This is a genomic window from Streptomyces sp. CCM_MD2014, from assembly GCF_000772045.1.
GTDB lineage: Bacteria > Actinomycetota > Actinomycetes > Streptomycetales > Streptomycetaceae > Streptomyces > Streptomyces salinarius.
Genome location: NZ_CP009754.1, coordinates 4,221,665 through 4,278,455 on the forward strand (window position 1 = coordinate 4,221,665; position 56,791 = coordinate 4,278,455).

At 72.8% G+C, this 56,791-nt stretch carries 53 protein-coding genes (2 of these 53 cut by a window edge); 28 read left to right on the forward strand and 25 right to left on the reverse strand.

Annotated elements, in window-relative coordinates:
- The 5 genes from NI25_RS18555 to NI25_RS18575 all read right to left on the reverse strand — a co-directional run.
- A protein-coding gene (locus NI25_RS18555) for a response regulator (RefSeq protein WP_061443510.1) crosses the window boundary here: on the reverse strand, positions 1–183 show its 5' end (the start). 495 nt of this gene lie to the left of the window's left edge; 183 of the gene's 678 nt are visible here — the first part of the coding sequence; its start codon is at positions 181–183; its stop codon lies beyond the left edge, outside the window.
- Complete coding sequence (locus NI25_RS18560) at positions 180–1,433, reverse strand: sensor histidine kinase (RefSeq protein WP_199560963.1); 1,254 nt, start codon at positions 1,431–1,433, stop codon at positions 180–182. Before NI25_RS18560 ends, NI25_RS18555 begins: the two co-directional genes overlap by 4 nt.
- A gap of 172 nt (positions 1,434–1,605) precedes the next feature.
- Positions 1,606–2,121: a hypothetical protein gene (locus NI25_RS18565; protein WP_061443511.1), complete on the reverse strand. Its 516-nt coding sequence runs from the start codon at positions 2,119–2,121 to the stop codon at positions 1,606–1,608.
- 96 nt (positions 2,122–2,217) lie between these two features.
- Positions 2,218–3,243 (reverse strand): hemolysin family protein, encoded by a 1,026-nt coding sequence (locus tag NI25_RS18570; RefSeq protein WP_061443512.1) that lies wholly within the window; start codon positions 3,241–3,243, stop codon positions 2,218–2,220.
- Complete coding sequence (locus tag NI25_RS18575; RefSeq protein WP_061443513.1) at positions 3,240–4,646, reverse strand: hemolysin family protein; 1,407 nt, start codon at positions 4,644–4,646, stop codon at positions 3,240–3,242. Before NI25_RS18575 ends, NI25_RS18570 begins: the two co-directional genes overlap by 4 nt.
- A 292-nt stretch (positions 4,647–4,938) precedes the next feature.
- On the opposite strand from NI25_RS18575, the gene NI25_RS18580 reads away from it, so the two are divergent.
- From NI25_RS18580 to NI25_RS18590, 3 genes are all read left to right on the forward strand, one after another.
- Positions 4,939–5,955 carry a sporulation protein gene (locus NI25_RS18580; RefSeq protein WP_061446980.1) on the forward strand — a complete coding sequence of 339 codons (1,017 nt, stop codon included), beginning with the start codon at positions 4,939–4,941 and terminating at the stop codon, positions 5,953–5,955.
- Between the two features lie 74 nt (positions 5,956–6,029).
- Positions 6,030–6,485 carry a tellurite resistance TerB family protein gene (locus tag NI25_RS18585; protein WP_061443514.1) on the forward strand — a complete coding sequence of 152 codons (456 nt, stop codon included), beginning with the start codon at positions 6,030–6,032 and terminating at the stop codon, positions 6,483–6,485.
- A gap of 143 nt (positions 6,486–6,628) precedes the next feature.
- Complete coding sequence (locus NI25_RS18590; RefSeq protein WP_061443515.1) at positions 6,629–6,898, forward strand: twin-arginine translocase TatA/TatE family subunit; 270 nt, start codon at positions 6,629–6,631, stop codon at positions 6,896–6,898.
- A gap of 20 nt (positions 6,899–6,918) precedes the next feature.
- Here NI25_RS18590 and NI25_RS18595 read toward each other — a convergent pair whose 3' ends face one another.
- Positions 6,919–8,562, reverse strand: a complete 1,644-nt coding sequence (locus tag NI25_RS18595; protein WP_061443516.1) for a penicillin-binding transpeptidase domain-containing protein — start codon at positions 8,560–8,562, stop codon at positions 6,919–6,921.
- A gap of 18 nt (positions 8,563–8,580) precedes the next feature.
- Entirely contained in the window at positions 8,581–9,618 is a 1,038-nt protein-coding gene (locus tag NI25_RS18600) for an alpha/beta hydrolase family esterase (RefSeq protein WP_061443517.1), read from the reverse strand.
- Positions 9,619–9,733: 115 nt separating this feature from the next.
- Between NI25_RS18600 and NI25_RS18605 the strand changes: the two genes are divergently transcribed.
- Complete coding sequence (locus NI25_RS18605; RefSeq protein ID WP_233520747.1) at positions 9,734–10,666, forward strand: LysR family transcriptional regulator; 933 nt, start codon at positions 9,734–9,736, stop codon at positions 10,664–10,666.
- Complete coding sequence (locus NI25_RS18610; protein ID WP_061443519.1) at positions 10,663–11,541, forward strand: serine hydrolase; 879 nt, start codon at positions 10,663–10,665, stop codon at positions 11,539–11,541. The genes NI25_RS18605 and NI25_RS18610 overlap by 4 nt, the downstream gene beginning before the upstream one ends.
- Positions 11,542–11,676: 135 nt before the next feature.
- Here NI25_RS18610 and NI25_RS18615 read toward each other — a convergent pair whose 3' ends face one another.
- Entirely contained in the window at positions 11,677–13,302 is a 1,626-nt protein-coding gene (locus NI25_RS18615; RefSeq protein WP_061443520.1) for a right-handed parallel beta-helix repeat-containing protein, read from the reverse strand.
- Between the two features lie 167 nt (positions 13,303–13,469).
- Between NI25_RS18615 and NI25_RS18620 the strand changes: the two genes are divergently transcribed.
- The 5 genes from NI25_RS18620 to NI25_RS40250 all read left to right on the forward strand — a co-directional run bounded on the left by NI25_RS18620 (position 13,470) and on the right by NI25_RS40250 (position 19,202).
- Positions 13,470–13,841 carry a DUF6479 family protein gene (locus NI25_RS18620; RefSeq protein ID WP_061443521.1) on the forward strand — a complete coding sequence of 124 codons (372 nt, stop codon included), beginning with the start codon at positions 13,470–13,472 and terminating at the stop codon, positions 13,839–13,841.
- A 168-nt stretch (positions 13,842–14,009) separates the two neighbouring features.
- Positions 14,010–15,086, forward strand: a complete 1,077-nt coding sequence (locus NI25_RS18625; RefSeq protein WP_061446981.1) for an aminopeptidase P family protein — start codon at positions 14,010–14,012, stop codon at positions 15,084–15,086.
- Positions 15,087–15,325: 239 nt separating this feature from the next.
- On the forward strand, positions 15,326–16,303 hold the full coding sequence (locus NI25_RS18630) for a nucleoside hydrolase (RefSeq protein WP_061443522.1): 978 nt from the start codon (positions 15,326–15,328) through the stop codon (positions 16,301–16,303).
- A 140-nt stretch (positions 16,304–16,443) separates the two neighbouring features.
- Positions 16,444–18,114, forward strand: a complete 1,671-nt coding sequence (locus NI25_RS18635; protein ID WP_061443523.1) for a glycoside hydrolase family 13 protein — start codon at positions 16,444–16,446, stop codon at positions 18,112–18,114.
- 155 nt (positions 18,115–18,269) lie between these two features.
- Entirely contained in the window at positions 18,270–19,202 is a 933-nt protein-coding gene (locus tag NI25_RS40250) for a hypothetical protein (RefSeq protein WP_233520748.1), read from the forward strand.
- A 15-nt stretch (positions 19,203–19,217) separates the two neighbouring features.
- Here the strand turns inward: NI25_RS40250 and NI25_RS18645 are convergent, their stop codons facing one another.
- Complete coding sequence (locus NI25_RS18645; protein ID WP_061443524.1) at positions 19,218–20,567, reverse strand: helix-turn-helix domain-containing protein; 1,350 nt, start codon at positions 20,565–20,567, stop codon at positions 19,218–19,220.
- 112 nt (positions 20,568–20,679) lie between these two features.
- Here NI25_RS18645 and NI25_RS18650 point away from each other — a divergent pair, with 112 nt between their 5' ends.
- Positions 20,680–20,859, forward strand: a complete 180-nt coding sequence (locus NI25_RS18650; RefSeq protein WP_061443525.1) for a hypothetical protein — start codon at positions 20,680–20,682, stop codon at positions 20,857–20,859.
- Between the two features lie 55 nt (positions 20,860–20,914).
- Here NI25_RS18650 and NI25_RS18655 read toward each other — a convergent pair whose 3' ends face one another.
- Together NI25_RS18655 and NI25_RS18660 are read right to left on the reverse strand one after the other, a co-directional pair.
- Positions 20,915–21,994 carry a hypothetical protein gene (locus NI25_RS18655; RefSeq protein WP_061443526.1) on the reverse strand — a complete coding sequence of 360 codons (1,080 nt, stop codon included), beginning with the start codon at positions 21,992–21,994 and terminating at the stop codon, positions 20,915–20,917.
- A gap of 64 nt (positions 21,995–22,058) precedes the next feature.
- Positions 22,059–23,315 (reverse strand): PP2C family protein-serine/threonine phosphatase, encoded by a 1,257-nt coding sequence (locus NI25_RS18660; protein WP_078884659.1) that lies wholly within the window; start codon positions 23,313–23,315, stop codon positions 22,059–22,061.
- An 81-nt stretch (positions 23,316–23,396) separates the two neighbouring features.
- Between NI25_RS18660 and NI25_RS18665 the strand changes: the two genes are divergently transcribed.
- From NI25_RS18665 to NI25_RS18675, 3 genes are all read left to right on the forward strand, one after another.
- Positions 23,397–23,942: a hypothetical protein gene (locus NI25_RS18665; RefSeq protein ID WP_061443528.1), complete on the forward strand. Its 546-nt coding sequence runs from the start codon at positions 23,397–23,399 to the stop codon at positions 23,940–23,942.
- 82 nt (positions 23,943–24,024) lie between these two features.
- Complete coding sequence (locus NI25_RS18670) at positions 24,025–24,945, forward strand: hypothetical protein (RefSeq protein WP_061443529.1); 921 nt, start codon at positions 24,025–24,027, stop codon at positions 24,943–24,945.
- A gap of 170 nt (positions 24,946–25,115) precedes the next feature.
- Entirely contained in the window at positions 25,116–25,475 is a 360-nt protein-coding gene (locus NI25_RS18675; RefSeq protein WP_061446983.1) for a hypothetical protein, read from the forward strand.
- A gap of 77 nt (positions 25,476–25,552) precedes the next feature.
- Here the strand turns inward: NI25_RS18675 and NI25_RS18680 are convergent, their stop codons facing one another.
- From NI25_RS18680 to NI25_RS40780, 3 genes are all read right to left on the reverse strand, one after another.
- Positions 25,553–27,634: a PhoX family protein gene (locus NI25_RS18680; protein WP_061443530.1), complete on the reverse strand. Its 2,082-nt coding sequence runs from the start codon at positions 27,632–27,634 to the stop codon at positions 25,553–25,555.
- A 308-nt stretch (positions 27,635–27,942) separates the two neighbouring features.
- Positions 27,943–29,151, reverse strand: coding sequence for an RNA-guided endonuclease InsQ/TnpB family protein (locus tag NI25_RS18685; RefSeq protein WP_061443531.1), 1,209 nt, complete (start codon positions 29,149–29,151; stop codon positions 27,943–27,945).
- Positions 29,148–29,309, reverse strand: coding sequence for a toxin-antitoxin system HicB family antitoxin (locus NI25_RS40780; protein ID WP_158508450.1), 162 nt, complete (start codon positions 29,307–29,309; stop codon positions 29,148–29,150). The genes NI25_RS18685 and NI25_RS40780 overlap by 4 nt, the downstream gene beginning before the upstream one ends.
- A 126-nt stretch (positions 29,310–29,435) precedes the next feature.
- On the opposite strand from NI25_RS40780, the gene NI25_RS18690 reads away from it, so the two are divergent.
- From NI25_RS18690 to NI25_RS18700, 3 genes are all read left to right on the forward strand, one after another.
- Positions 29,436–30,848 (forward strand): VWA domain-containing protein, encoded by a 1,413-nt coding sequence (locus NI25_RS18690; RefSeq protein ID WP_061443532.1) that lies wholly within the window; start codon positions 29,436–29,438, stop codon positions 30,846–30,848.
- Positions 30,849–30,962: 114 nt separating this feature from the next.
- The gene (gene metG, locus NI25_RS18695) at positions 30,963–32,579 is read left to right on the forward strand and encodes a methionine--tRNA ligase (protein WP_061443533.1); all 1,617 of its coding nucleotides are present in this window, start codon (positions 30,963–30,965) and stop codon (positions 32,577–32,579) included.
- 105 nt (positions 32,580–32,684) lie between these two features.
- The gene (locus NI25_RS18700) at positions 32,685–33,050 is read left to right on the forward strand and encodes a PH domain-containing protein (RefSeq protein ID WP_061443534.1); all 366 of its coding nucleotides are present in this window, start codon (positions 32,685–32,687) and stop codon (positions 33,048–33,050) included.
- Positions 33,051–33,131: 81 nt separating this feature from the next.
- On the opposite strand, the gene aspS is transcribed toward NI25_RS18700, so the two are convergent.
- Positions 33,132–34,895 (reverse strand): aspartate--tRNA ligase, encoded by a 1,764-nt coding sequence (gene aspS, locus NI25_RS18705; protein ID WP_061443535.1) that lies wholly within the window; start codon positions 34,893–34,895, stop codon positions 33,132–33,134.
- 173 nt (positions 34,896–35,068) lie between these two features.
- Here aspS and NI25_RS18710 point away from each other — a divergent pair, with 173 nt between their 5' ends.
- Positions 35,069–37,234, forward strand: coding sequence for a SpoIIE family protein phosphatase (locus tag NI25_RS18710; RefSeq protein WP_061443536.1), 2,166 nt, complete (start codon positions 35,069–35,071; stop codon positions 37,232–37,234).
- On the opposite strand, the gene NI25_RS18715 is transcribed toward NI25_RS18710, so the two are convergent.
- From NI25_RS18715 to NI25_RS18725, 3 genes are all read right to left on the reverse strand, one after another.
- A complete protein-coding gene (locus NI25_RS18715; RefSeq protein WP_061443537.1) occupies positions 37,165–38,250 on the reverse strand; it encodes an AI-2E family transporter in 1,086 nt (361 codons plus the stop codon). The genes NI25_RS18710 and NI25_RS18715 overlap by 70 nt on opposite strands.
- A 65-nt stretch (positions 38,251–38,315) precedes the next feature.
- Positions 38,316–39,293: a pirin family protein gene (locus tag NI25_RS18720; RefSeq protein WP_061446984.1), complete on the reverse strand. Its 978-nt coding sequence runs from the start codon at positions 39,291–39,293 to the stop codon at positions 38,316–38,318.
- A 143-nt stretch (positions 39,294–39,436) separates the two neighbouring features.
- Positions 39,437–39,907 carry an SseB family protein gene (locus tag NI25_RS18725; RefSeq protein WP_003975142.1) on the reverse strand — a complete coding sequence of 157 codons (471 nt, stop codon included), beginning with the start codon at positions 39,905–39,907 and terminating at the stop codon, positions 39,437–39,439.
- Positions 39,908–40,056: 149 nt separating this feature from the next.
- On the opposite strand from NI25_RS18725, the gene NI25_RS18730 reads away from it, so the two are divergent.
- The 4 genes from NI25_RS18730 (at position 40,057) to NI25_RS18745 (ending at position 44,245) form a co-directional block, all read left to right on the forward strand.
- Positions 40,057–41,883: an acyl-CoA dehydrogenase gene (locus tag NI25_RS18730; RefSeq protein ID WP_061443538.1), complete on the forward strand. Its 1,827-nt coding sequence runs from the start codon at positions 40,057–40,059 to the stop codon at positions 41,881–41,883.
- Positions 41,884–42,009: 126 nt separating this feature from the next.
- A complete protein-coding gene (locus tag NI25_RS18735; RefSeq protein ID WP_061443539.1) occupies positions 42,010–43,308 on the forward strand; it encodes a M18 family aminopeptidase in 1,299 nt (432 codons plus the stop codon).
- Positions 43,309–43,422: 114 nt separating this feature from the next.
- A complete protein-coding gene (locus NI25_RS18740) occupies positions 43,423–43,674 on the forward strand; it encodes a DUF6458 family protein (RefSeq protein ID WP_061443540.1) in 252 nt (83 codons plus the stop codon).
- 76 nt (positions 43,675–43,750) lie between these two features.
- Positions 43,751–44,245, forward strand: coding sequence for an LURP-one-related/scramblase family protein (locus NI25_RS18745; RefSeq protein WP_061443541.1), 495 nt, complete (start codon positions 43,751–43,753; stop codon positions 44,243–44,245).
- A gap of 36 nt (positions 44,246–44,281) precedes the next feature.
- Here NI25_RS18745 and NI25_RS18750 read toward each other — a convergent pair whose 3' ends face one another.
- Positions 44,282–44,740, reverse strand: a complete 459-nt coding sequence (locus NI25_RS18750) for a DUF2867 domain-containing protein (protein WP_061443542.1) — start codon at positions 44,738–44,740, stop codon at positions 44,282–44,284.
- 45 nt (positions 44,741–44,785) lie between these two features.
- On the reverse strand, positions 44,786–45,595 hold the full coding sequence (locus NI25_RS18755) for a carbon-nitrogen family hydrolase (RefSeq protein ID WP_061443543.1): 810 nt from the start codon (positions 45,593–45,595) through the stop codon (positions 44,786–44,788).
- Positions 45,596–45,777: 182 nt separating this feature from the next.
- Between NI25_RS18755 and NI25_RS18760 the strand changes: the two genes are divergently transcribed.
- A complete protein-coding gene (locus tag NI25_RS18760; RefSeq protein ID WP_061443544.1) occupies positions 45,778–46,602 on the forward strand; it encodes a maleylpyruvate isomerase family mycothiol-dependent enzyme in 825 nt (274 codons plus the stop codon).
- A 134-nt stretch (positions 46,603–46,736) separates the two neighbouring features.
- Here the strand turns inward: NI25_RS18760 and NI25_RS18765 are convergent, their stop codons facing one another.
- Positions 46,737–48,047: an MFS transporter gene (locus NI25_RS18765; protein WP_061443545.1), complete on the reverse strand. Its 1,311-nt coding sequence runs from the start codon at positions 48,045–48,047 to the stop codon at positions 46,737–46,739.
- Complete coding sequence (locus tag NI25_RS18770) at positions 48,044–48,694, reverse strand: GntR family transcriptional regulator (protein ID WP_061443546.1); 651 nt, start codon at positions 48,692–48,694, stop codon at positions 48,044–48,046. Before NI25_RS18770 ends, NI25_RS18765 begins: the two co-directional genes overlap by 4 nt.
- 221 nt (positions 48,695–48,915) lie before the next feature.
- On the opposite strand from NI25_RS18770, the gene NI25_RS18775 reads away from it, so the two are divergent.
- The 4 genes from NI25_RS18775 (at position 48,916) to NI25_RS18790 (ending at position 52,484) form a co-directional block, all read left to right on the forward strand.
- Positions 48,916–49,854 (forward strand): D-alanyl-D-alanine carboxypeptidase family protein, encoded by a 939-nt coding sequence (locus tag NI25_RS18775; RefSeq protein ID WP_061443547.1) that lies wholly within the window; start codon positions 48,916–48,918, stop codon positions 49,852–49,854.
- A gap of 108 nt (positions 49,855–49,962) precedes the next feature.
- Entirely contained in the window at positions 49,963–50,310 is a 348-nt protein-coding gene (locus tag NI25_RS18780; protein WP_061443548.1) for a GntR family transcriptional regulator, read from the forward strand.
- On the forward strand, positions 50,307–51,296 hold the full coding sequence (locus NI25_RS18785; protein WP_061443549.1) for a DUF1648 domain-containing protein: 990 nt from the start codon (positions 50,307–50,309) through the stop codon (positions 51,294–51,296). Before NI25_RS18780 ends, NI25_RS18785 begins: the two co-directional genes overlap by 4 nt.
- A gap of 210 nt (positions 51,297–51,506) precedes the next feature.
- Entirely contained in the window at positions 51,507–52,484 is a 978-nt protein-coding gene (locus NI25_RS18790; RefSeq protein WP_061443550.1) for a Bro-N domain-containing protein, read from the forward strand.
- A gap of 77 nt (positions 52,485–52,561) precedes the next feature.
- On the opposite strand, the gene NI25_RS18795 is transcribed toward NI25_RS18790, so the two are convergent.
- The 3 genes from NI25_RS18795 to pdhA are packed head-to-tail and all read right to left on the reverse strand — an operon-like array spanning position 52,562 to position 56,265.
- Entirely contained in the window at positions 52,562–54,019 is a 1,458-nt protein-coding gene (locus NI25_RS18795) for a dihydrolipoamide acetyltransferase family protein (protein ID WP_061443551.1), read from the reverse strand.
- Between the two features lie 10 nt (positions 54,020–54,029).
- A complete protein-coding gene (locus NI25_RS18800; RefSeq protein ID WP_061443552.1) occupies positions 54,030–55,010 on the reverse strand; it encodes an alpha-ketoacid dehydrogenase subunit beta in 981 nt (326 codons plus the stop codon).
- A gap of 1 nt (position 55,011) precedes the next feature.
- Complete coding sequence (pdhA, locus tag NI25_RS18805) at positions 55,012–56,265, reverse strand: pyruvate dehydrogenase (acetyl-transferring) E1 component subunit alpha (protein ID WP_061443553.1); 1,254 nt, start codon at positions 56,263–56,265, stop codon at positions 55,012–55,014.
- Between the two features lie 323 nt (positions 56,266–56,588).
- Between pdhA and NI25_RS18810 the strand changes: the two genes are divergently transcribed.
- On the forward strand, positions 56,589–56,791 hold the start of the coding sequence (locus tag NI25_RS18810; protein ID WP_061443554.1) for a response regulator. 454 nt of this gene lie beyond the right edge of the window; the window shows 203 of its 657 coding nt (coding positions 1–203); it begins with the start codon at positions 56,589–56,591; its stop codon lies beyond the right edge, outside the window.

Consider the following 56,791-nt stretch of genomic DNA (forward strand, 5'->3'; position numbering starts at 1 on the left):
CATCTCGGGCATCCGCACGTCCATCAGCACGACGTCCGGATGCGTACGCCGGCTCAGCTCGACGCCCTGCGCACCGTCGGGGGCCTCGCCCACCACGTCGATGTCGCTCTGGGCGGCCAGCAGCGCGGCGAAGCCCGCCCGCACCATGGCCTGGTCGTCGACGATGATGACGCGCGTCGTCACGTGAAGTCCTCTTCGGTCAGGGGAAGGTGTGCGGCGACCCGGAAGCCGCCGTCCGGCAGCGGGCCCACGTCGAGGGTGCCGCCGACGAGCCGCACCCGCTCGCGCATGCCGACGAGTCCGTGCCCGGTGCCGCCCGTTTCGAGCGGCCCGGCGGGCGGCTCGGGCGGCGGCCCGTTGACGACCAGGACGGTGAGCCGCTCCCCGCCGCGGTCGCCGGCGGGCTCCGACACGGACAGCGACACCCGCGTCGCGGCGCCCGGCGCGTGCCGTACGACGTTCGCGAGGGCCTCCTGGACGATCCGGTACGCCGACAGCCCCACCGCCTCGGGCACCTCGGCGGCGCGGGAGAGGTCGCAGGGGGTGAAGTCGACCGGCGCGCCCGTCCGCGCCGTCGCCTCCACCAACTGCCCGATCTGCGGGAGGCCCGGCTGGGGCATCAGCTCGCCGGGCGCCTCCTCGCTGCGCAGGACGCCGAGGAGCCGCCGCATCTCGCCGAGGGACTCCCGGGCGGTCGCCGCGATGGACGTGAACTCCTCCCGCACGTGGGGCGGGAGCGTCGCGAGGCGGTACTCCGCGGTGTCCGCCTGGACCGTGATGACGGACATGTGGTGGGCCACCACGTCGTGCAGCTCGCGCGCGATGCGGGCGCGCTCCTCCAGGAGCGTGCGCCGGCCCCGCTCGGCCTCGCTGATGGTCTCCTGCTCGGCCAGCCTGCGCTGCACCTCGTACCGCTCGCGCAGCACCCCGCCCAGCAGGAGCGCGACGCCCCCGAGGATGGTGAGCAGCAGCTCCCTGGCACCGGCGCCGTGGGGGGCGGCGAAGCCCAGGCCGACGTTGGCCGCCGCCGTCACCAGCCACACCAGCACCAGCGTCCGGCGCCGCTCGCGCAGACCGAGGGCGAGGCAGAGGGCGACGTACCCGACGAGCTCCATCGGCGGGAACGGCCACAGCAGCCGCTCCTCGAAGTCGACGGTGAGCAGGGCGAGCGCCCCGGCCACGTCCGCGAGCACGACCACGTACCAGGCGTGCAGCGGGCGGACGACGGCCAGGAGCAGCGGCGCCGCCTGCGCGACGGCCAGCGCGCTCGCCACGGCGCCGTTCAGTCCGTAGTCGGCGGTGAGGACCACGATGGTGGTGGGCAGCAGGACCACGCACAGCACGAACGCCACGGCCCACGGCAGCGTCCGCACCCACCGCCGCGAAGCCCCCGCGAGCAGCGCTCGGGGGCGCTCCTCCTCCACTGAGGTCATGGCCACCAGACTAGGTGCCCGGCCGGAGCGCGCCGTCCCCCTGGAGAGCCAAACCGCGGTGATACCCCGGTAGGGGGTGGGGGCGTACGGAAGGGGGCACTCCGGCCGGCGCGGCGGACACCGGACCGGGTCGGCGGCGGGCAGGCGAGAGTTCCGGCGACCGGTCGGCCGGTCAGACGGAGGCCCCCGCCGTCCACTCCCGCAGCAGCGCCAGGCGCTGGTCCCTGGTGGGGGCCACGTCCTCGGGCTCCTCCCGGCGCCAGCCGACCAGCTCCCCGACGGTGGTGGTGCCGTCGGCGAGGCGGGCCAGGAGGGTGCGGGAGAGTTCGTACTCGTCCGGGGTGTGGATACCGCCGGTGACGGCGGCCAGGACGCTCGCCTCGACCGTGCCGTCGTCCTCCGTCTCCACACACACGGTGAACAGCGGCGGCTGTTCGCCGTCCCCCGTGATCAGCACCAGGACCGAGTCGAACGCCATGGACGCCAGCCGCCGCCGCCCGGACCGCACGGCCACGTCCCGCACGTCCAGCCCGCGCACCTGCTCCCAGCCCCAGGACCGCCCGCCCTGCTCGTGCCCGAGGATCTCCACACCGCCCTCGGTCAGCCGCACACCGGGCGCCGTACCGGTGGGTTCGGCCCCCAGGTACACGCACTCCTCAGTAATCCAGAACAGGCCGACCATGGCCATGGGCGTCTCCCCCCGACGATGCGGATGTCGTTCTCGTGCGGCTGTCGTGGGAGGAGACGAACCCCGCCGGTGCGGGGTTCCCCGCCCCGGGTCCCGCTACGGCGCCACCGGTGTCGTCGGTCCCACCAGTTCCGTCAGGACGTCCTCCATGGTCACGAAGCCCAGGACCGTGCCCGTCTCGCCGGTGACGGCGGCGAGGTGGCTGTCCTCCGTGCGGAGGGCGGTGAGGGTGTCGTCCAGGGGGGTGTCGATGCGGACGCGGGTGACGCGGTGCAGGGCCGTGCGCGGGAAGGGGCTCTCGCGGTCGGTCAGGCCCAGGGTGTCCTTGATGTGCAGGTAGCCGAGGACGGTGCCGCCGGGGCCGGTGACCGGGAAGCGGGAGTAGCCCGCGTGGGCGGCCAGGCGTTCCAGCTCGGCCGGGGTGACCGTGTGCGGGACGGTGCGCATCTTCTGGACCGGGACCAGGATCTCGCCGACCGGGCGGGTGCCCAGTTCCAGGGCGTCGCGCAGGCGCTCGCCGTCGGCCGGGGTGAGCAGTCCGGCCTCGCTGGCGTCGACCACCATGCGGGCCAGCTGGTCGTCGGTGAAGACGGCTTCGACCTCGTCCTTCGGCTCCACCCGCAGCAGCTTGAGGAGCGTGTTGGCGAAGGCGTTGATGCCGAACACGACCGGCTTCAGGGCCCGGGTGAGGGCGACCAGCGGCGGGCCGAGGAGCAGCGCGGTGGTCGCCGGGGCGGCCAGCGCGATGTTCTTCGGGATCATCTCGCCGATCAGCATGTGCAGATACGTCGCCAGGGTCAGGGCGATGGCGAAGGCGACCGGGTGGACCAGCGCGTGCGGCATGTGCACCGCCTCGAACACCGGCTCCATCAGGTGCGCGATGGCCGGCTCCGCGACCGCGCCGAGCACCAGGGAGGAGACGGTGATGCCGAGCTGGGCCGTGGCCATCATCTGGGAGATGTGCTGCAGGCCCCACAGGGTCATCCGGGCGCGCTTGTCGCCCGACTTCGCACGCGGCTCGATCTGGCTGCGGCGCACCGAGATCATGGCGAACTCGGCGCCCACGAAGAACGCGTTGGTCAGCAGCGTCAGCGCGCCGATGAAGAGCTGTACGACGGTCATCGGGCCAGCTCCCGCTCTTCGTGCGCCGACCGGTCGCCGGCCGGCTGCTCGGGCGGCGCGTCCCCGGGGGCCGCGTGTTCATGCGCCGACGACGCGTCGTCCGGCGCGGGGGCCGTGACGCGGAGGCGGTCGGCGCGGTGGTGGTCGACGTCGAGGACGTCGATGCGCCAGCCGTCGAGGGCGACCACGTCGCCCTTGGCGGGGATGCGCGTCAGGTGGGTGGCGACCAGGCCGGCCAGGGTCTCGTACGGGCCCTCCGGCGCGGTCAGGCCGATGCGCTCCAGGTGGTCCAGGCGCAGCGAGCCGTCCGCCTCCCAGGCCGCGCGGCCGTCCTCACCGGCGGGAGCGGGCAGCAGGTCCGGTATCTCGACCGGGTCGTGCTCGTCGCGCACCTCGCCGACGACCTCCTCGACGATGTCCTCGACGGTCGCCACGCCCGCCGTACCGCCGTACTCGTCGATGACGACGGCCATGGTGCGGGTGGCGCGCATGCGCTCCAGGAGGCGGTCGGCGGGCAGGCTGTCCGGCACCAGGAGGGGCGCGGTGGCCAGCTCGGTGACCGGGGTGGTCCGGCGCTTCTCCGGCTCCAGGGCCAGCACGTCGCGGATGTGGACCGTGCCGACGACGTCGTCCAGGCTGTCCCGGTAGACCGGGAAGCGGGACAGGCCGGTGGCGTGCGAGAGGTTGGCGGCGTCGGCGGCGGTGGCGTGGGCCTCCAGGGCCTTCACGTCCACGCGCGGGGTCATGACGTTCTCCGCGGTCAGCTCGCTCAGGTGGAGCGTACGGACGAACAGCTCCGCCGAGTCGGCCTCCAGGGCGCCCTCCGCGGCCGAGTGCTGGGCCAGGGCGACCAGTTCCTCGGCGCTGCGGGCGGACGCCAGCTCCTCGGCCGGTTCCAGGCCGAAGCGGCGCACGAAACGGTTGGCCGTGTCGTTCAGGTGCCGGATGAAGGGGCCGAAGGCGGTGGTGAAGCCGCGCTGCGGGCCCGCGACGACCTTCGCGACGGCCAGCGGACGCGAGATCGCCCAGTTCTTGGGGACCAGCTCACCGACGACCATCAGGACGACGGTGGACAGGATCACGCCGAGCAGGGTCGCCACCGTGGAGGCGGCGCCGCCCAGGCCGATGGCCGTCAGCGGGCCGCGCAGCAGCACGGCGATCGACGGCTCGGCCAGCATGCCGATGACCAGCGAGGTCACGGTGATGCCGAGCTGGGCGCCGGACAGCTGGAGGGTCAGCGAGCGGACGGCCTTCAGGGCGCCGTCGGCGCCGCGCTCACCGGACTCGGCGGCCCGCTCCAGGTCACCGCGCTCGACGGTGGTGAGGGAGAACTCGGCCGCGACGAAGAGCGCGCACGCGAGGGTGAGGAGGAGGGCCAGCAGGAGCAGCAGGACCTCGGTCACCGTGCCACCCCGCTTCCCTCACGCACAGACGGGGGAACAGACGGGCCGGCCGTGGCACGGCCGGTACTAGGGGGCTCCATTACGGAACGGGACTCCTTAACGGGGTCGGTGGGCGCCGGTACCAGCCGGGCGCCCGAGGGTTCTCCCTCATGGTAAAGGACGAGCAAAAAGATCGGGAGTCCTGAGACCCCTATGCTTCTACTCGCCTGTAGAGAACGGCCGGAGGATTCCGGTTGTTCCCACGGTGCTCTCGCAGGAGTTCCCGCACGAACGTGAAGGAGTGAACGCCTCGATGGTGTTCAAGCGGCTGCTCGGTTCCCTCGGCGTGGGTGGACCCACGGTGGACACGGTCCTCGACCCGGGCGCCGCCCGGCCGGGAGGCACCCTGTCGGGCCGGGTCCACCTGGTCGGCGGCACCGTCGCCCACGACGTCGAGCAGGTCGCGCTGGAGCTGGTCGCCCGCGTGGAGACCGAGCACGAGGAGCACGGCGACGGGGAGGGCGTCGTCGCCTTCGACCGGCACGTCGTCGGCGGCGCCTTCCGGCTCGCGGCGGGCGAGGAGACGAGCCTGCCGTTCGCGGTGCCGCTGCCCTGGGAGACCCCCGTCACCGAACTGCACGGGCAGCCCCTGGGCATCGTGCTCGGCGTGCGCACGGAGCTGGCGGTCGCCGGCGCCCGGGACAAGGGCGACCTGGACCCTCTGGCCGTGGCGCCGCTTCCGGCCCAGGAGGCCGTCCTGGAGGCCCTCGGACAGCTCGGCTTCGGCTTCCGCTCCGCCGACCTGGAGTACGGCCGCATCGGCGGCACCGGGCAGCAACTGCCCTTCTACCAGGAGATCGAGCTGACCCCGCCCCCGCGCTACGCCCACCAGGTCAACGAGATCGAGCTGACCTTCCTGGCCGTGCCCGGCGCCCTGGAGGTGGTGCTGGAGGCGGACAAGCGAGGAGACCCGTTCACCGACGGACACGAGGGCCACGGCGGCCACGACGCGCTCAGCCGCTTCTCCGTCCCGCACGAGGGCCCCGCCGGGCCGCAGGACTGGAACACCCTCGTCGACGGCTGGATCCGGGAGCTGGTCGAACACCGCGCGTCATACGGCTCGCACGCGGTCTACGGCCACGAGTCCGGGTACGCCGGTCACGAGTCCGGATACGGCGATCACGGGTCCGGGCACCCGGGCGGCGGGCCCGGGATCGGCGCCGCCGTCGTGGCGGGCGCCGCGGGGATCGCCGGGGGGATGGTGGCTGCGGAAGTCGTCGACGAGGTGGGGGACTTCTTCGAGGGCGACTCGGAGGACGAGGAGGGCTGATAACTTCTACAGTGCTGTAGAGGGTCAGGATCACCCCCCTTTCCCTTCCGACCGGTACGGAGTACGGAGTTCTCATGGCCCTGTGGGACCGCTTCAAGGAGTCCGCGTCGCAGATGCAGACGCAGCTCGTGGCGAAGAAGAACGACCTCAAGAGCGGTGCCTTCCGCGACGCGAGCATGGCGATGTGCGCGCTGGTCGCCGCGGCCGACGGCACCGTCGACCCCTCGGAGCGGCAGCGGGTCGCCCAGCTGATCTCGGCCAACGAGGTGCTGCAGAACTTCCCCGCCGACGACCTGCGCCGCCGGTTCGAGGAGAACCTGGACAAGCTGACCGCCGACTTCGACTTCGGCAAGGTCGGCATCCTCCAGGAGATCGCCAAGGCGAAGAAGAAGCCCGCCGAGGCTCGGGCCGTGGTGCAGATCGGCATCGTGATCGGCGGCGCCGACGGGGACTTCGACAAGGACGAGCGCGCCGTGGTCCGCGAGGCCTGCTACGCCCTGGACCTGCCGCCGCACGAGTTCGACCTCTGAGGTCTCCGAGGCGTCTGAGGCTTCCTAGACCTCTGAGGTCTCCGAGGCCCCGGCCCGCGGCGCCGGGCCCGCCGGTCTTGCCGTAGATTCCGTGTGCGGGCCCGTGCCGCGGGCCCGCACCGTACGTTCACCAGGGGAGCACCGTGTTCGGACTCAGCGAACTCGCGATCATTCTCATCGTCGTCGCGGCCGTCCTCGCCATCAAGAAGCTCCCCGAGCTGACCCGCTCGGCGGGCAAGTCGGCCCGCATCCTCAAGTCCGAGGCCCGCGCCGCGAGGGACGCGGACGAGCCGGGGACCCCGCGCGTCATCCAGGGGGAGACGGTCCGGCGCGAGGACCACCCCGACACCGGCACCGGCACCGGCACCGGCACCGGCACCGGCACCGGCTCCCAGGACGCGTCCCGGGGCTGACCCGCCTCCCGCCGGCCCGGTCAGGACGGGTCGTCCGGCACGGCCGACAGCAGGCTGTGCACGACCGGGCCCGCCGAGCCGCCGCCGGTGACGCCCTCCTCGACCACGACGGCGACGGCCACGTTGCCCCGGTGGGCGACGAGCCACCCGTTGTTGTCCTGGTCGTCGGAGACCTCGGCGGTACCGGTCTTGGCGCCGACCTCGCCGGGCAGGCCGGCCAGGACGCGCGCGGTGCCGTCGGTGACGGTGGCCCGCATCAGCTCGCGCAACTGGGTGACGACCTTGCCGGGGAGCGGCTCGGTGCGCGTCCCGTCCGCGTTGCCCGCGGTGAGCGACGGCTGGTGGAACTCGCCGGAGACCGCGGTGGCCGTCACCGACGCCATGATCAGGGGGTTGGCCTGGATCCGGCCCTGCCCGATCATCGACGCCGCCTTCTCCGTCGCGTCCTTGGGCGCCGGCACCGAGCCGTCGTACGTGGGGATGCCGACGTGCCACTCCTGGCCGACCCCGAAGTAGGTGCGGGCGACCTTGCCCAGCTCCCCGTCGTCGAGCTTGCCGCGCAGGCTGATGAAGGCGGTGTTGCAGGACTCGGTGAAGTCCTTGCGGAAGGTGGCGCCGGGGTGTTCGGAGGTCTCCACGTTGTGGAACTCCTTGCCCACCGTCAGGTACTTGGGACAGTCCACGACGTCGTCGGGCGCGACCGCGCCCTTGAGCAGCAGGGCGCTGCTGGTGACGATCTTCCAGGTGGAGCCGGGCGCGTAGGTGCCGGAGGCGGCGCGGTTGAAGCCGGAGGAGGGGGAGTTGGCGAGGGCCAGCACCTCGCCGTTGTCGACGCGCAGGGCGACCAGGGCGGCGTTCTTGCCGTCGGCCTTCCCGAGCGCCTTCTCGGCGGCCGCCTGCCAGGTGGCGTCCAGGGTGGTGCGCACGGGCCGGTCCGCCGTCGCCGGGTCGGGCTTCTCGCCGAAGGACGCCTCGGTGCGCACGGTCCGCCCGCTGGCCCGGTCCACCAGTTCGACCGCGCCGCGCGGGCCGCCGCCACCGCCCGCGTCACCCGCGAGCCGGCCCAGGAGCGGGGCCAGGGAGGGGTAGTCGGCACCCACGAGGGAGGTGCCTTCGCGGTCCGTGACCTTCGGCGGGGCGGTCTCCTCGCGCTCCAGGCGGAACTTCTCGGTGTCGCTGAGCCTCGGGTGCACCAGGGACAGCCGCCAGTCCACCTTCCAGCCGCCGCCCTCCTGCTCGCGCAGCGGCAGCCGCGACTCGTACGTCCAGGTGCCCAGGCCGGTGACCGGCATCCTCGCGGTGAACGGGACGCCGAGGGTGCCGTCCTCGTCCTCCTGCACCCCCTCGTCCGCCGCCGTCAGCTTCGGCTTCTCGATGTCGAGGCCCGCGGTGAAGCTCTGCAGCACCTCCTGAGCCTTGTCCGGTGCGGTGGTGCGGCCCGCCGCGCTCGGCAGGCGCCCGGCGGCCCAGTCGGCGAGGAAGGCGCGCGCCTGTTTCATCGCGGCGGGGTCGGGGCCGTCGTCGCCCCGCGCGAAGGGGCCGAACCCGGCGGCGTACGAGCCGCCCGCGGCGATCGCGAGCACGACCCCCACGGCGGCGACGGCCCGCACACCGTTGCGGGGCCTGCGGCGGCGGGGAGACGAGAGGCAGGGGGAGTCGGACATGGGAAGGTCCTTGTCGGTTCAGCGGCCGGGGCCGGGGTCGGCGAAGAAGTCGAGGATCGTGTCGGTGGCGTTCAGGGCCTTGCCGACCGGGCCGAACCCCTCGGGCGGGGGCACGGTCGAGCCCGGCCAGGTGTGACCGGCGTCGTGGACGACGAGGAGTCGCACGCTGCCGCCGGTCCGCCGGCCGTTGCCGGGGGCACCGGACCCCAGCCGCCACTCCGTGCGGTCGAAGCCCTTCTCCTCCCGCTCGACCGGCTCGCCCGCGCCCCCGGCCGCCGCGAACGCCGCCGCGCTGTCCCGGGCCGACCGGGTCGGCAGGATCGGCTCCTCGGGGTCCGGCGGCGGGGAGGGGAGACCCGCGAGGGGCCGTACGGGGTCGTCGGCGCCGTAGACGACCAGGACGGGGACGGGCCCGGTGGGCTCCACCGCGGCGTCGCCCGTGGGCAGCTGGCCGGAGACGGAGGCCGCGCCCGCGAGCAGGGCGGGGCGCTCGGCGGCCATGCGCAGGGCCATCGAGCCGCCGTTGGAGAACCCGGCGACGTAGATCCGCTCGGGGTCGGCCCGCTCGGTGCGGACCAAGTGCTTGATCAGCGCCTCGGTGAACCGTACGTCCAGGTCCGGATCCGGGCGCTGCTTCGTCGCCCGGGTGCCCGCGCCCCAGCCGTGGCCCAGGCCCTCGGGGAAGGCGACGAGCATGCCCCGCGCGGTGGCCGCCTTCTCCAGCCGGCTCTTCGCGCGCAGCTCGGCGGCGTCGGCGCCGCGGCCGTGGAAGGCGACGACGAGGGGCATCCGGCCGTCGGAGGCGGGCGCGTCGGCGGGCCGGTGCAGGAGGTACTGGCGGACGTCGCCGTCCACCCGGAGCCGTTCGCGGGTCCCGGGTGCCGCAGTGGCCGTACCCGTACCGCCGCCGGTGCCGCCACTGGCGGCGGACGACCCGCTCGACGGCGGTGCCGCGTCCGGACGGTCGGGGCCGGCGGCACACCCGGCCAGCGGAAGGACGAGCGCGAGGGCGAGCACGCCGGGCCAGCGGCGGGAACGTTCACCGAAGGAGAGCATGGCCCGAGGAGAGCAACCCCGCGGAGCTCCTGTCCAAGACCGATATGGATGTCAGATCGATCAATCCCCGATATGATTACTGGTCGTGGACCTGGTGCGGCACCTGGAGTGCTTTGTGGCTGTTGCAGAAGAGTCACACTTCGGGCGTGCCGCCGCCCGGCTCGGCATGGCCCAGCCACCCCTGTCGCAGCGCATCCGGCGGCTGGAGCAGGAGCTGGGCGTCCGGCTCTTCGAGCGCACCAGCCGCCAGGTGACGATCACCGAGGCGGGCACGCTGCTGCTCGCCGAGGCCCGCGAGCTGCTGGCCCGCGCCGAGTCCCTGCGGACCGCCGCACGGCGCATCCGGGACGGCGAGAGCGGCCTGCTGCGTGCCGCCCTGTCCCCCGACGTCTCCGGCGAGACCGTCGCCGCGCTGCTGGCCGACTTCCGGCGCCGGCACGCGGGACTCGAGCTGGAGCTGCACGAGCTGACCACGGCCCAGCAGCTCGCCGGGTTCGCCGCCCACGAGCTGGACGTCGGCCTCATCCACCACCCCTGCGACGTCACCGGCCTGGAGCTGGGCCCGGTGCTCCGCCGCGACCTCGGCGTCCTGCTGCCGCGCGGCGCCCCGCAGACCGAGCTGGACGAGGTGCCGCTCGCCGCCCTCACCGGCTACGACCTGGTCCTCTTCCCGCGCGCCGACGCCCCCGCCGTCTACGACGATCTGCTCACCGCCTGCGCCCGGGGCGGTTACACGCCCCCCGCCGTGCGGCACGGCCAGGGCGCCAGCTTCGTCCGCGGGCTGGTCCTGTCGTCCGGGGCCGTCGCCCTCGGCCCCCGCGACACCCGGCTCGTGACCCCCGGTGACCCGGACCTGGTCTGGCGCCCGCTGGCCGGGGCGGCACCCGTCTGGCGGCACTCCGCGGCCTGGCCCAGGGGGCGCGGCGACGCCGCCGTCGGCGCCTTCGCGGACGCGGCCACCCACGCCCTGCGCACGACGGCCGGCGCCCACGCCGAGACGGCCGCCCGGCCGCTGCACCTTCGTCCGGCATCGGAGTTCTGGCTATGACCGGCACCGCCACCGCCGCCCGACTCGACGCGGCCTTCGCCGACGCCGGGGTCACCGGGTGGCTGCACGCCGTGGACATCGACTCGGGGGCGCAGGTCGGGGCCGGGGCGGACCAGGCGGTGTGCACGGCCAGCGTCCACAAGGTGTGCGTACTGGTGGCGCTGCACGAGCTGGCGGCGGCCGGGGAGCTGGACCTGACCGAGCAGGTCGAGTGCCCGCCCGCCGGACGCACCCCGGGGCCCACCGGACTCGCGGCCATGCTCGACCCGGCGCGGCTGTCGCTGCGCGACGCGGCGTACCTGATGATGTCCGTCAGCGACAACACCGCCGCCGACCTGCTGCTGCGCCGGGTCGGTCTGGACGCCGTCAACCGCACCACGGCCCGGCTCGGCCTCACCCGCACGCGGGCGGTGTACGGCTTCGGCGAGATGCTGGGCACCATGCGCGAGGACGCCGGGCCCGACGGGGCGCGCGCGCTGACCGACCCGCACGTCATCACCCGGCTGCGCGCCCTGGACCCGGCCCGCACCAACCGCAGCACCCCCCGGGACATGACCCGCCTGCTCGGCGCGGTGTGGCGGGACGAGGCCTGCCCCGCCGAGTACGGCGCCGCGATGCGCCGGATCATGGGCCTCCAGGTGTGGCCGCACCGCCTGGCCGCCGGCTTCCCCTTCGACGACGTGCACGTGGCCGGCAAGACCGGCAGCCTGCCGACGCTGCGCAACGAGATCGGCGTCGTGGAGTACCCCGACGGCGGGCGCTACGCGGTGGCCGTCTTCACGCGCACCGCCAACACCGCGGCCGTGCTCCCGGCGGCGGACGCGGTGATCGGCACCGCGGCCCGGATCGCGGTGGACGCGCTGCGGGCGCCCTGACGGCGGGGGCGCCGCGCCGGCCGGTGCCGCCTTCGCCGTCCGCGCCGCCGCGCCGGCCCGTGACGCCGCCGGCCCGTCTCGCCGCGCCGGCCCGTGACGCCGCCGCCCGTGACGCCGCCGGCCCGTGTCGCCGCGTCAGCCCGCGTTGTCGCGCCAGCGCCCGCCGCTCGGTGCCGAGTCGAAGCGGGTGGACGCCGAGGCGTTGCCGCTGAAGTCGTTGCCGGAGACCCGGCCGCCGGTCCAGGTGGCCTCGGGCGCGATCCACACGGCGTGGATCTGGGTGCGGGGGTGCCCGTCGTCGCGGACGCGGTTGCCGTGGACATACGGGTGGGTCACGGCGGCCGCGGCGGTGAGGCCGGCGCGCGGGGCCGGGCAGTCCGGGAGGCGGTAGGCGGTGCCGGGGCCGGGGGTGCCGTCGGGCCAGGCGGTGCCGGCTCCCGGGCGCACGGGGGCGAGGGTCAGGTCGGTGGCGGTGTTGTCGACGACCACGGCCGTGACCTCGCTCTCTTCGGGTCCGACGGTCAGCTCCTTGCCGCGGTGGCCGCCGGGGAGCCAGTCGGCCCATTCGTCGGTCAGGGACAGCGGCCCGCAGTGGACGCCCTCGCCGCCTCCCCGCGTGCCGGGTGCGGCGCTGCGGCCGTTGCCGCGGATCCGGTTGCCGAAGAACGCGGGCTCGTGCAGCGGGGCGTCGACGCGGATGCCGTCCAGCGCGTTGCCGTGGATGTCGTTGGACTCCAGGACGATGTCGGTGGCGGGCTCCTGGTCGCCGCCGGCCAGGTTGTGCTCCCAGTAGCCGTACCGGCCGTTGTTGCCGACGCGGTTGCCGTGGAAGCCGTACGGCCCGGGGGTGTTGCCGAGCGCGATGCCGTCCCCGGGGTTGGCGTCGATCACGCACCCGGTGACGATGCCGCCGCGCCCGCCGACGCTCGTCGTGCCCTGCGCCGACACGTCGAACCCGGCGACGTGGTTGCCGAGCATGGTGCAGCCGGTGACGATCAGCCCGTCGGCGCCCCAGTCGGAGATGCCGTAGCGGTTGTCCTCGGTGTGGCAGGCGGTGATGCGGATGCCGCGGGGCGGGACCCAGTCGTCCTGCTGGAGTTCGAGAAAAATGCCGTTGGTGCCGTTGCCGCGCGCGGTGCAGCCGGTCACCGCCAGCCGTTCGACCGGCCCCCACCCGCCCACCCCGATGCCGATGCCGGCGCCGCCCATCGCCTCGCCCGGATCCTGCCGCCCGCACCGCTCGGTCAGCACGCCCTCCACCACGGTGTCCTGGAGGAAGTCGCACCCGAAGCCCGTGGCGGCGGTGTCGTGGATGTACAGGTCGGTGAAACGCCCGCGCAGCACGTACTGCAGGCCCAGGCCCTTGGCCAGGACGTCGTACTCTTCGGTCTCCACGCGCAGGCCGTCGATCTCGAAGTGGGCGAAGGTGACGTCGGCGATGTGGCGGTCCCGTCCCGCGCCGTGCTGCGCGGTGGTGAACCAGGCCAGCGGCACCGGCCGGGTGGGCGCGCCGGGGTTGGACAGCTCGAAGCACGTGGCGCCGCGTCCGGCGCCGACCAGCGAGACTCCGCTGCGCCAGAGCACCGGCCGGTCCCGGATCGCGTAGCGCCCGGCGGGCACGCGTACGGTGCGGGGCCGGCCGTCGGCGGCGGTGGCGTCGCCGAGTGCGTCCACCAGTTTCTGCAGGGCCGGCCGGTCGTCGGCGACGCCGTCCCCGACCAGGCCGTACTCATGGGCGTCGGCCGTCAGCGGCGCGGTCATGGGGGTGCTCCTTCCACCGGTTCCGGTGACGCGGGAGGGACGGAGGCGGCCCGAGGCTCACACCGCCCCGTGCCGCCCGGGTACCAGCCGCCGGGCCGCCCCAATCACGGAACGGAACTCCGGACATATCAGGCGCTTTATCTCATTTGGGGGTACATAATCAGAACATGAGTACGGCAACGTATGTACTGCTGGCCGCGCCCTCGGGCGGGCTGAAAGTGGTGGTGGTCTTCATCATCGGGCTGGTGATCGCCGGCGCGCTGATCTGGGCCGTGCGCAGGGGCATCGGGGTCATGATCCGGGAGCCCGACCGCCCCCGCGCCGACGAACAGCCGCACCTTCCGGACACCGGACCCGTCCACGAGGAACGGGAGATGCGCGAACCGGACGAGATCCCGCTGAGCGAGGACGGCAGCCCCCGGCTCATGCCCTACCAGCTGCACCACTCGGGCAGCCGCCGCGGCGAGGACCAGCACCGGCGCCGCTGGTCGCCGGGGTCGAGCGGATCCTTCGGCAGCGGTGGGCCGGGGCACGTCTGAGTCGCCGGGGCCCGCGCGGGCCGTGCGCCGGCACCGGCCCCGCACGGCCCGACCGAGACGGGTGAGGCACACGTGACCGGCGCGGCCGGCGGCGCCGGTGGAACGCCCGTGCCGGGCACGGGCGAGGGCGCCCCCGCCGCCTTCCCGGACGAGGTCTACGCGGCCCGCATGGAGCGCACCGCGTACGAGGCCGCCGCCCTCGGGCTCGCCGGGGTGCTGGTGACGCCGAGCCCCGACCTGGTGTGGCTGTGCGGCTACCGGCCCACCGCGCCCACCGAACGCCTCACCCTCCTGGTCCTCACCGCCAACTCCCAGCCCCGGCTGCTGGTGCCGGCGATCGACCGGCCGTCCGCCGAGGCGGCTCCCGGCGCGGGCGCGGTCCGCGTCTTCGACTGGTGGGAGGGCCAGGACGCCTACGCCGCCGCGGCCGGGCTGCTGCGTCCGCACGGCCGCTACGCCGTATCCGACGCGACGTGGGCGCTGCACCTGCTCTGCCTCCAGAACTCCCTGCCGCTCGCCACCTACCAGCCGCTGTCCGTCGTGCTGCCCATGCGGCGCGCGGTGAAGGACGAGCAGGAGGTGGCCCGGCTGGCGGCCGCGGCAGCGGCGGCGGACGCCGCGTACGAGGAGGTCCTCGGGCTGCGCTTCGGCGGGCGCAGCGAGCGCGAGCTGGCCGCCGACCTGGCCGGACTGCTGTGCGAGCACGGCCACAGCCGGGTCGACTTCACGGTGGTCGGCGCCGGCCCGCACGCGGCCGATCCCCACCACCGGCCCGGCGACCGGGTCATCGGGGACGGCGACATGGTCGTCCTGGGCTTCGGCGGCCTGCGGGACGGCTACGGCTTCGACACCGCCCGCACCGTCCACGTCGGGGCGCCGACGGACGAGGAGCGCCGGGTCCACGAGACGGTACGGGCCGCACAGCGGGCGGCGTTCGAGGCGGTGCGGCCCGGGGTGTCGTGCCAGGAGGTCGACCGGGCGGCCCGCGCGGTGCTCGAGGAGGCCGGTCACGCCGGGCACGGCGCGCTCCGCACCGGCCACGGCGTCGGCGTCACCACCCACGAGCCGCCCTATCTGGCGGAGGGCGAGGAGCAGCCGCTCGAACCCGGCATGTGCTTCTCCATCGAGCCCGGCATCCACCTCCCCGACCGCTTCGGCGTCCGCATCGAGGACGTCGTGACCTGCACGGAAGACGGCGGCCGGCGCCTCAACACCACCTCGCACGAACTGGCGATCGTCCACTGACGCCCTCACCCGGAACCCCGCCCGCGCCCACCACCACCCCGTACGCACGCCCTCCCCGCGGGGACCGGGGGCACCGCCCGCACCGTGGCCACCCGCCGAAACCGACCACACGGCGCCGGACCACCAGGCGCCAGACCCGCCCCCGCCGCACCAGGGCGGGCACGCGCCCCGGGCCGCGGGGCCCGTGCCCAGCCGCGTAGGGTCACCGGCGCACCACACGCACCGTAAGGAGCCCCGCCGTGACGACCGCCTCCGACCAGCAGCCCATCCCGGTGATCATCGACTGCGACACCGGCATCGACGACGCCCTGGCCCTGCTGCTGGCGGTCCGCCACCCGCGTCTCGACCTGCGCGCGGTCACCTGCGTGGCCGGGAACACGGACGTGGCGGGGGTCGTCCGGAACACGCTGACCGTGCTGGAGCGGGCCGGCGCCCCGGACGTCCCGGTCGCCCGGGGCGCCGAGCGGCCGCTGATCGAGGGCGTGCGCACCGCGCGGCACGTGCACGGGGACGACGGCATGGGCGACCTCGGGCTGCCCGCCCCCACCCGCGCCCCGGCCGACGTGGACGCGGTGACCCTGCTGCGCCGGGAGATCCTCGCCTCCCCGCGCCCGGTCACCCTGGTCCCCACCGCGCCGCTGACCAACATCGCGCTGCTGCTGCGCACCCACCCGGAGGTCACCGGCAACATCGAGCGGATCGTGTTCATGGGCGGCGCGGTGGCCACCGGCAACGCGACGCCGGTCGCCGAGTTCAACGTGTGGCACGACCCGGAGGCCGCCGCGATCCTGCTCACGGCGGGGGTGCCGATCACGATGTACGGCCTCGACGTGTTCGAGCGGGTGATCGTGCCCGGCGCCGACGTACGGCGGCTGCGCGCGAGCGCCGAGCCCGGCACCCGGCTCGCCGGCGACCTGCTCGCCCACCGCGGCCCGGCCACCGACACCTCCGACCCCGGCGGCGGGCTCGGCGACGCGGGCGCGGTCTGCGCGGTGATCGACCCCGGCGGCCTGACCACGCGGCGGCTGCCCGTGGAGGTGTCCCTCGCGCCCGGCCCCGCACGCGGCCAGACGCTCGTGGACCGCCGCCTGCGCGTCGGGGAGTCCGAGCTGCACGACGGCACGCGCGAACAGCCCCTGGTCGACGTGGCGTTGGACGTGGACGTGGCCCGTTACGTGGAGCTGTACCTCGGCGCGGTCGAGCGCACGGAGGCGTAGCCACCGGCGCGTCGCGGGCACACGGGTTCGCTTTTCGGGTGATCTGGACAGAAGTAACAGATCAGTTCGTGTCGCCCCACGGGGTCGAACCACGTACTGCGAACCGCATACCGCGCACCACGTACCGCGAAGGAGGCCGCGTGACCGTACGCAGCACCGCCGGCACCCCCGACCTGTCGTCCAGGGACCCCAACTGGTGGCGGCAGGCCGTCATCTATCAGGTCTACCCCCGCAGCTTCGCCGACGCCGACGGCGACGGCCTCGGCGACCTGCGCGGCGTCACCCAGCGCCTGACCCATCTGGCCGCTCTGGGCGTGGACGCCCTGTGGCTCAGCCCGTTCTACCCCTCCGAACTCGCCGACGGCGGCTACGACGTCGACGACTACCGCGACGTCGACCCGCGCCTCGGCACGCTCGACGACTTCGACGCGATGGCCGCCGAAGCCCACCGGCTGGGCCTGAAGGTGATCGTCGACCTGGTCCCCAACCACACCTCGCACCGCCACGCCTGGTTCCGGGAGGCGCTGGCCGCCGGCCCGGGGTCGGCGGCCCGGGACCGGTACGTCTTCCGTGACGGCCGCGGCGCGCACGGCGAACTCCCGCCCACCGACTGGCAGTCCGTCTTCGGCGGCAGCGCCTGGCAGCGGGTGCCCGACGGACAGTGGTACCTGCATCTCTTCGCACCCCAGCAGCCCGACCTCAACTGGGAGAACGAGCAGGTCCGCGCCGACTTCCGCACCACGCTGAAGTTCTGGTGCGACCGGGGTGTCGACGGTTTCCGCGTCGACGTGGCGCACGCGCTGGTCAAGGACCTGACCGAGCCGCTGCGCGACCTCGGCGCCCCCGAACTGAGCGGCGAGGCGGCCCTGGCCCGGTTCGCGCCGGGCACCCACCCCTTCTACGACCGGGACGACGTCCACGAGATCTACCGCGACTGGCGCAAGATCCTCGACGCGTACACCCCGCCCCGCACGGCGGTCGCCGAGGCCTGGGTCCCGGGCCCCCGGCGCGTGCTGTACGCCCGCCCGGACGAACTCGGCCAGGCCTTCAACTTCGAGTACCTCCAGACCGGCTGGGACGCGGGGGAGCTGCGCGAGATCATCACCGGTTCGCTGGCCGACGCGCGGGCCGCCGGCGCCTCGGCGACGTGGGTGCTGTCCAACCACGACGTCGTCCGACACGCCACCCGCCTCGTGCTTCCGCCGGACACGGACACCGACGCCTGGCTGCTGTCCGGCGGCCACGCCCCCGCCGTCGATGCGGAGGCCGGGCTGCGCCGGGCCCGCGCCGCGACACTGCTGATGCTGGCGCTGCCCGGCTCGGCGTACCTCTACCAGGGCGAGGAACTGGGCCTGCCCGAGGTGGCCGACCTGCCCACCGAGGTCCTCCAGGACCCGATCTGGGAGCAGACCGGGCACGTCCGCAAGGGCCGTGACGGCTGCCGGGTGCCGTTGCCGTGGACGACCGGCGGACCGTCGTACGGCTTCGGCGCGGGCGCGGCGTGGCTGCCGCAGCCGCCGGAGTTCGCCCGGTACGCCGTCGAGGCCCAGGACGGGGTGGCGGGCTCGACGCTCGAGCTGTACCGCACGGCCCTGCGCCTGCGCCGCAAGCTGCTCGACGGCGAGGAGCTGACCTGGTCGGACGACGTCCCGGCGGGCGTCCTGCGGTTCGACCGCTCGGACGGCTGGCGCTGCGTCACCAACCTCTCCGGCGCCGCGGTCGACCTGCCGGCCGGAGAGGTCCTGCTGAGCAGCGCGCCGCTGGAGGACGGCCGGCTGGGCCCGGACACGACGGTGTGGCTGGCCCTCTGACCGGTCCGCCCAGGTCCGTGCCCGGCCCGGCGCCCTCACCCGGACGGCCGCGCACGCTGGTGGCGGGGCGGGGACGGTGGTGCCGTGGAGGGGTGGCCGATCCCGAACGGCGCCGGTCGCTCCGGCCCTCCAGGAGGCACCGACAGGAGGCACCGATGCGACACGCCCCCGCCGACCGCCAGTCACTCACCCCCGCCACCACCGCCCGCCCGGCACCCGCCACGGCCACCACCGCCGCACGCGCGTCACTCACCACCCCCACCCCCCGGCCGTCGCCGCCCACCGTCCGCCCGACGCACACCCCCGTCGGCCGCCCGCTGCTCTGCGCCGCGCTCTCAGCCACGCTGGCGCTGGCGGTGAGCGCCTGCGGGGCGAGCGGGGAGCGAGCGGCGGGTCCGCAGGCCGGTACCGCGTCGGCGGCCGGTCAGTCCCCGGCGACGCTTCCGTCACCGGCCCTGCCGCCGGTGCTCACCCGGGGACAGGCGCGGGCGGCCCTGATCACGGCGGCCGACCTGGGGGAGGCGTGGGAGCCGACGCGGGGCGCCGCGACCTGGCGGGACGAGGTGCTCAAGACCAGCGCGGAACGGACCGACCGGCCCGACTGCCGACGCCTCCTCGACGTCCTCTACACCGAGGACCTGTTCGGCGGGAGCGCCACCACCGCGCCCCGGGCCGCGGTCGCCCTGGACGACCCGGACGGCGGGGCCCAGCTGCACTACCGCGTCACCTCCTACCGCGCCGCCGACATCGACGGCACGCTGGCGTGGCTGGCGACGCTGCCGGACACGTGCGGGCACTTCGAGGCGCGGGCCGAGGCCGCCCGAGGCATCGACCGGGACGTCCGGGTCACCGCCCTGACGCTGCCCGGGACGGGGGACGCGCGCGGCGGCCTGCGGGTGACGGTGAGCGACGCCCGCGCGGAGGAGACCCTCACCGTGGACCTCGTCGCCGTCCGCGTCGGCGACGACGCGCTCAGCCTCACCAACGGCACCCTGGACGCACCGGCCGGCGACGCGACCCGGACGGCCGTCGAGGTGGGGACGGAGCGGCTGACGGAGGCCCGCCGTCAGGGCCGGGCCCAGGTGTAGCCGGGGGCACGAGGGCTACAGCGGCGGCTGTGCGGGCGCCGGGCCCAGGGTGGTCGTGCCGGGCGCGGTGCGGTGGCCGAGGCCGGTGCGATAGGCGTCCAGGGCCGCCTCGACGCGGCCGGTACGGCGCAGCAGGTCGCCCAGGAGCCGGCACAGATCGGCGAGGTCGCCGGCGGCACCGGCCCGCTCCAGCAGGCTCAGCGCACGGACGTAGTGCTCCTCGGCGGCCTCGGTGTCCCGGGCGTCCTCGGCGATGATGCCGAGCAGCCGGTGCGCACCCGCGGAGTGCACCGCGCCGCGCTCGGAGGAGAGGTCGTCGAGGACGCCGTGGAGCAGTTCGGCGGCCTCCTCGGACTTGCCCCGCCGATGCAGTACGTCGGCCAGTTCGACGGCGACCTGGCTGCTGTAGAGGGCGGCGCGGGAGGCCGACAGCATGCCGAGGGCCTCGCGCATCTCCTCCTCCGCGCGGGGGAGTTCGCCGTTCTGCGCGCAGACGTAGCCGCGCATCCAGTGGCAGTTGGCCAGCTCGGTGCGCAGGCGCAGCGTGCGGTACAGCTCGGCCGCCTTGGCCAGCGAGGCGTCGGCGTCGGCGAGGCGGCCCTCGGCGAGCAGGGTGCGGGCGACGGACCGGTGCATGCGGGCCACCAGCGCGGGATCGCCGGCGCTGGGCGCGAGGGAGAGGGCGAGTTCGGCGGCCTGGGCGGCGCGCGCGTGGGCGCCCATGTCCATGTACGGGCCGATGGCGCTGGCGTAGAGCAGCAGCAGCGCGTCGGGGTCGTGCAGGCCGCCGCGGTTCAGCTCGTCGAGGGTGGACTCCAGCAGGTAGACGGCGTACCGCAGTTCACCGGCGAGGTAGTGGGCCAGGGCCCGCCCGCGTAGGGCGGGGACGCGGGCGGGCAGCGGGGCGCCGGCGTCGGTGAGGCACTGCTCCGCCCGCTCGAAGTACTGCCGTCCTGCGGCCAGTTCACCGGTCTCCACGGCGCACTCCCCGAGTCCGAGCAGGGCGGCGGCCCGCTCCTCGGCCAGCTCGTACGCCTCGGCCTCGGCCAGCAGTTCGGCGTACTGGCCGGCCGCCTGTTCGGCGCCCTCGGTGGCGAGGGCGCGCTGCGCCTCGGTGAGCCGCAGCCGCAGATCGGTGGCGAGCCGTGCCGGGCGCCCGGTGGCCAGTTCCTCGTAGCCGACGCCGAGCCGCTCGGCGAGGTGGCGCAGCGCTTCGTCGGAGGGGCGGACGCGGCCGGCTTCCAGGGTGGAGATGTAGGCGGGGGTGTAGGCCGGTTCGGCGAGCTGCCGCTGGGTCATTCCGCGCTCGGTGCGCAGCCGCTGCACCCGGCGTCCGATGGCGTTTCGGTCGTCACGGTCCCCCACTGCCAACTCCCCAAGTGGCTCTTGCCGTTCGGCTCGGACGGCTCTAGGTTAAACGGCGTATTAAGCGCGCTTAACCGTGCTTGACACAATCCCTCATCCCACAGAGGACACCGTGCCCGTACGCTCCCGCACCGCCGAACGTTACGCCAGAGCCCTGGCCGCCGCCCTCGTCGCCGTGGCCGCCCTGCTGCTGGCCGCCAACGCGGCCCCCGTGGACGCGACACCGGGCTCCCCGGCCCCGGCGTCCGACACCGCCCCCGCCCCGGACGACCTGGCCGCCGCGACTCGTTAGCCGACCGCGCGCCCACCGCCCGTCCGACCACCCGCCGACCGGCGGGGTGCCGCGCTCACCCCTGGGTCTGGAGGCGGCTCAGTTCGCGTTGCACGTGGTCCAGCGCCCCCTCGCGGCGGCCCGGTACGCGGCCGCGCAGGGCCGCCAGCGGCGCGCCCAGTTCGCGGGCGCGTCCGGCGTCGCGGATGCGGCCCCACTGGTGGTGGGCCCGGTCGACGGCCGCCTCCACGGCGGGCGCCTGCGGGGTCTGCCCGGCGCCGAGCCGGGTCTCGGCCACCGCCAGCCAGGCACGGCAGCTGCGCACCGGGTCACCCGCGAACATCGCGAGGTCGGCCCGGACCTCCGCCCAGTGCAGCGCGTCCTCGGAGGCGGGCCCGTACGCGTGGGCCGCGGCCCGCTCGTGCCGGGCGGCGAGCGCGTCGGCGTCCCCGTGCCGCCCGGCCCGCACGGCGGCGGCGATGACGGCGTGCGGGTCGCCCGCCACCGGGCCGGGCGCCGTCAGCACCAGGTCCGCTCCCGCCACCGCACCGCCACCGGCGGCGTCGGCGGCGGCCCGGGCCAGCGCCTGCTGGTGCAGTTCGTCCGGCGGCGGCCGGTGCCCGCTGCGCAGGATCGTCGCGACGGCCCGCATGTACGACGGGACGGCCACCGTCCGCCGTGCGGGCGGCGGCGCGATGCGACCGTAAACGGCGTTGTTGCGCCCGGAGTCCAGCGCCCCGGTCCGCAGCCACTGCCACGTCTCGTGATCGGCGTGCAGATCGAGCAGCAGCGTCGTCGCGCCGCTCGGCCGCAGCCGCAGCTCCTCGCGGATCCAGTGCCAGGGCAGGGCGGTGTAGCGGACGTTCGCCGGGGTCGTGCGGGCCAGCGCCAGATGCGGCAGGCGCTGACGCCGGTCCAGCTGGAGCTGCCCGGCGACGTAGACGGTGAGCGGTCCCGGGGCCGCCGCCGCGGCCCGCAGCCGGGTGAGGACGGCCTGCGGCTCCAGCGGGTCGGCGAGTTCGACGACGTTCGCCGTGTCCGCGCCGGAGAGCACGGCGGGCGGCACGGCCGCGAGCACGGGGAGCACGGAGGCGGCGTCCACCAGGCACCCACGGCCCACGGGCGACGCCGCGAGCAGCAGCACGGTTCCGGGCATGTCCCCTCCCCCTGTCGATCACGTACGGCAGCACGGTAACCGCTGCGGCTGCAAAGCGGGGCACTCACCCGTCGGCCGGCCCCTCCGGTCCCGGTGTCCGCCGTACCGCGAAGACGGTCGTGTCGTCGGCCACCCGCCCCCGGCAGTGGCGCAGCGTGCCGTCCCGTACGAGGACCACCAGCCGGGCGGGCTCGGCGTTGCGGGGATCGGCGGCCACGGCGCGCGCGATGTCGTCGGCCGGCCGGTAGAAGGCCCCGGCGGGGTCGCGGGCCTCCGTCACCCCGTCGGTGACCAGCAGCAGCGTCTCGTCCGCGGCGAGCCGCAGCCGGTGCACCGGCGGGGCGGCACCCGGCCGGCCCGGCACGAGGTCGGCCATGCCCAGCGGCAGCCCGCCCGCGACCGGCAGCGCGCGCACGCCGTCGGGGCCGACGGCCAGCGGGGGTTCGTGACCGAAGACGACGGCTTCCACGGTGTCCGGCAGGCCGGGGGAGACGCCGATCAGCACGGCGGTGGCGAACCGGTCGCCGTCGGACCGGCCGAGGCCCGCGGTGTGCCGGCGGTGGCGCACCATGCGTGTCTCCAGGCGTTCGGCGACCGTCGCGAGGTCCGGCTCGTGATAGGCGGCCTCGCGGAAGGTGCCGAGCAGCGCGGCGGCCGTCTCGACCGCGCCCAGCCCCTTGCCCTGCACGTCACCGACGAGGACCCGGGTGCCGTGCGGTCCGGGCTGGATGTCGTAGAAGTCGCCGCCGACGCGGGCCTCGCTGTCCGCGGAGAGGTACACGGCGGCGTGGTCGAGGCCGCCGAAGCCCACCGGGAGCGGGCGCAGCACGGTACGGCGGGTGGTGTCGGCGATGTCCCGCATGTGCAGCATCCGCCGCTCGCCGCCGACCCGGAACGCGGCGGCCACCACGGCGATGAGACTGCCGAGGACGACGAGGACCAGACCCGGCAGCCCCGTCTCCTCGCGGTGCTGCCAGACGGTGTCGGCCATGACGTAGACGACGACCGCGAGCACGCCGAAGGCGGCCGTTCCCCACACCCCGCAGATCGCGGCGGCGACCCCCGGCACCAGCACCGTCCAGGAGATGATCTCGAACGCGCCGGTGGTGATGTCGCCCGCGGTGATGCCGACGAGCAGGACCAGCGGGAACAGCCAGGCGACACTGCGCCCGCGCACACTGAGCAGCTGGTGCCGGGACACGGCATCGCCCTGCCCGGCGGCGTGCACGAGCCGGCCGAGCGGCCGCCACCGGGCGCGCACCGGCTGGCGGACACGACCCCTCACGGGCCCCAGCGAAGCACGCCCCCGGCGGGCACGCATCCCGACTTGCCTGCCGCGGCGCCCAGGTGTGCCCTGGTAGACGGGGGCAGGGCAGACGGGTCGAGGCTAAGGAGTGCTCTCATGGCTCACGCGGTACCCACACCCGGAACACCCACCGGCACCCGCACCGGCACGGGCGGGGGCCCGGGCAGGGGCACGCCGGGGCGCACGACGCCCGACGTCCTCGGCAGGAAGACCCACCTGCTGGTGAAGTGGGGGATGCCCGTCGCGACCGCGCTGGTCTACGGCTACTGGGTCGCGTCCGTCCGCCGCCACGGCGGCCCCATCACCGGCACCAACCTGCTGTTCGGCTTCATGTCGGCGCTCGCGTTCGCCATCCTCTACTTCGTGATCCGCTCCGTGGCCCGACGCCTGCCGCCCGAGCCGCACGCGGCGCTGTGGGGGGCCTTCGCCGGCAGCGCGCTGGGATTCATCTACTCCGGCAGCGGCGTCGCCATGTTCACGTGCGTCCTGGCGTCCCTGCTGCTCGCGGGGGCGGTGACGGGCTCGCTCGTCTACCACTACTACACCCACCAGGACGCCGAGGAGGCACGCGCGGCCCACCTGGCCGCCTCGTCCCCGACGGCCCGGCCGGCCGGTACGTCCCGGACGGCCCGCACCACCTGACCCCGACCGGTCCGGTCCGCCCGGGCGGCCATTTGCAGTCACGCCGGTCGCCCCGGGCCGGCGCGAAGGTTTCCCTGGGAGGGTGTTCCCACGCCTCAGGGGCGCCCTGTCGGCCGCCTCGATCGCCCTCGCCTGCCTGCTCGCGCCGTGTGCGACGCTGGCGGGCTGGGCGCTGTACGCCCTGGCCGACACCGGCCGGTACGTCGCGGCCGTGGCGCCGCTCGCCGACGACCCGGACGTACGGAACGCGGCCGCCGACACCCTGGGCAGCGGATTCGCCGGCATCGTCGACGAGGTCACGGCGGGCCCCGTGAACGGCACCGTGCGGCTCTTCGTGCGGGACGCGGCCCGGTCGTTCACCCGGACGGACGCCTTCCGCGAGGGCTGGGACGCGGCCAACCGCACCGTCCACACCGCCGTACTGCGCGCCCTGCGGGACGACGGGGCGGCCGGACGCCCGGTCACCGTCGACCTCGCCCCCGTCACCGAGCGCGTGCGGGACCGGTTCGCCGCGGACAACGCGCCCTTCGCCCGGCGCATCCCGGTCCGGCACACGTCGGTCACCGTGCTCACGGCGCCGGAAGCGGACCGGCTCAGGAAGGGCTTCCACGTGCTCGACGTCGCCGCCTTCTGGCTGCCGCTGGCGGCCGTCGCCTTCGCGGTCACGGGCATCGCCGTGGCCGCCCGCCGCCGCCGTGCCGTCACGGCCGCCGGGATCGGCACCGCGCTCGGCGGCGCGCTGCTCGCCCTCGCCGTCCTGGTCGGCCGCCGGCTGACCGTCACCGAACTCCCCGGCCCGGTTAACGGCCCCGCCGCGGGCGCCGTCTACGACGCCCTCACCGCAACCCTGCGCACCGCCTCCTGGCTCCTGGTCGGCCTCGGCCTCACGGTCGCCCTGGCCTCCTGGCTCACCGGCCTGTACGGCCGTCTCCCGCGCCGCCGCTCCCCCGCGGAGCCCGTCACCGATCCCACCCCGCCCCGCCCGACCCGCACCGGCCTCTGAAACGGCGTGGCGGCGCCCGCGCCCCACGACTACCGTCGCCGAGCATGACCGAGAAGAAGACCGGGACGGAGACCGCGACCAGGACGGAGACCGAGACCGGAACCACGACCGGGACCGGGCACGGGACCGGGACCGGGCACGGGACCGGGACCCGGACCGGGACCGGGACCGTGCCGGGGCCCAGGACTACGACCCTGTGGCGCCCCACGGGCCCCGAGGAGCTGGCCCTCGTCGAGGCCTCCGGCTGGACGGCCTGGCCCCCGCGCCTGCCCGAGCAGCCGATCTTCTACCCGGTCCTCAACGAGGACTACGCCGTCCGCATCGCCCGCGACTGGAACGTCCCCGCCTCCGGCTCGGGCTACGTCACCCGTTTCGAGGTAGACGCCGGGTTCCTGGAGCGCTACCCGGTCCGGCAGGCCGGCGGCGAGACGATCCTGGAGCTGTGGGTCCCGGCGGAGGAGCTGGCGGAGTTCAACCGGCACATCGTGGGCCGCATCGAGGTCGTACGGGAGTTCCACGCGCAGGCGTAGAACTCCCGTGGACCCCCGGGACCCCCCGGAACCCCCGGGACTTCCGGGTCCCGGGCCCCCTCGCCACCCTGATCGGCTCAGACGCCGATGTCGCGCCCGTCCGCGCGCCACACCGCCACGACCGCCGGGCGGACGATCTTCCCCGGCCCGTCGGGCCAGGTGCTGGCCGGCTGCTCCACGGAGGCGCCGTCGACCTCGCCCGGGTGCTGAACGGCGACCAGCACCCGGCGGTCCTGGACGAGCGGACCGCAGGTCTCGGCGCCGGTCGGCACGGTCAGGAACTGCTTCAGCTCACCGCGCCGGTCGCCCTTGGTGGCGACGCCGAAGAGCCCGTCGTGACTGCCGAGCGCGTTGCCGTCGGTGGAGATCCACAGGTTGCCGTGGTCGTCGAAGGCGACGTTGTCGGGGCAGGAGATCGGGCTGACCCGGTCCTTGGGGAAGCCCGCGAAGTAGGTCGCCGGGTCCTCCGGGTCACCGGCGACGAGGAACAGCGACCACCCGAAGCGGGTCGCGTCGGCCCGGTTCCAGCGCTCGGTCAGCTCCAGGACGTGGCCGTGCTTGTTGGAGTTGCGCGGGTTGGCCTCGTCGGGACCCTCGTAGCCGCTCTTGCCCCGGTTGGAGTTGTTGGTGAGGGCGACGTACACCTTGCCGGTGACCGGCGACGGCTCGATGTCCTCGGGCCGGTCCATCTTGGTCGCGCCGACCTTGTCCCCGGCGAGCCGCGTGAAGACGCAGACCTCCTCGGCGCTCATCCCCTCGACGTGCGAGACGGCCCCGTCCTCGGTGGCGGTGACCAGCGGAATCCAGGTGCCGCCACCGTCGAACTCCCCGTCGCGCGGCAGCGTCCCCGTCCCGTCGATCTCGATCGCCGGGGAGTCGCCGGAGAGCTTGGCGACGTAGAGCGTGCCCTCGTCGAGCAGCGAGAGGTTGTGCTCGCGCGCCCAGCGGGAGTTGCCGTGCCGCATCCGCTTGCTGCCGACGAACTTGTAGAAGTAGTCGAACCGCTCGTCGTCGCCGGTGTAGACGACCGGACGCCCGTCGTGCGTCAGCCGCACGGTCGCGGCCTCGTGCTTGAACCGGCCGAGCAGGGTGTGCTTGCGCGGCGTGGATTCCGGGTCGTACGGGTCCAGTTCGACGACGTACCCGAACCGGTGCACCTCGTTCGGCTCCTGGGCGACGTCGAACCGCTTGTCGAACCGCTCCCACTTGCGCTCGGTGGCACCGGTCCCGATCCCGTACCGCTTGTCGGTGGCGCTGGAGGCGTTGGCGAAGTACTGGTTGAAGTTCTCCTCGCCGTGCAGCGTCGTGCCCCACGGGGTGGTGCCGCCGGAGCAGTTGTTGAGGGTGCCGAGCACCTTGCGGCCGGTGCGGTCGGCGGAGGTCTTCACCAGGTCGGACCCGGCGGCGGGCCCGGTCAGCCGGAACTCGGTGGTGGCGGTGACCCGCCGGTTGAGCCGGTGCCGCGAAACGGGCGTCAGCCGCCCGCTCCGCCGCTCCTCCTCCACGGCGACGACGGACAGCCCGTGCGCGGCCCAGGCGATCTCGACCTGCTCGCGGGTCGGGTTCTCCGGGTCGTAGCCGCGGAACATGAGCACCTCGTCGGTGTACTCGTGGTTCGCGACCAGGAGTTGACGGTCGTGCTCGCCGCGCAGCGGCAGCAGCGCGAGGAAGTCGTTGTTGTACCCGAACTGCCCGGCCTGCGCCTTGGCGCTCTGCTTCTCCGGGTCGAAGGCCGGCGCTCCGCGCAGAATGGGTTCACCCCAGCGGATGACGACGTCCTGCCGGTACCCCTCCGGTACGGTCACGGCGTCGTCGGTGTTGGGCGCGACCGGCGTGAACCGCAGCCCGCGCGCACCGCGGTCCCGGGACGGCTTCCCGTGCCCCTTTCCTCCCGCCGCGGGCGCGGCCTGCGCCGACGGCGCCCCCGCCACGCCCACGGCCCCGGCGCCCGCCGCGGCGACGGTGACGACGGCGGCGGCCCGCATCATGGAACGGCGGCTGAGCGCCCCGGCGATGACGTCACCGACGTACTCGTTGTCGCTGGTGTTCGGCACCTCGTGGAAGCAGGCGTCACCACACCGGAAACGGCAGGTCATCGCGGACCGGCCGCCGGGGTGCGAACCGGACGGCGTTCCGATCAACGGCAGGAGCTTGCGCACTGTGTTCTCCCCTTGAGAATCCCTGTATGCCCTGGTGTCAGCGCGACCGTAGGCGCACATACGTGCGGGGACCGGGCGTCGCGGTGAACAGAGGGTGAACCCGGGGAAGCCGTGGGGAGGTTACGACGACGTCTCGTTCCGCCCTTGACGCGCCACCGCTCGCATGTCAGACCCTGCACAAGATCACAAGCCGGGACCGCTAACCTTACGTGTCCGTCCTGGCCAGGGATTGACGGCATCAACTCACCCGAAGGGTTGCGCTCGTGACTCCACCCACGCGTAGACGCGCGGGCTTCCTGTGTCGGTGGCTAAGCCGCCGCGCAGAGGACCAGCCCGGCCCTGTTGAGGACGTTCGTCGCGCCGACGTGGTCCGCGTTCGCCGCGAACCCGCACGTCGTGCACTGGAACCTCGCTTGGGTGACGCGGTTCTCCTTCGCGACGTGTCCGCACCGCGGGCACGTGCGGGAGGTGTTGCGCGGGTCCACCGAAACCGTGAGGCGACCGGCACTTTCAGCCTTGTTCGCCAGGATTGCGAGGAACTGCGCCCAGCCCGCGTCGAGGATGCTGCGGTTGAGTCCGGTCTTCGCGGCAGCACCGTTTGGCAGGAAGCTGCCGGGCTGCTCGGGGTCGGCCTTGGGTGCGGGGCTCTTGGTCATGCCCACTGTGTTCAGTTGCTCGTGCACGATCACGTCGTGGTCGGTGATCAGCACACGTGCCGTCTTGTGGTGGAAGTCGGCGCGCTGCCGCCGGATCCTGCGGTGCAGCTTGGCGACCTTCCGGACCGCCGCGCGGTGGCGCTTGGTGCGCTGTCGGGTCCGCTTCGGGAACGTTGCGAGGTGCCGCTGCGCCTCGGCGAGTTCGTCGGCCATCGCCTGGAGGAAGCGCGGGTTGGCGACGTGTTCGCCGTCCGAGGTGGTGAGGAAGTGGGCGATGCCCACGTCGATACCGATGTTGCTCCCGGTGGACGGCAGTTCCTCGGCGGGCACGTTGTCGCAGGCGAGGACGGCGTACCAGCGGTTCCCTTCACGCTTCACGCTGATCGTCTTGACGCGCCCCTGTACGGGCCGGTGCTGGTGCACACGGACGTGACCGACGCCCTGGAGCCGCACGCGGGTCTGCGCATGGTGCGGGGTGGAGTCCCAGCGGCAGCCGTCGCCGTCCTTGGGGAAGATGACGGTGTCGAAGTGACCGACACCCTTGAAACGGGGGTAGCCCGGGCTCTGCCCGGCCTTGACCCGGCGGAAGAACGCCTGGAACGCCTTGTCGAGACGGCGCAGAGTGGCCTGCTGGGAGGAGAACGACCAGCGGCCCTGCCGTTCCGGGTCGAAGGCGCGGATCTCTTTGAGCTGGGCGGACTGCTGCCCGTACTGGATCGTCCTCTTCGAGGAGTGCTGGTAGGCGTCCCGCCGTTCTTGCAGAGCGCCGTTGTACAGCGAGCAGTGGTCCCGCAGCATCCGGCCCAAGGCTTGCTCCTGGCGGGCGGTGGGGCGGAGAAGGAACTTGTAGGCGCGGATCACCTCGTTCGTCTCCGCTCCGCCCGTAGGCCCTCGGCCAGGAGGATGCACGCAGCGGCGTTGATCGAGATGCCCGCCGCGTCGGCGAACTCCTCGACCTGCCGCTTCAATTCCGGGGGAACGCGCAGATTCAGCGACTCCCGACGGTCACCTCTAGCCACAACCAGAATGCTACCACTTTCGACGCACAGTCACCGTCAGGGAAGGGTGCTGCGTGGCTCAGCCGCGCACCGACCGATTCGATTCCCCCACCGGTTGAAGCCGGTGGTCCCCTCGAAAGGAAACTGATGGGCCTTCTCACTCTCCTACGGAACGCATTCGGCCGGTCACGCAAAGACCAGGCCGCCCAGGCGGAGGGTGCGACGCAGGAGACGGCACCGCCGGTCACCGCGCCGGAGCCGCAGCTCCCGTCCCAGCCCACCGCACCCACGGAGCCGGCCGAGCCCACCCCGGCCCAGCCCGAGTCCTCGCACATCCCCGAGCCCCGCTCGGAATCCACCCCCGACGAACACGACCTCGTCAGGGCCGCCTTCACCAACGTCACGGTCCCCAAGCCAACGGACCCACCGACCGAGGAGCCGACCCCGGAGGCGGAGGCGGCCCCGGATGTGGCTCCGGAGGCAGAGGTGGCCCCGGAGACTGCCCTGGAGGCGGAGCCGGAAGCCAAGACGACGCCCGAGCCGGCACCGGCAACCGAGCCCGAACCCAAGCCGCAGTCCGAGCCGGAGCCGCAGGCCAAATCCGAGCCGGAGCCCCAGCCGGAGCCCGAGCCGCAGGCCGCATCCGAGCCCGAGCCGGAGCCCCAGCCGGAGCCCGCGGCCAAGGCGGAGCCCGAGCCCGAGGCCAAGGCGGAGCCGCAGGCCGAGCAGAAGCCCGAGCCGACCGAGACCCCGGCCACCCCGGCGGCAGCCGCCCCGGAACCCGCAGCCGCCGACGGCGAGGACACCCCACAGGGGCCACCGGCACCCGACAACGAAACCAGCACGGGCGGTGCGGGTGGGAACACGGACGCCGAGGGCGAAGCCGAGGCGCCAAAGCCGGCCACACCCCCCGCAAGGCTCCGCAGCCGCGCCCCCGCCCTCACCACCGCCTACAAGGCCGCCGGCACCGCCCTCAAGAAGCACGACCTCACCGGCACCCGCGCCAAGGTCCACCTCGTCCTCGACCGGTCCGCCTCCATGCGCCCGTACTACAAGGACGGCTCCGCCCAGGCCCTCGCAGAGCAGACCCTCGCACTCGCGGCGCACCTCGACCCCGAGGCCACGGTCCGCGTCACGTTCTTCTCCACGGAAGTGGACGGCACCGGCGAGCTGACCCTCACCGACCACGAGAACAAGATCGACAAGCTGCACGCGGCGCTCGGCCGCATGGGCCGCACCAGCTACCACGCCGCCGTGGAAGCCGTCCTCGCGCACCACACCGAGGAAGCGGAACCCGGCACCCCCGCCCTGGTGGTCTTCCAGACCGACGGCGCCCCCGACGCCAAGACCCCGGCCACCCAGTCCCTCTCGGCCGCGGCCGCGAACCACCCGGAGATCCACTTCTCCTTCGTCGCCTTCGGCGACCCGGAGAACAAGGCCTTCGACTACCTCCGCAAGCTCAAGACGGACAACGCCACCCACTTCCTGGCCGGCGAGACCCCGAAGGAGCTCACCGACAAGGAGCTGTACGAGGGCATCCTGGCCGGCTGGCGCCCGTAGCCGGACCGCACGGCCGCACGCACGGCCCCTCGGGGGGTGGGCGAGGGGAACCCCTCCGTCCACCCCCCGAAACGCGTGTGAGTCGATCTCCACCGGGCCAGTAGGATTTCGACCATGGCGGCCACTGGATCAGAGAAGCAGGGGGCGAAGGCGTACTACGTCTCGACCCCCATTTACTACGTCAACGACGCTCCTCACCTGGGCCACGCCTATACGACCGTCGCAGGCGACGTGCTCACCCGCTGGCACCGCCAGCGTGGCGAGAAGGTGTGGTACCTCACCGGCACGGACGAGCACGGTCAGAAGATCATGCGTACGGCCGAGGCGAACGGGGTCACCCCGCAGGCCTGGGCCGACAAGCTCGTCACGGAGTCGTGGAAGCCCCTGTGGGAGCACCTCGACATCGCGAACGACGACTTCATCCGCACCACGCAGAAGCGGCACACCGACCGCGTCCAGGAATTCGTGCAGGACCTGTACGACAAGGGCGAGATCTACAAGGGCGGCTACGAGGGCCCGTACTGCGTGGGCTGCGAGGAGTACAAGCTCCCCGGCGAGCTGCTCGACGGCGAGGGCGAGTACGCGGGCCAGAAGCTGTGCCCGATCCACAAGAAGCCGGTGGAGATCCTCAGCGAGGAGAACTACTTCTTCAAGCTGAGCGAGTACAGCGAGAAGCTGCTCGCCCACTACGAGGCCAACCCGGGCTTCATCCAGCCCGAGTCCGCGCGCAACGAGGTCGTGAACTTCGTCCGCCAGGGCCTGCAGGACCTCTCCATCTCCCGCTCGACCTTCGACTGGGGCGTGCCGGTCCCCTGGGACGACAAGCACGTCATCTACGTGTGGGTCGACGCCCTGCTGAACTACGCGACGGCGGTCGGCTACAACGAGAACCCGGAGAAGTTCGAGTCGACGTTCCCGGCCGACGTGCACCTGGTCGGCAAGGACATCCTCCGCTTCCACGCGATCATCTGGCCGGCGATGCTGATGGCGCAGGGCCTCCCCCTGCCCGGGAAGATCGCGGCCAACGGCTGGCTGATGGTCGGCGGCGAGAAGATGTCGAAGTCCAACCTCACCGGCATCAAGCCGCAGGACCTGACCTCGCACTTCGGCGTGGACGCGTACCGCTGGTACTTCCTGCGCGCGATCGCGTTCGGCCAGGACGGCAGCTTCTCCTGGGAGGACTTCTCCGCCCGCTACACCAGCGAGCTGGCCAACGACTACGGCAACCTCGCCTCCCGCGTGGCGGCCATGGTCAACAAGTACTTCGGCGGCGAGCTGCCGGCCGCGACGGCCGACGGCGACGCGGAGCAGGCCATCCACGACGGCCTGGCCAAGGCCGTGGCCGAGGCCGACCGCAAGATCGGCGAGGAGCTGGACTTCCAGGGCGGCATCCTGGCGGTCTTCGACTTCGTCAAGCAGGTCAACGGCTACATCACCGAGCAGGAGCCCTGGAAGGTCGCGAAGGACGACAGCCCGGAGGGCAAGGCCCGCCTGGCGACGATCCTCTACACGGCCGCGGAGTCCCTGCGGGCGGTGGCCGTGCTGTTGAACCCGGTCATGCCGGACACCTCCCAGAAGCTCTGGGACTCCCTCGGCGCCGAGCCCTCCCTGGGCGCACTCGCGGACCAGCGGGTCCAGCACGCGGCGGACTGGGGCCGGCTCCCCGCCGGTGCCACGATCACCAAGGGCGCGGTGCTCTTCCCCCGTCTCGAGGAGAAGCCGACCGCGTAACACGCTCGCTACAGCAGAGGGCCCGGGAGAGGCAGGACTTCTCCCGGGCCCTCCGCGTTTGCGAGGATCGGACGAAACACCAGCTCACGTGGGGGGACATCGCCGATGGCACTGTTCGGCAACGCGCACAGCATCGACCCGGCCAAGGCCCAGCAGGACTACGCCCGGCTCCTGGGCCACGGCGAACAGATCCACGCCGCCTACCTGCTGATCCGCGACACCATCCTGTTCACCGACCGGCGGCTGATCCTGATCGACAAGCAGGGCATCACCGGCAAGAAGACCGAGTACCACTCGGTCCCGTACCGCAGCATCACCCACTTCTCGGTCGAGACGGCCGGCCACTTCGACCTCGACGCCGAGCTGAAGATCTGGCTCTCCGGCGCTCCGGCCCCGATCGAGAAGACCTTCACCAAGGGCGTCGACATCTACGAGGTCCAGGCGATCCTGACCCAGTTCGTGGCGCGGTAGGACCCGACGGCGGCACACACAGGGGCCCGGCACCGATCGTCGCGAGATCGGTTCCGGGCCCCTGCGTGTGCCGTCGGCTGACTACTTCGGCTGCGGCTTGCGCACCGTCAGGTGCAGCTCCCTCAGGCGGGACTCGTCCAGCTCGGTCGGCGCGCCCATCATCAGGTCCTGGGCGTTGCCGTTGAGCGGGAAGGCGATGGTCTCGCGGATGTTCGGCTCGTCGGCCAGCAGCATGACGATGCGGTCGACGCCCGGGGCGATGCCACCGTGGGGCGGCGCGCCGAAGCGCAGGGCGCGCAGCATCCCGGCGAACTCGCGCTCGACGGTCTCCGCGTCGTAGCCCGCGATCTCGAAGGCCTTGAGCATGATCTCCGGCTCGTGGTTCCGGATCGCGCCGGAGGACAGCTCGACGCCGTTGCAGACGATGTCGTACTGCCAGGCCAGGATGTCCAGCGGGTCCTGGTTCTGCAGGGCGTCCATGCCGCCCTGCGGCATCGAGAACGGGTTGTGGGAGAAGTCGATCTTCCCCGTCTCCTCGTCCTTCTCGTACATGGGGAAGTCGACGATCCAGCAGAACCGGAAGACGTTCTCCTCGAAGTGCCCGGCGCGCTGGGCGGCCTCGACGCGGACCGCGCCCATGATCTTCGAGACCTCGTCGAACTCGCCCGCGCCGAAGAACACCGCGTGGCCGGGGGCCAGGGAGAGCCGCTTGGTCAGCTCCGCGACGTTGGCCTCGGTGAGGAACTTCGCGATCGGGCCGGACAGCTTGCCGTCCTCGCCGACGCGGACCCAGGCCAGGCCCTTGGCACCCTGCGAGACGGCGTAGTCGCCGAGCTGGTCGAAGAACTTGCGGGGCTGGGCGGCAACGTCCGGGACGGGCAGCGCGCGCACGTGCTTGCCGGCGAAGGCCTTGAACTCCGAGCCCTCGAAGACGTCGGTGATGTCGACCAGCTCCAGCTGGGCGCGCAGGTCGGGCTTGTCGGAGCCGTACTTCAGCATCGCCTCGCGGAAGGGGATGCGCGGGAACGGCGACGTCACCTCGCGGCCGTTGCCGAACTCCGTGAACAGCTCCGTCATGAGCTGCTCGATCGGGCGGAAGACGTCCTCCTGCTCGACGAAGCTCATCTCGACGTCGAGCTGGTAGAACTCGCCCGGCGAACGGTCGGCGCGGGCGTCCTCGTCGCGGAAGCAGGGCGCGATCTGGAAGTACCGGTCGAAGCCCGAGATCATCAGCAGCTGCTTGAACTGCTGCGGTGCCTGCGGGAGGGCGTAGAAACGGCCCGCGTGCAGGCGGGAGGGGACCACGAAGTCGCGGGCGCCCTCGGGGGAGGTGGCGGTGAGGATGGGCGTCGCCATCTCGTTGAAGCCCAGGGTCACCATCTTGTGCCGGATGGCGGAGATGACCGAGGTGCGCAGCATGATGTTGCGGTGCATGCGCTCCCGGCGCAGGTCCAGGAAGCGGTACTCCAGGCGCCGCTCCTCGTTGACCCCGTCCTCGGTGTTGATGGTGAAGGGCAGCGGCTGGGAGGCGCCGAGCAGCTCGACCTCGCCCACCTCGACCTCGACCTCGCCGGTGGGCAGGTCGGGGTTGATGTTGTCGGTGCCGCGGGAGACGACCTTGCCGTCGACCCGAACGGTCGATTCCTTGGTCAGCTTGTCCAGCGCCTCGTAGGCCGCGGTGCCCGGACGGGCGACGAGCTGCGTGATGCCGTAGTGATCGCGCAGATCGATGAAGAGGATGCCGCCCAGGTCGCGCCGATTGTGCAGCCAGCCACTCAGTCGGACGTCGGTGCCGACGTCAGAGGAGCGGAGCTCGCCGCAGGTGTGGGACCTGTACCGATGCATCGTCGTTCATCCAGCCTTCGCGGATCGGGGATGGTGTTTCGCGTTTCACGTGAAACAACCCCAGCGTACCGGGCAGCCATACCTCCCTTCCTCCCCATTGACCCGCCCCGGGACGGGTCAGGCACCGCCGCGACCGGTGGCAGCGTCCGATCACCTCTTCTTAAAGTGGGGCAATGCGTACTGGTGAGCCCCTGCCCGAGGTGGGGGACGTCCTCGCCGCCCTCGCGACCGGACTGTGGCACTGGGACACCGCCGCGGGAGAGGTCACCGTGGACGGAGAGGCCGCCCGCCTGCTCGGCCTGCCCGCCGAACCGGCGACCCTCACCGAGGCACAGGTGCGCGCCCGGCTGCACCCGGTGGACTGGAACGAGATCACGGGGGTGGTGCAGCTCGCCGTCGCCGAGGGCACCCTCGCCGAGGTCCGGATCCGGATCATGGACGAGCGCGGACATGTCGTCCGGGTCGTGCGCAGCCGCTCCAAGCCCTCCTACGACTCCGTACGCAAGGCGTACTCGCTGACCGGCACCCTCCAGGAGGTCGCCGAGCCCAGGCCGGGCACCCCCGCCGGACGCAGCGCGGTCACCGGCGAGTGGCGCCGCAGCCGGGAGGCCTTCCTGCTGGACGCGGGCCGGGCGCTGGCCGAGGCGCGGTCCACCGAGGAGGTGCTGCGCGTCGCGGCCGGACTGTCGATGCCGGGGTTCTCCCCGGACGGCCTCGCGGTGTTCGGGGTCTCGGGCGACCGGCTGACCGTCGTCGGCCACCACGGACAGCCCCAGAACGACATGAACCCGTTCATCGACATGCCGCTGGACACCGACTACCCCGCCGCCGAGGTGGTGCGCACCGGCCGCGCCGTCTACCTCTCCTCCCCCGGGCAGTACCGGCACCGCTACCCCCTCACCTGGCCCCTCGCCGAACGCTTCGGACGCCACTCCTGGGCCTTCCTCCCCCTGACGGTGGCGGGCCGCACCATGGGCGCCTGGATGGCGGCCTTCGCCTACCCGGTCGCCTTCACGCCCGACGAGCGTTCCGTGCTGACCACCGTGGCGCGGATGCTGGCCCAGGCCCTGTCCCGGGCGGGCGCCGCCGAGAATCAGCGGGAGCTGGCCGAGGGGCTGCAGCGCTCCATGCTGCCTCTGCTCGGCCCGGAGATCCCCGGCATGGACGTCGCCGCACGCTACGTCCCCACCGGCGGCGGCCTCCAGGTCGGCGGCGACTGGTACGACATGATCCCGCTGCCCGGGGGCCGCTTCGCCCTGGTGATCGGCGACGTCCAGGGGCACGACGTGCGGGCGGCCGGACTGATGGGCCAGCTGCGCATCGCCCTGCGCGCCTACGCCTCCGAGGGCCACCGCCCCGACGCGGTGCTCGCCCGCGCATCCCACTTCTTCCACGGCCTCGTCGCGTCCGAGGACGATCCCGGCGACCTGCGCTTCGCGACCTGCTACTACGCCGAGGTGGACCCCGCCACCGGCACCGTGGAGAGCGCCCGCGCGGGGCACCTGGACCCGGTGGTGCGCATGGCGGACGGCACGGCGCTGATCCTCGCCACGGCGGGCGGGCTGCCCCTAGGCATCGACCCGGACTCCGACTACCCGACGACGCGGCTCGCCCTGGAACCCGGGGACACCCTGATGCTGTGCACGGACGGCCTGGTGGAGACCGGCGGCCACGACCTGCAGAGCGGCTGGCACCGCCTGCGCGTGATCCTGGAGGAGCACACGGGCGGCCTGGAGGAGCTGGCCGACGCGCTGGTCCAGGCCGTGCACGGCCCCTCCTCGCACCACACCGTCGGCCCGCTGTCCGACCGGCGGGAGGACGACATCGCGCTGGTGCTGCTGTGCCGGCAGGGCGAGGGCTGCGGCTGCGGCGAATCCACCGCGACCCGGGCGCCGGTGCGCCGCACGATGCTGACGGTCGCGCAGGCCGATCCGGCGCGGATCGCCACCGCCCGGCAGCACCTGCGCGACCTGCTGCACGACTGGCCGGGCGAGGAGCAGCGGGACGCGGCGGTGCTGCTGCTCTCCGAGATGCTGACCAACGTCCTGGTCCACACCGACACCGACGCCCTGCTCGTCGCCGAGGTCGTGGGGGAGCCGGGCGGGCGGCGGATCCGGGTCGAGGTCACCGACAACGGCGACGACCTGCCGCACAAGCGCCGGCCGGGGGAAATGGCGTCCTCCGGACGCGGCCTGATGCTGATCGAGCTGCTGGCGGACGCCTGGGGCGTCGCCCCGCGCGGCGAGGGCAAGAGCATCTGGTTCGAGATCTACGAGTCCGCCGGCCCGGACGACGGTGCCGGCCCCGCCGTCGGCCCGGAGCCCGCCGCCGCCCCGTAACGGCCCTGGAGCTCGTGGACGATCCCGAAGGCCGCGGCGGTCAGCGGCACGGCGAGGAGCATCCCCAGGATGCCCGCCACCGAGGCGCCGGCGGTGAGCGCGAGCAGGATGACGGCCGGGTGCATCTGGACGGTACGGCTCTGGATCATCGGCTGGAGCACGTGTCCCTCCAGCACCTGCACGGCCAGCACCACGCCGAGGGCCCACAGCGCGATGACGAATCCCCGGTCGGCCAGCGCCACCAGCACGGCGACGGCACCGGAGATGAACGCGCCGAGGTAGGGGATGTAGGCGCCGACGAAGACCAGCGCCCCGAGCCCGACCGCGCCGGGCACACGCAGGATCAGCAGCCCGACGGTGATGCAGACCGCGTCGATGAGGGCGATCAGGGTGGTGCCCCGCATGAAGCCCTCGACGGCCCCGAACGCCCGCCGGGCCATGGCCTCGACCATGTCGGCGCCGCCGGGCGGGGCGATGGCGCGCACCGTGCCGACGGCCCGGTCGGAGTCGCGCAGGAAGAAGAAGACGAGCAGCAGGGCGAGGACGGCCATGGCGATCATCTCGCCGACGACGCTGATCCCGCTCACCACGCCCGATGCGGCCGTACCGCCGAACTTGCCGAGCAGGTCGCGGGCGTTGGAGGCGAGGTCGTCCAGCGAGGTCCCGGCCGCGCCGAAGTGGTCGGCGACGCCCTTCGCCGCGTGCCGGAGCGAGGCGATGATCTGGTCGCCGGTCTGGATGAGCGCGGAGACCACGATGTACACGGCCCCGCCGACCACGGCCAGCACGGCGACGCAGGTCAGCCCGGCGGCCAGCGAGCGCTGCACATGGGCCCTCACCAGCCGCCGGTGCAGCGGCCGGAGCAGGGCGGTGCCGAGCAGGGCGAGCAGCGCCGGGGTCACCGCGGTGCGGAACTCGACGCAGAGCCGGATGGCGACGTAGACGACACCGCTGGCGAGCAGGATGACGGCGCACCAGGCGGCGAACCGGCGCACCGGACCGGGGAGCAACTGCACGTCCCCACCCGATCACGCACCGGGCGGACTGTCCTGCGCGGACGGCCCGCCCGGGTGACGCGCGGTCAGGCGCCGGGGCCCGCCTCGGACATCCCGTGCACCGCCGGGACGGTGCCCAGGCGCCCCTTCTGGAAGTCCTCGAAGGCCTGCATCAGCTCGTCCTTGGTGTTCATCACGAACGGGCCGTAGTGCGCCATCGGCTCCCGGATCGGACGCCCGCCGAGCAGCACGACCTCCAGGTCCGGCGTGTGGGAGTCCTGCTTCTCGTCCGCGCGGACGGTCAGCGATCCCCCGGCGCCGAAGACGGCGGTCTGGCCCAGGTGGACCGGACGCCGCTCGGCGCCCACCGACCCGCGCCCGGCCATGACGTACGCCAGGCCGTTGAAGTCCTCCCGCCACGGCAGGGTGACCTCGGCGCCCGGCGCCAGCGTCGCGTGGACCATCGTGATCGGCGTGTGCGTGATGCCGGGACCGTCGTGCCCGTCCAGCTCACCGGCGATGACGCGCAGCAGCGCGCCGCCGTCCGGGGAGGTGAGGAGCTGGACGGAGCCGCTGCGGATGTCCTGGTACCTGGGGGCCATCATCTTGTCCTTGGCCGGCAGGTTCACCCACAGCTGGAGCCCGTGGAACAGCCCGCCGGACATGACCAGCTGCTCCGGCGGCGCCTCGATGTGGAGGAGGCCCGAGCCGGCCGTCATCCACTGGGTGTCGCCGTTGGTGATGGTGCCGCCGCCGCCGTTGGAGTCCTGGTGGTCGAAGATCCCGTCGATGATGTAGGTGACGGTCTCGAAGCCGCGGTGCGGGTGCCAGGGCGTGCCCTTGGGCTCGCCGGGCGCGTACTCCACCTCACCCATCTGGTCCATCATGATGAACGGGTCGAGATGGCGGTAGTTGATCCCGGCGAACGCGCGGCGCACCGGGAATCCCTCACCCTCGAAACCGCTGGGCGCGGTCGTGACGGTCAGCACGGGACGTGCGACGGCGTCGGCGGGCGCGGATACGCGGGGCAGCGTCAACGGGTTCTCGACGGTCACGGCGGGCATGTCGACCTCCTCGGGCGGCGTGCGCCCCACTTTAGTTGAGCGTTGAACTTCTTGCCACCTGGAACCGCAAAAGCCCGGAGGGCATTCCCTCCGGGCTCGCGGGTCACCGAGGCGCCGGTCGGCCGTCTGCGCGGCGATGGCGTCTAGCCGTACATCCGGCGCATCGCGAAATCGACCATCTGTTCGACGGCCTTCGCGTCGAACACCATCCGGTGCTCGCCCTCCATGTCCAGGACGAAGCCGTAGCCGGTCGGCAGCAGGTCGATCACCTCGGCCCCGGTGATCACGAAGTACTTCGACTCCTTGCCCGCGTACCGGCGCAGCTCCTTCAGGCCCGTGAACATCGGGATCACCGGCTGTTGGGTGTTGTGCAGCGCGAGGAAGCCGGGATTGTCGCCGCGCGGGCAGTAGACCTTCGAGGTCGCGAAGATCTGCTGGAAGTCCTCGGCCGACATCTGGCCGGTGGTGAAGGCGCGCACCGCGTCCGCGAGCGAGGGCGGGGACGGCTCGGGGTACAGCGGCGGCTGCTGCCCGTACCCGCCGCCCATCGGCTGCTGCGGGGGCGGGGCGTACTGCTGCTGCTGTTGGCCCGCGGTCTGGTCGTAGCCGTACATGCAGCACAGAGTAACGAGTAACGAGTCACAGATGGGCGGCTCGGGGTTGCTTCTTATTACCGACGGGTAGCATCATCGTAGCTACTAGTTGGTACGTGTACGGATGCGAGGAGCGAGTGCCTCGCCGATCTCTCAACGGAGCCGTCGCCATGGGGCACTACAAGCCGAATCTCCGGGACATCGAGTTCAACCTCTTCGAGGTGCTCGGCCGTGACAAGGTGTACGGCACGGGCCCGTTCGCGGAGATGGACACGGACACCGCCAAGAGCGTCCTCGAGGAGCTGACCCGCCTCTCCGAGAACGAGCTGGCCGAATCCTTCGCCGACGCCGACCGCAACCCGCCGGTCTTCGACCCGGAGACCAACACGGCCCCGGTCCCGGCCTCCTTCAAGAAGAGCTACCAGGCCTTCATGGACTCCGAGTACTGGCGGCTCGGCCTCCCCGAGGAGATCGGCGGCACCACCTCGCCGCGCTCCCTCATCTGGGCCTACGCGGAGCTGATCCTCGGCGCCAACCCGGCCGTGTGGATGTACTCCTCGGGTCCGGCGTTCGCCGGCATCCTCTTCGAGGAGGGCAACGAGGTCCAGAAGCACATCGCCAAGATCGCCGTCGAGAAGCAGTGGGGCTCGACGATGGTCCTCACCGAGCCGGACGCCGGTTCGGACGTGGGCGCCGGCCGCACCAAGGCCGTCGAGCAGGAGGACGGCTCCTGGCACATCGAGGGCGTGAAGCGCTTCATCACGTCCGGCGAGCACGACATGTCGGAGAACATCCTCCACTACGTCCTCGCCCGCCCCGAGGGCGCCGGCCCCGGCACCAAGGGCCTGTCCCTCTTCCTGGTCCCCAAGTACGAGTTCGACTTCGAGACCGGTGAGCTGGGCGAGCGCAACGGCGTCTACGCCACCAACGTCGAGCACAAGATGGGCCTGAAGGCCTCCAACACCTGCGAGATGACCTTCGGCGACCGCCACCCCGCCAAGGGCTGGCTGATCGGCGACAAGCACGACGGCATCCGCCAGATGTTCCGCATCATCGAGTTCGCCCGCATGATGGTCGGCACGAAGGCGATCTCCACCCTCTCCACGGGCTACCTCAACGCCCTGGAGTACGCCAAGGAGCGCGTCCAGGGCCCCGACCTGGCCAACTTCATGGACAAGACCGCCCCCAAGGTCACCATCACGCACCACCCGGACGTGCGCCGCTCGCTGATGACGCAGAAGGCGTACGCCGAGGGCATGCGCGCGCTGGTGATGTACACCGCCTCGATCCAGGACGAGATCCAGGTCAAGGAGGCGAACGGCGAGGACGCCTCGGCCGAGCACGCGCTCAACGACCTGCTCCTGCCGGTCGTCAAGGGCTACGGCTCGGAGAAGGCCTACGAGCAGCTCGCCCAGTCCCTGCAGACCTTCGGCGGCTCCGGCTTCCTGCAGGAGTACCCGATCGAGCAGTACATCCGCGACGCCAAGATCGACACCCTGTACGAGGGCACCACGGCGATCCAGGGCCAGGACTACTTCTTCCGGAAGATCGTCCGCAACCAGGGTGCCGCGCTGAACTCGCTCGCCGAGGACATCAAGAAGTTCCTGGCGCTGGCCACCGGCGGCGAGGAGCTGTCCGGCGCCCGCGAGCACCTGGCCAAGGCCGCCGTCGAGCTGGAGGCCATCGTCGGCCTGATGCTCACCGACCTCGCGGCCACCGAGCAGGACGTCAAGAACATCTACAAGGTGGGCCTCAACACCACCCGCCTGCTCCAGGCCTCCGGCGACGTGGTCGTCGGCTACCTGCTCCTCAAGGGCGCCGCCGTCGCCGCCGAGAAGCTGCCGACCGCGTCCGCCAAGGACAAGGCCTTCTACACCGGCAAGATCGCCGCGGCCAAGTTCTTCGCGGCCAACGTCCTGCCCGGCCTCACCCTGGCCCGCAAGGTCGCCCAGGGCGTCGAGCTGGACCTGATGGAGCTGGACGAGGCCGCCTTCTAGGACCGGTCTTCCCGGACCGGCCTCTCAGGACCGGCCCGGCCCCCCTCCACCAATTCCACACACACCGACGAGGGCCCGCTCCCGCTCCACGGGAAGCGGGCCCCCGTACGTCGTTAAGGTGAACCCATGAGCGCACCCTCCCGCTTCGACCGCGGCCACACCGACGACCTGATGACCTTCCTGTCGGCGAGCCCGACCCCGTACCACGCCGTGGCGAGTGCCGCCGAGCGCCTGGAGAAGGCCGGCTTCCGCCAGGTCTCGGAGACCGACGCCTGGGAGGGGACGGCCGGCGGCAAGTACGTGCTGCGCGGCGGTGCGATCGTCGCCTGGTACGTCCCGGAGGGCGCCGCCGCCCACACCCCCTTCCGCATCGTCGGCGCCCACACCGACTCCCCCAACCTGCGCGTCAAGCCCCGCCCGGACAGCGGGGCGCACGGCTGGCGCCAGGTCGCCGTGGAGATCTACGGCGGCCCGCTGATGAACTCCTGGCTCGACCGCGACCTGGGCCTGGCCGGCCGCCTCACGCTGCGCGACGGCTCCACCCGCCTGGTCAACGTCGACCGTCCGCTGCTCCGCGTCCCGCAGCTCGCCATCCACATGGACCGCAACGTCACCGCGGACGGCCTCAAGCTCGACAAGCAGCGCCACCTCCAGCCCGTCTGGGGCCTGGACGACACCGTGCGCGACGGCGACCTGATCGCCTTCCTGGAGGACGAGGCGGGCCTCGCCCCCGGCGAGGTCACCGGCTGGGACCTGATGACGCACTCCGTGGAACCCCCGGCGTACCTGGGCCGCGACCGGGAGCTGCTGGCGGGCCCGCGGATGGACAACCTGCTGTCCGTGCACGCCGGTACGGCCGCCCTGGCCGCGGTCGCGACCTCCGGAGCCGACCTGCCGTACATCCCCGTCCTGGCCGCCTTCGACCACGAGGAGACCGGCTCCCAGTCGGACACCGGCGCCGACGGACCGCTGCTCGGCAGCGTGCTGGAGCGCTCGGTGTTCGCCCGCGGCGGCTCCTACGAGGACCGCGCCCGTGCCTTCGCCGGCACGGTCTGCCTGTCCTCCGACACGGGCCACGCCGTCCACCCCAACTACGCGGAGCGGCACGACCCGACGCACCACCCGCGCGTCAACGGCGGCCCGATCCTCAAGGTCAACGTCAACAACCGCTACGCCACCGACGGTTCGGGCCGCGCGGTGTTCGCCGCGGCCTGCGAGAAGGCGGACATCCCCTTCCAGACCTTCGTCTCCAACAACTCCATGCCGTGCGGCACCACCATCGGCCCGATCACCGCGGCCCGGCACGGCATCAGCACCGTCGACATCGGCGTGGCCATCCTGTCGATGCACAGCGCACGGGAGTTGTGCGGCGCCGACGACCCGTACCTGCTGGCCAACGCGCTGGTGGCCTTCCTCCAGCCGTAGGACCCACCGCGCAACAGGCGTCCACGGCATGAGGGTTGAGACCCGGGGTACCCGCACGGAACCGGATCGGCCGGAAACCCGGAACCGACCGGATCTGACAGGGAGGCAACACTCATGGGCCTCGGCGGGTGCATCATCCTCATCGCCGTGGGAGCCATCCTCACGTTCGCGACCGACTGGGACATGCAGGGCGTCAACCTCGACCTGGTCGGTGTGATCTTCATGGTCGTCGGCCTGATCGGCGTCGCGACGTTCAGCAGCATCGCCCGGCGCCGCCGCGTCGTGATGCCACCGACGACCCCGGTCGTCGAGGAACGGCCCCACCACCACACGCAGGACGGCTACCAGAACGGCTACGGCTCCTGACCCGGCCGGGTCCGGCACTCAGCCTGTCGGCCTACCGGCCGCGTTCCGCGGCGCCCGGCGGGGAAGCGGTCAGAGCATGAGATTCCTCGTGTACGACCGGCTCCTCGGCATCGGCGACGACTACTGGATCGAGGACGACCGGGGCAACAAGGTCTTCCTCGTCGACGGCAAGGCGCTGCGGCTGCGGGACACCTGGGAGCTGAAGGACGCCCAGGGACGTGTCCTCGTCGACATCCACCAGAAGATGTTCGCCCTGCGCGACACCATGGTGATCGAGCGGGACGGCGAGCCCCTGGCCCGCCTCAAGCGGAAACGTCTCTCCCTGCTGCGCAACCACTACCGGGTCACCCTGGCCGACGGCACCGAACTGGACGTCAGCGGCAAGATCCTCGACCGGGAGTTCGCCATCGAGTACGACGGCGAACTCCTGGCCGTCGTCTCCCGGCGCTGGCTGACCCTCCGGGACACCTACGGCGTGGACGTCGTACGGGACGACGCGGACCCGGCGCTGCTGATCGCCCTGACGGTGTGCGTGATCCACCTGGCGGAGAAGGAGCGGGAGGACGACTGAGGGGCCCGCTCGGCCCCGGCACGGCGCCGGTGCTCCTCAGGCCGTCCGGCGGACGGCGCGGCCGAGGAGCAGGGGCACGGCCAGGTGGTGGACCGGTGCGGCCAGGGACCACAGCACCCGGCCGGTCCGGCGCTCGTAGTGCGCGTACGTCGCCCAGAGCAGCCGCGCGTCGTCGACGGTCACGACGTTGCGCACGGTCAGCGACGGCGCGCGGGCCTCCAGGGCGACCCTGCCCGGCCCCGTCTCCAGCACGCGCCAGCCCACCACGTGCCGCCGCGAGGAGCGCGGTCCCAGCCGCAGCCCCAGCACGCCCGCCCAGCCCGCACGGATCAGCTCGCGCAGGACCACCGGAACGTCCTCGTAGCTGGCGCGCACCCATTCCTCGGGCGCGAGCCGGGGAAGTCCGGCGGCCGGAAGTTCGAACGCCGTAGCGAAGTGGGCGTCGACGGGGTCCACCCGGACGCGACGAATCGCGCGGGAACCGGTGCGTCTCATACCCGTAATCCTGGGCCGCGCCCCCGAGGGGTCAAACGCGCCGCGTCACACGGCGTGCTCCGCGCGCGGCGGCTCCAGCCCCAGCACCCGGTCCTTCAGGGCCGGGAACTGCTCCCGGGTCCGCGCCACCTTCGCCGGGTCGAAGTCCACCGTGAGGACCTCCTCGCCGGCACCGGCCTCCGCAAGCACCTCGCCCCAGGGATCCACCACGATCGAGTGACCGGCCTGCGGAACTCCGGCGTGCGTCCCGGCCGTTCCGCAGGCGAGGACGAACGCCTGGTTCTCGACCGCCCGCGCCTGGGCCAGGAGCGTCCAGTGGGACCGGCGGCGCTCCGGCCAGCCCGCCGGGACGACGAGGACCTCGGCGCCGGCGTCGACGAGGGCGCGGAAGAGCTCGGGGAAGCGCAGGTCGTAGCAGGTCGCCACACCCAGGGTGGTGGCGTCCGGCACCCGGACCGTCACCGGCTCGCGTCCCGCGCCCATCAGCACGGCCTCGCCCTTGTCGAAGCCGAAGCGGTGGATCTTGCGGTAGGAGGCGGCCAGGTCGCCGACGGGGGAGAAGACGAGAGAGGTGTTGTAGAGCCGCCCGTCCGCGTCGCGCTCGGGGACCGACCCCGCGTGCAGCCACACGCCCGCGTCGCCCGCCGCCTCGGCCATCGCCTCGTACGTCGGGCCCCGCAGCGGCTCGGCCGCCGCGTCGAACTCCTCGAAGGCGAACGCGCCCGTGGTCCACAGCTCCGGCAGCACGACGAGGTCGGCACCGGCCTGCTCCCTCACCAGGGCCGCCGCCCGGAGGCGACGCGCTTCGACCGTTTCGTCCTCGTTCACGGCGATTTGAATCAGAGAGGCGCGCACACTACCACCGTCCTGGCATTCGAGCCGTCCACACGGGCCTACGATCGTCACACGAAAGCACTGCCGGGGTGCCGCACAGCAGCGTAACTTAGCCTCTCAAGACACCCGCCGACTGCCGCCGCCGCCACTGGCACCGCCGCCGCCAACCGCCCGTGTACCGACCGCCGAGGGGTCCCGTTTCCGTGAGTCTGCATCCCACCCTCCAGCCCTACGCCGACGCCTGGACTCACTCCATCGAGGCGATATCCGAGCTGGTCCAGCCGCTTGTGGAGGCAGAGTGGAACCGCCGGACCCCCTGCCCGGCGTGGTCGGTGCGCGACGTCGTCTCGCACGTCCTCGGCCTGGACTCCGAGATGCTCGGCGACCCCCGCCCCATCCACACGCTGCCGCGCGACCTCTTCCACGTCACGGGCGACCACCAGCGCTACATGGAGATGCAGGTCGACGTCCGCCGCCACCACACGGCGCCGGAGATGACGGCCGAGCTGGAATACATGATCATCCGGCGCAACCGCCAGCTGCGGAACGACTCCCGGGACCCGGGCACGAAGGTGCGCGGCCCGCTCGGCACCGAACTGACCCTCGAGGAGTCGATGCGCCGCCACGCCTTCGACGTGTGGGTGCACGAGCAGGACCTGCGCACGGCCCTCGGCCGCCCCGGCAACCTCGACTCCCCCGGCGCGCACGTCACCCGTGACGTGCTGCTCGACGCACTGCCCGCCGTCGTCGCCGACCGGGCGGACGCGCCGCGCAGTTCGGCCGTCGTCTTCGACGTCCACGGACCGGTCGAGTTCCTGCGCACCGTCCGCGTCGACATCCAGGGCCGCGGCACCCTCGAATCGTCCCCGGCCCTGGGCCCCGCCGCGGCCCTCACCCTCGACTGGGAGACGTACGTCCGCCTGGCCTGCGGCCGCGTCTCCCTGGAGGCGGCGAGGGACCGCGTCAAGACGGAGGGCGACCCGGACCTGGCGGAGGCGATCCTGCGGAACTTCACCGTCACCCCTTAGCTGCGGGCAGTCGTGCCGCTGGGGCGGCACGGGTGGGCGCTGGGGGGGGACCTCCCAGGCCGTTCAGGCACCGGGGGAGGCACCCCGCGACGCCGGGCTGCGCACCCACCCCCGCCCGCCCGCACGCCGGATGCCTACACCGGCACGTGCACCGTCTCCACCCTGCTCGCAACCAACCGCTCCCGCTCCCGCAGCGCGGCCCGCTTGCGCAACCGCAGGATCTGCGACAGCCCCACCGCCTGGAGCACGAACACGGAAGAGAAGGCAACCGTGTAGTCGTCCCCCGTCGCGTCCAGCAGCACCCCCACCGCGAACAACGTGGTCATCGACGCCACGAAGCCCCCCATGTTCGTGATCCCGGACGCCGTCCCCTGCCGCTCCGGCGGATTCGCCGGCCGCGCGAAGTCGAAGCCGATCATCGAGGCCGGCCCGCACGCTCCCAGCACCGTGCACAACACCACGAGCAGCCACATCGGCGCGTGCTCGGCCGGGTAGGCCAGCGTCGCCGCCCACAGCGCGGCCGTCGCGCCCACCGTGCCGAGGGCCAGCGGCAGCCGCGCCGCGTGGTGCCGGGCGATGATCTGGCCGTAGACCAGGCCGACGGCCATGTTGGACAGCACGACGAGGGTGAGCAGCGTGCCGGCCGTGGCCCGGGACAGGCCCTGCGCCTCGACCAGGAACGGCATCCCCCACAGCAGCAGGAACACCATCGCCGGGAACTGGGTGGTGAAGTGCACCCAGAGCCCCAGCCGTGTTCCCGGCTCACGCCAGGACAGGGCGATCTGCCGCCGTACGTACGCGGCCCCCTGGTGCGGCAGCGGCTCCGGCTCGTGCCCCTCGGGGTGGTCCTTGAGGAAGAGGAGCAGCAGGACGAAGACGACGACACCCGCCAGCGCGCTGCCCGCGAACGCCGCCGTCCAGCCGATGCCGTGCAGCAGCCGGGCCAGGACGAGGGTGGAGACCAGGTTGCCCGCCATGCCGACCAGACCGGCCAGCTGGGCGACCAACGGCCCGCGCCGGGCCGGGAACCAGCGGGTGCCCAGCCGCAGCACGCTGATGAACGTCATCGCGTCCCCGCAGCCCAGCAGCGCCCGCGAGGCCAGCGCCATGCCGTACGAGGGGGAGAAGGCGAAGCCCAGCTGCCCCGCCGTGAAGAGCACGACGCCGAGGCCCAGCACCTTCTTGGTGCCGAGCCGGTCGACGAGCAGGCCGACGGGTATCTGCATGCCGGCGTAGACCAGCAGCTGGAGGATGGAGAAGGTGGACAGCGCCGAGGCGTTGACGTGGAAGCGGTCGGCGGCGTCGAGGCCGGCGACCCCGAGGGACGTGCGGAAGATGACGGCGACGAAATAGACGGACACGCCGATGCCCCACACGGCGATCGCACGCCGCCCGCCCGGGGGGTCACCGGGCAGGGCCCGGCCGGCCGAGGTGGCCGTACTCATCGGACCTCCCCCCGGGCCAGGTTCGAGAACCAGCCCACGTGCCGGGCCACCACGCCGACGGCCGCGTCCGCGTCCCCGGCGCGCAGCGCGTCGAGGATCTCCCCGTGCTCGGCGAGGGTGTGGGCGATCCGGTCGGGGTGGGAGTGCATGACGGCGACGCCCATGCGCAGTTGGCGGTCGCGGAGCTGGTCGTAGAGGCGGGAGAGGATCTCGTTGCCGCCGCTGCGGACGATCTCGGCGTGGAAGCAGCGGTCGGTGACGGAGGCGGCCGCGAAGTCACCGGCCGCCGCCTGCTCCTTCTGCCGGGCGAGCAGCTCCTCCAGCCGTTCGAGAAGCCCCGGCGGTGCGGGTACGGCCTTCCTGGCCGCGTGCTCCTCGACCAGCAGCCGGGTCTCCACCACGTCCGCGATCTCCTGCGCGGAGACGGGCAGGACCAGGGCGCCCTTCTTGGGGTAGAGCCGGATCAGCCCCTCGACCTCCAGCCGCAGCAGCGCCTCGCGCACCGGGGTGCGGGAGACGCCGACGGCCTCGGCCAGCTCGCCCTCGGTGAGCAGCGTCCCGCCCTCGTAGCGGCGCTCGAGGACGCCCTGTTTGACGTGGGTGTAGACGCGGTCCGCCGCGGGGGGCTGCTTCACTGCCGTGGTCATGCCGACAGGATAGATACAACAGGGACACAAGAGGGATCCGTTCCAGCATCCGGACGCCGACCCGTCCCCCTCACCCCTCGGAGGGAACCCGGCACCTCCCCTCCGCCCCGCCGTGCAACCATCCACCCCCTTCGGGTGTCGCACTGACGCGGCCACAGCTCCACCGACCACAACTCGGCCGCTTTCCAGGTGACTTCACCACAATCGGGGTAATCAACTCAATGAACACCATTTCCGGCAGCCGCCTGCGCAGGGCCCTCGCCGTCGCCCTGACCGGCGGCGCCGTCCTGACCACCGGAGCCCTCGCCACCGCACCCGCACAGGCAGCCGCGGCCGAGCGCGTTCCCGCCCCCGCCGCAGCCGTGCGGGCACCCACCGCGCCCTCGATCGCCGCCAAGGGCGGCTTCGTGATGAACAACGCGACCGGCAAGGCGCTCTACACCAAGGCCGCAGACACCAAGCGTTCCACCGGTTCCACGACCAAGATCATGACCGCCAAGGTCGTGCTCGCCCAGCCGAAGCTGAACCTGGACGCCAAGGTGACGATCCAGATGGCCTACAGCGACTACATCGTGTCGAAGAACGCCTCCTCAGCCCGCCTGATCGTCGGCGACAAGGTGACGGTCCGCCAGCTGCTGTACGGGCTGATGCTGCCCTCCGGCTGCGACGCCGCCTACGCACTGGCCGACAAGTTCGGCTCGGGCAAGACGCGGGCGGCGCGCGTGAAGTCGTTCATCGGCAAGATGAACGCCACCGCCAAGAGCCTCGGCCTGAAGAACACGCACTTCGACTCGTTCGACGGCATCGGCAACGGCAAGAACTACTCCACGCCGCGCGACCTCACGAAACTCGCGAGCAGCGCCATGAAGAACTCGACCTTCCGCACCATCGTCAAGACGAAGAAGTACACGGCGAGGACGACGACCAAGAAGGGCGGCACCCGCACGATGGCGCCCTGGACCAACACCAACACGCTGCTGGGCAGTTACAGCGGCGCGATCGGCGTCAAGACCGGGTCGGGGCCTGAGGCCAAGTACTGCCTGGTCTTCGCCGCGACCCGGAAGGGCAAGACCGTGATCGGCACGGTGCTGGCGTCCTCGTCGTCGACGCAGCGCGCCAAGGACGCCGCGAAGCTCATGGACTACGGATTCAAGAAGTAGACCTGACGCCACACCACCACCGGGGCCCGTCGCCGACGCGACGGGCCCCTCTCGCTGTCCGGCTCCCCAGGCCATGATGACACTTATGGTGATAGTGTCATTAGCACCATGCTGCTGAGTCTGGACAAGACCGACACCCGGCCCCTGCACGAACAGGTCGCCGGCGCCCTCCGGCGCGCCATCGCCGAGGGGGAGTGCGCCCCGGGGGACCGCCTGCCCTCGGCCCGCGACCTCTCCGACGCCCTGGACATCAACGTCAACACCGCGCTGCGCGCCCTGCGCGGCCTGCGGGACGAGGGCCTGCTGGAGTTCCGCCGGGGCCGGGGGGTGACCGTGGCCGAGGGCGCCCGGCCGCACTCCGAGCTGCAGATCCGGGCGCGGGAGCTGCTCGACGAGGCGGCGCGGCTGGGCTACAGCAGGACCGATGTCATCGACATGATCAGGGGGTTGCCATGAGGGACACGACGGCGGCGCGGCGCACGACGGCCGCGGTCTGGACGGGCGGGGTCACGGCGGTGCTCGCCGGGATGCCGCTCCTGGCGCGCGACAGGCTGCCCGACCGGCTGGCGACCCACTGGGGCCTGAGCGGCGAGGCCCCCGACGGCTCGATGCCCCTGTGGGCGGCGTCCCTGGTTCCCGCGCTGATCTGGCTGGTGACGGCGGCCGCGGTCACCGTCCCGCTGATGCGGGCGGGTCCGGCGGCCCGGCCGTGGCCCACCGTGACCCTGCTCCCCATGGGCATCGTCCTCACCGGCGCGCAGGCCGCGGTCGTCCGGGCCAACCTGGACCGCGCGGACTGGCACGAGGCCCGGCAGCCCACCGCCTGGGTCGTCGCGATCCTCGTCGCGGCCGTGCTCTCCGGAGTGGCCGGCTGGCTGCTCGTCACCCGGCTGCGCGCCACCCCGGACGACGCCACGGCGCCCGACGGGGGCGCCCCCGCGCTGGACATCCCGAAGGGCCGGCGCATGGTCTGGTTCTCCCGCACCGCCAACCCCTGGCTCCAACTGCTGGCGGCCGCGATCGGCCTGGTCGCGGTGGGCGCGCTCGTCGCCCTGGTCGGCGGCCTGGCCGAGCCGGGCGGCCTGTGGGCGCTGTTCGCCGGATGCGCCGCCGGTTCCCTCGCCTGCGCCGTCTTCTCCTCGGTCCAGGCCCGCGTCTCGGAACGGGGCCTGGAGGTCTCCTTCGGCCCCCTCGGCTGGCCCGGCCGCCGCTGGGCACCCGGGGACATCGACACGGCGCGGATGGAGGTCCGCCGGCCCTCCCAGGTCGGCGGCTGGGGCTACCGCCTCAGCGGTCTCGGCACCACGGTGATGCTGCGCGCCGGCGAGTGCCTGGTCATCCGCCCCCGCGGCCGCCGCAGCGACTTCGCCGTGAGCATCGACGACGCCGAGCGGGGAGCGGCCCTGCTCAACGCCCTGCGCACGAACCGAACCGGAGGCTGAGCGCAGGGGCCTGGGCCTTGGGCCTGGGCCTTGGGCCTGGCTTTGGGCTTTGGGCCTTGGGCTTTGGGCTTTGGGCCTGCAGGCGCCATACACGCCCGCGTCGGCCGCTGCAGCCCTTTCGGTGATCTTCGCTCGCAGTCGTGAACATCATCGATCTGGCTGGCATATGCCCTCGAAGCCGCCCTACGTTCCGCGACGGAGGTGGTTCAGATGAACGAACCCAGCAAACGACGGAACTCCGGCGCGCGGCACGAGGCGATCGACGCCGGCGACTTCGTGTACGCGGCCACCGGCGCCCGGGTGCGCCGGCTGACGATGCCGGACGGAAGCCACTGGTTTCCGGCGGTGGACGTGTGCAAGGAGTTGGGATACACGACGACCCGAAAGGCGCTCACCGATCACGTCCCGGAGGAGCATCGAGACAATCTCGAGACTGTGACTGGAAGTCACAGTCTCAGCATTCCCGCAGGCAGGACATGGCGACGAGACTTGCAACTCATCGATCTGCAAGGTCTCATCCTCCTCGTCAACGCCTGCACCAAACCGGCCTGCGCCCCCTTCAAGCAGTGGGTCGCCGAAGTCATCGAGACCGTGCAGCGCGAGGGCTCGTACTCGCTGGACGAGGCCGAAGTGCAGCCCGCCGCACCCGGCGCCCCCGTCGCCTACGCCATGCCGGACCAGGTGGCCGACGCGATCGTCCGGCTGGAGGCGCACAACCTCCGGCTGGACGAGCAGCTGGCCGAGGGGCAGCGCACGTCGATCGCTTTGCAGAGGGAGATGCTCTCCACGCAGCAGGCGACCCTCGCCGCCCAACAGGCCACCCTCGCCGTGCAGCAGGCCATGGTGCACGCCCTGGAGCGCATCGCGGACCGGTTCGACACCCTGGTGCTCCACCAAGGGGCGCCCCGCCCGCACCTCGCCCCGGTACCGACCACGGAGTCCGTGCTGGCCGACTGGCGGCAGCGGTTGTCCGTGACGGAGGACGTGTGGACGGTCGCCCTGGTCGTCGCACCCGTGCTCGTCGAGAAGGGTGAGCTGCGGGAGCCGCTGGAGTCGATCGCCGCCCGTACGGGGCTCTCCGTGCGGCGGGTCAACGAGTGCCTGCGGCTGCTGCGCACCCACGCCTGCATCCGCTCGCGGGGCGGGGCCGAGGGCGGGGCCCCGGTGTACGTGCTGCACCAGGGCTGAGACCGGTACGGCAGAAGGGGCGTCGCAACTCCAACTTGCGGCGCCCCTCCGTCATGAACCTACCCGGCTCGTGCCCCTCATGCCCAGCTGATCAACCGCTTCGGCTGCTCCAGAACCGCCGCCACGTCGGCGAGGACCTTGGAGCCCAGCTCGCCGTCGACCAGGCGGTGGTCGAAGCTCAGGGCGAGGGTGGTCACCTGGCGCGGCTTCACCTTGCCCTTGTGGACCCACGGCTGGAGCTTGATCGCGCCGACCGCGAGGATCGCGGACTCGCCGGGGTTGAGAATCGGCGTGCCGGTGTCGACGCCGAAGACGCCGACGTTGGTGATGGTCACCGTGCCGCCCTGCATGGCGGCCGGGGAGGTCTTGCCCTCCCGGGCCGTCGAGACCAGCTCGCCCAGGGAGCCCGCCAGCTGCGGCAGGGTCTGGGCGTGGGCGTCCTTGATGTTCGGGACGATCAGGCCGCGCGGGGTGGCGGCGGCGATGCCCAGGTTGACGTAGTGCTTGACCACGATCTCCTGGGCGGCCTCGTCCCAGGACGCGTTGATGTCCGGGTTGCGCTTGATCGCGACCAGCAGGGCCTTGGCGATCAGGAGCAGCGGGTTCACTCGCAGGCCCGCGTACTCCTTGTCCTGCTTCAGCTCCTCGACCAGCTTCATCGTGCGCGTCACGTCGACCGTCACGAACTCCGTGACGTGCGGCGCCGTGAACGCCGAGCCGACCATCGCCGCCGCCGTCGCCTTGCGCACGCCCTTGACCGGGACACGGGTCTCGCGCGTCGTGTCGTACGACGCCGGTGCCGCCGTCGGGGACGGGGCGGGCGCGACGGCCGCGGGGGCCGCCTGCGGCTCCGGTGCCGCGGACTCGGCCGCCACCGCCGCGTGGACGTCCTCGCGGGTGATGATGCCGTCCGGACCGGACGGGACCACGGTCGCCAGATCGACGCCGAGGTCCTTGGCGAGCTTGCGCACCGGGGGCTTGGCCAGCGGGCGCCCGCCGGTGACCGGCGCGGCCGGGGCCGCCGGTGCGGCAGGGGCGGGAGCAGGGGCGGCCGGTCCGTGGCCGTTCATCTCCGCCTGGATCGCCGCCGACGCCTCCCCGGCGGCGGCCGGGGGCTGGGCGCCCTTGCGGGGGCGGCGCTTGGTCGAGGACGTGGAGACCCCGTACCCGACCAGGACCGGCTGGCGGCCCTCCGGCTTGGGCTCCTCCGCCTCGGCGGCGGCCGGGGTGTCCGCCACCGCCTCCTGCACCGGCTCCGCCGCGGCGGCCGCACCGTCGCCGACGGCCACCGCGATGATCGACGTACCGACGTCGACCGTGGTGCCCTCGGGGAAGTGCAGCTCGCGCACCACCCCGTCGTAGGGGATGGGCAGTTCGACGGCGGCCTTGGCCGTCTCGACCTCGCACACCACCTGGCCGTCGGTGACCGTGTCACCGGGCTGGACGTACCACTTGAGGATCTCGGCCTCGGTGAGCCCCTCGCCCACGTCGGGCATCTTGAACTCACGCACGGAGCTGTCCGTCATCGTCGTCACGCTCCCCTCCTCAGTACGCCAGCGAGCGGTCGACGGCATCCAGCACCCGGTCCAGGTCGGGCAGGTACTCCTCCTCCAGACGCGCCGGCGGGTACGGGGCGTGGTAGCCGCCGACCCTGAGCACCGGGGCCTCCAGGTGGTAGAAGCAGCGCTCCGTGATCCGGGCGGCGATCTCCGCGCCCGAGCCCAGGAACACGGGCGCCTCGTGGACCACGACCAGACGGCGGGTCTTCTCCACCGACGCCTGGACCGTGTCGAAGTCGACCGGCGAGATCGACCGCAGGTCGACGACCTCGAGGGAGCGGCCCTCCTCGGCGGCCGCGTCGGCGACCTCCCGGCAGAGCTTCACCATCGGGCCGTACGCCGCCAGCGTCAGGTCGGTGCCCTCGCGCACCACGCGCGCGGCGTGCAGCGGGCCGGGGATGGCCTCCCGGTCGACCTCGGCCTTGTCCCAGTAGCGGCGCTTCGGCTCGAAGTAGATCACCGGGTCGTCGCTCTGGATGGCCTGCTGCATCATCCAGTACGCGTCCGCCGCGTTGGACGGGCTGACCACCTTCAGGCCCGCCACGTGCGCGAACAGGGCCTCGGGGGACTCGGAGTGGTGCTCGACCGCGCCGATGCCGCCGCCGTAGGGGATGCGGATGACGACCGGCATCTTGACCTTGCCCAGCGAGCGGGCGTGCATCTTGGCCAGCTGCGTGACGATCTGGTCGTAGGCCGGGAAGACGAAGCCGTCGAACTGGATCTCCACCACCGGCCGGTACCCGCGCAGGGCCAGGCCGATCGCGGTGCCGACGATGCCGGACTCGGCGAGCGGGGTGTCGATGACCCGGTCCTCGCCGAAGTCCTTCTGCAGGCCGTCGGTGACCCGGAAGACACCGCCGAGCTTGCCGACGTCCTCGCCCATGATCAGGACCTTGGGGTCCGACTCCAGTGCGCGGCGCAGCGACTCGTTGATCGCCTTGGCCAGCGCCATCTTTTCCGCTGCCATGTCAGACCCCCTCTGCTTCCGCGAACGACGCCTGGTAGGCGGCGAACTGCGCCCGCTCCTCGTCCACGAGCGCGTGCCCGTCCGCGTACACGTTCTCGAAGATGGCGAACCGGTCCGGGTCCGGCATGGCACGGACCACTTCGCGCACTCGTTTGCCCAACGTCTCGCTCTCCGCCTCCAGTTCCGCGAAGAATCCCTCGTCCGCGTGGTGTGCGGACTCCAGGAAGCGGCGCAGGCGCAGGATCGGGTCCTTCGCCTCCCAGGCGGCGCGCTCGTCGTCGTGCCGGTAGCGGGAGGGGTCGTCCGAGGTGGTGTGGGCGCCCATGCGGTACGTGAACGCCTCGATCAGCGCCGGTCCCTCACCGCGCCGCGCCCGGTCCAGGGCCCAGCGGGTGACCGCGAGGGAGGCGAGGACGTCGTTGCCGTCGACGCGGACGCCGGGGAAGCCGAAGCCCTGGGCGCGCTGGTAGAGCGGCACCCGGGTCTGCTTCTCGTTGGACTCGGAGATCGCCCACTGGTTGTTCTGGCAGAAGAACACCACGGGGGCGTTGTAGACGGCGGCGAAGTTGAACGCCTCGCTGACGTCGCCCTGGCTGGAGGCGCCGTCGCCGAAGTACGCGATCACGCCCGAGTCGGCGCCGTCCTTGGCCACGCCCATCGCGTAGCCCGTGGCGTGCAGCGCCTGGGAGCCGATGACGATCGTGTACAGGTGGAAGTTGTTGCCGTTGGGGTCCCAGCCGCCGTTGTTCACGCCGCGGAACATGCCCAGGAGGTTGGTCGGGTCGACGCCGCGGCACCAGGCGACGCCGTGCTCGCGGTAGGTCGGGAAGACGTAGTCGTCCTCGCGGGTGGCCCGGCCGGAGCCGATCTGGGCGGCCTCCTGGCCGAGCAGGGAGGCCCACAGGCCCAGCTCGCCCTGGCGCTGCAGGGCGGTGGCCTCGGCGTCGAAGCGCCGGGTGAGCACCATGTCGCGGTACAGGCCGCGCAGCTCGTCGGGGGTGATGTCGGCGACGTACGAGGCGTACTCGGCGTGAGCGGCGTCCTCGACGCGCTCGCCCTCGGGCGTCAGCAGCTGCACCAGCTCCGGCTCGGAGCCCTTCTTGGCAGCGGTACGGGTGGTGCTGGTGGTGCGAGTGGTGCGCTTGCCGGTGCCGGCCTTGCCGGCGGTCGTACCGGCCGCCTTGGTGCCGGTGGTGCCGGCCGCCTTGCTTCCGGCGCTGCGTCGCGGCTTGCGCGCGGCAGTGCTCTCGGTCACGTGTGCTCCTCCGTCGGTCCGGCCCCCGGGTTCGCCGGAAGCCAGTGCGGCTCACCTGCGGCCCGGCGGACGCACAAGGGTGGGTGCGGCCCGATCGGGAACAGGCGTGACAGGTGCCCCGGCGAGCGCCCTGCGAACAGCACGTTACCCAGTGCTCCACATTTCTGTGAAACCCCTCCTGACCTGCGTTTTTACTCGGATTTCCAAGTAAATCGGCGTAGGACGGAAGTTTTACTGGTCACAGCCTTGCAGGGGGCCGGAACAACGGCACGTTATCCCGGCCACCCCGGGCACGGGAAGAGTCGGTGTGTGACACTGACCGCGTGCGCGAAGACGGAAAAATCCGGGTATTCCTCCTCGACGACCACGAGGTGGTCCGGCGCGGGGTGCACGATCTGCTCGCCGGCGAGGCCGACATCGAGGTGGTGGGCGAGGCCGGCACGGCCGCCGAGGCGCAGGCCCGGGTCACGGCCACCCGTCCGGACGTCGCCGTACTGGACGTACGGCTGCCGGACGGCAGCGGCGT

Excerpts from the sequence above, each read along its gene's own strand:
- NI25_RS18725 (WP_003975142.1), bottom strand. The coding sequence starts at position 39,907 with ATGTACGGCTACGACCAGACCGCGGGCCAACAGCAGCAGCAGTACGCC.
- metG (WP_061443533.1), top strand. The coding sequence starts at position 30,963 with ATGGCGGCCACTGGATCAGAGAAGCAGGGGGCGAAGGCGTACTACGTC.
- NI25_RS18595 (WP_061443516.1), bottom strand. The coding sequence starts at position 8,562 with ATGTCCGACTCCCCCTGCCTCTCGTCTCCCCGCCGCCGCAGGCCCCGC.
- NI25_RS18565 (WP_061443511.1), bottom strand. The coding sequence starts at position 2,121 with ATGGCCATGGTCGGCCTGTTCTGGATTACTGAGGAGTGCGTGTACCTG.
- NI25_RS18580 (WP_061446980.1), top strand. The coding sequence starts at position 4,939 with ATGGTGTTCAAGCGGCTGCTCGGTTCCCTCGGCGTGGGTGGACCCACG.
- NI25_RS18765 (WP_061443545.1), bottom strand. The coding sequence starts at position 48,047 with ATGAGTACGGCCACCTCGGCCGGCCGGGCCCTGCCCGGTGACCCCCCG.
- NI25_RS18780 (WP_061443548.1), top strand. The coding sequence starts at position 49,963 with ATGCTGCTGAGTCTGGACAAGACCGACACCCGGCCCCTGCACGAACAG.
- NI25_RS18570 (WP_061443512.1), bottom strand. The coding sequence starts at position 3,243 with ATGACCGTCGTACAGCTCTTCATCGGCGCGCTGACGCTGCTGACCAAC.
- NI25_RS18625 (WP_061446981.1), top strand. The coding sequence starts at position 14,010 with ATGGAGCGCACCGCGTACGAGGCCGCCGCCCTCGGGCTCGCCGGGGTG.
- NI25_RS18740 (WP_061443540.1), top strand. The coding sequence starts at position 43,423 with ATGGGCCTCGGCGGGTGCATCATCCTCATCGCCGTGGGAGCCATCCTC.
- NI25_RS18610 (WP_061443519.1), top strand. The coding sequence starts at position 10,663 with ATGACCGGCACCGCCACCGCCGCCCGACTCGACGCGGCCTTCGCCGAC.
- NI25_RS18620 (WP_061443521.1), top strand. The coding sequence starts at position 13,470 with ATGAGTACGGCAACGTATGTACTGCTGGCCGCGCCCTCGGGCGGGCTG.
- aspS (WP_061443535.1), bottom strand. The coding sequence starts at position 34,895 with ATGCATCGGTACAGGTCCCACACCTGCGGCGAGCTCCGCTCCTCTGAC.
- NI25_RS18665 (WP_061443528.1), top strand. The coding sequence starts at position 23,397 with ATGGCTCACGCGGTACCCACACCCGGAACACCCACCGGCACCCGCACC.
- NI25_RS18800 (WP_061443552.1), bottom strand. The coding sequence starts at position 55,010 with ATGGCAGCGGAAAAGATGGCGCTGGCCAAGGCGATCAACGAGTCGCTG.
- NI25_RS18655 (WP_061443526.1), bottom strand. The coding sequence starts at position 21,994 with ATGCCCGGAACCGTGCTGCTGCTCGCGGCGTCGCCCGTGGGCCGTGGG.
- NI25_RS18750 (WP_061443542.1), bottom strand. The coding sequence starts at position 44,740 with ATGAGACGCACCGGTTCCCGCGCGATTCGTCGCGTCCGGGTGGACCCC.
- NI25_RS18770 (WP_061443546.1), bottom strand. The coding sequence starts at position 48,694 with ATGACCACGGCAGTGAAGCAGCCCCCCGCGGCGGACCGCGTCTACACC.
- NI25_RS18690 (WP_061443532.1), top strand. The coding sequence starts at position 29,436 with ATGGGCCTTCTCACTCTCCTACGGAACGCATTCGGCCGGTCACGCAAA.
- NI25_RS18775 (WP_061443547.1), top strand. The coding sequence starts at position 48,916 with ATGAACACCATTTCCGGCAGCCGCCTGCGCAGGGCCCTCGCCGTCGCC.
- NI25_RS40250 (WP_233520748.1), top strand. The coding sequence starts at position 18,270 with ATGCGACACGCCCCCGCCGACCGCCAGTCACTCACCCCCGCCACCACC.
- NI25_RS18600 (WP_061443517.1), bottom strand. The coding sequence starts at position 9,618 with ATGCTCTCCTTCGGTGAACGTTCCCGCCGCTGGCCCGGCGTGCTCGCC.
- NI25_RS18735 (WP_061443539.1), top strand. The coding sequence starts at position 42,010 with ATGAGCGCACCCTCCCGCTTCGACCGCGGCCACACCGACGACCTGATG.
- NI25_RS18710 (WP_061443536.1), top strand. The coding sequence starts at position 35,069 with ATGCGTACTGGTGAGCCCCTGCCCGAGGTGGGGGACGTCCTCGCCGCC.
- NI25_RS18785 (WP_061443549.1), top strand. The coding sequence starts at position 50,307 with ATGAGGGACACGACGGCGGCGCGGCGCACGACGGCCGCGGTCTGGACG.
- NI25_RS18790 (WP_061443550.1), top strand. The coding sequence starts at position 51,507 with ATGAACGAACCCAGCAAACGACGGAACTCCGGCGCGCGGCACGAGGCG.
- NI25_RS18730 (WP_061443538.1), top strand. The coding sequence starts at position 40,057 with ATGGGGCACTACAAGCCGAATCTCCGGGACATCGAGTTCAACCTCTTC.
- NI25_RS18615 (WP_061443520.1), bottom strand. The coding sequence starts at position 13,302 with ATGACCGCGCCGCTGACGGCCGACGCCCATGAGTACGGCCTGGTCGGG.
- NI25_RS18585 (WP_061443514.1), top strand. The coding sequence starts at position 6,030 with ATGGCCCTGTGGGACCGCTTCAAGGAGTCCGCGTCGCAGATGCAGACG.
- NI25_RS18560 (WP_199560963.1), bottom strand. The coding sequence starts at position 1,433 with ATGACCTCAGTGGAGGAGGAGCGCCCCCGAGCGCTGCTCGCGGGGGCT.
- NI25_RS18700 (WP_061443534.1), top strand. The coding sequence starts at position 32,685 with ATGGCACTGTTCGGCAACGCGCACAGCATCGACCCGGCCAAGGCCCAG.
- NI25_RS18720 (WP_061446984.1), bottom strand. The coding sequence starts at position 39,293 with ATGCCCGCCGTGACCGTCGAGAACCCGTTGACGCTGCCCCGCGTATCC.
- NI25_RS18745 (WP_061443541.1), top strand. The coding sequence starts at position 43,751 with ATGAGATTCCTCGTGTACGACCGGCTCCTCGGCATCGGCGACGACTAC.
- NI25_RS18660 (WP_078884659.1), bottom strand. The coding sequence starts at position 23,315 with ATGCGTGCCCGCCGGGGGCGTGCTTCGCTGGGGCCCGTGAGGGGTCGT.